We start from the raw sequence: 46,107 nt of genomic DNA on the forward strand, positions 1-46,107 counted from the left end.
TGGATGGTTGTTGTCATTGTTTTATGATTGCGGTTATTTATGAATCAGGCGGTTTTCTCTTTGCCTGTGAAACTACTTTACACTGCTTTACAAAAATTAATCAAGTTTTATTACTACAGTAAATCTGATATGAGTTATCAGTTTTGCTTATTTAAAACCAAACAACGAGGCAAGAATACGCCAAAGTTATCTTTATATATAGCGGAATGGCACGCTTGTAAAGCTCAAAGACTTATTGTATCGTCGTTCCCAGCCTCCAGGCTGGGAATGAGTTTTGCGAGGCTCTGCCTCTTGTCAAGCTATGGAGGTGGAGCCTCCGAGAATGGTTTCCCAGCTTGGAAGCTCTTAACCAGTTAGGGCAAGGGTTGTATCTTAACCAGCGTGCCATTCGCAAGTCTGACTTTTCACGTTATGTGGAAAAGCCAACGATTGACCTAACCCCCTAACCCCCTTCCCTCATAGGGAAGGGGGAAAATTCAAAGTCTCTCTCCTGAAAAAAGAGAGAAATAGAAGAGAGGTTTTCCAGATACCGTGAAAAGTCAGATTCGCAAGTAACCCTCTGTTCGCATAGCCTTTCGTAGAAAAGGGAACAAGAAATTCTGATCGTCAGAAGCCACTTCGATTTGTAAAGACTGGCTCCTCTATTACACCAATAAAAAACGACTACAAGTATTATTTGCTTACTTTTCTGGGAATAATAAGTTTGTATATTACCGCTATTCTAAAAAATTAACCCTCAGCTTACCACTGAGGGCTTTTTTTGTTTGGCAAAATGGCATATCTGTAAATTAGAGGGTTGCTATGGTATTTGAGTAGGATACATTCCATGCGAAAGTACTGACTTGCATTACCCCTGGTAATTAGCCAGGGGTTTTTATTTTAACTGAGAGCGATCGCTCTTAAATATTCTGCTGAAAAATTTATTTTTAACGATTTTGAGTAAATAATTTTAGCATTCTCTGCTTTTGGGAATTAATTAGCGATCGCGATTTTTATTCAACCAGAAAATTGACAATAAATATAAGCTTATATTAAGTGGAAAAATCAAGTACAACGAATTAACGATGACAGACGCTAAAAATGTAATCGATGGAAACCTAGAGGTTTGCTGTACTTCTCCCGTGACTGGGTTTTACCGCGACGGCTTTTGTCGGACAGGTGGTCAAGATTTCGGCTCCCATGTCATATGTGCCCAAGTAACATCAGAATTCCTGGAGTTTACCAAATCACAAGGGAACGACCTCAGCACACCTGTTCCTGATTTTAATTTTCCTGGATTGAAACCTGGCGATCGCTGGTGTTTGTGTGCTTCTCGCTGGCAAGAAGCTCTCGAAGCTGGTGTTGCTCCACCCGTAATACTTTCAGCAACCCATGCTAGAGCTTTGGAAGTAGTTTCTCTAGACGAACTGAAAAAACATGCCCTAACTTCGTCTTAATTGGGCATTGGGCATTGGGCATTGGGCATCGGGCATTGAACATTGGGAAAGAGGAGGCAGGAGGCAGAAGTTCTACAATGTTTGAATTTTGAATTTTGAATGCGTGAATTTTGAATTGATTTCTCCCCTGCCTCCCCTGCTTCCCCTCCCCAATTCCAAATCAACTCACTGGAACTTCCAAAGGCAGTTGTAATATATTGGCAACCGCAGAAATCAACTTATTGGGGTCAATTGGCTTAGATAAATGCTGCTGAAACCCAGCTTTTAGGGCTTTCAAGCGGTCTTCCTCTCGCGTGTATGCTGTTAAAGCGATCGCGGGGATACGTCCACCTTTTTCTGGTTCTAAAGAGCGCAGTTTCCTAATCAGTGTATAACCATCTTGCTCTGACATACCGATGTCGCTAATCAGGATATCTGGTTTTGCTTGTTCAACTACTACTAGGGCTTCATCAACTGATGCTACCGCACTGGCAAAAGCCCCATACTCCTCAAACATAAAACTGAGAAAGTTACGGGTATCTGCTTCATCATCTACAACTAAAACTTTTAATCCAGCAAGGGGCGTCGATGCCACAGGGGAAGAAATTTCTCCTGTAGCTTCTCTACTCACCCTACTACCCTTATTATCTTGTAGAAGTGGTAGTCTTACAGTAAAGGTTGCTCCTTGTCCAGTACCTAAACTTTCGGCAAAGATCGCACCTTTGTGCAGTTCCACTAGATGACGGACGATCGCTAATCCTAGTCCTAATCCATTGTGCGATCGCGTTGTGGTACTGTCTGCTTGGCGAAAACGCTCAAATACTTTGGGTAAAAACTCGGAACTGATACCAACGCCCGTATCGATAACTTCAATTTGGGCGTACTGAGATTTTAGATTTTGGATTTTGGATTTTAGATTATTGCTTTCATCAGTATTTGCAGAGTCTAAATTTTCACTATCAGATTCAAATCTCAAATTGTTCGACTGGCTTGTACTGATGGTTGTGGAAGTAGCGCCCACACCAAAGTCTGAAATCGAAAATCCAAAATGCTTTGATAGCCTAACCTCTACCCTGCCACCTTTAGGGGTAAATTTTATTGCATTAGTTAGTAGGTTCCAGACAATTTGCTGTAAACGGGCTGGATCGCCATAGACTGATCCTATGGAAGTATCCAGCAGAGTATTTAATTGAATCTCTTTTGGCTCTGCTAGGGGACGCACTGCCTCTAAAGCTGCTTCCATCACCGAGATTAGATTCACTGCCGATACGTTTAACCGCAACTGACCGCGGATAATCCGGGATACATCCAAAATATCCTCAATTAGTTGCATCTGAGATATGGCGTTGCGTTCGATCGCCTCCAAGGCGCGAGAAGTGGCTTTTTCGTCAAGTTTCTTGGTGCGGAGGATTTTTGACCAGCCGAGCATTGAGGTTAGAGGCGTGCGCAGTTCGTGGGAGAGAACAGCTAGAAACTCATCTTTCATCCGATTTGCAGCTTCTGCTTCCTGTCTTGCCGTTTGTTCGCGAATCACTTGAGCGCGGACTTCTTCTGCTTGCTTGCGTTCGGTAATATCTTCAAGAGTGCCTACATAACCCAATAAGTCTCCTTGACTGGAAAGCATCGGTGATGAGCGAACTTGAACCCAACGAATATTACCATGAGCAGCTTGAAAGCGAAATTCTTCTGAGTATTCCCGACCTTCACAAATGTAAGCAGACCAACTAGCGATCGCTCGTTCTCTATCTTCTGGATGAACAGATTCCAGCCATCTCTTCTCTAAACTCTCTGCGGCTTTCAAGCCACAAATTATCTGATATCGGGGATTAGTATATTTACAGTCACCTTCGGTATCAGTTTCAAAAATACCAACGGGTGAGCAGGTACTTAGCGATCGGAATCGTTCTTCACTTTGCCTGAGTTCGGTATTTACAGCTACCAATTGCGCTGTTTGTTGCTTAATGGCTTCTGTTTTCTTAAATAGTTCTACAAATACGGTGACTTTAGAAGTCAAAATATTGGGGTCTAGTGGTTTGAGCAGATAATCAACAGCACCCAAGGCATAACCTTTAAACAGCATTTGGTCGCTGGTACTAAAGGCGGTGAGAAAGATAATTGGAGTGTGACGCGATCGCCCCCGATTACGAATTAAGGTAGCAGTTTCAAAGCCATCCATCCCAGGCATTTGCACATCCAGCAAAATCACCGCAAAGTCTTGATGCAGTAGACACCTCAAAGCTTCTTCCCCGGAAGTAGCTCTCACGAGATTCTCTCCTAATTTTTCTAGGATTGCCTCTAGTGCCAGCAAATTTTCTAGTTTATCATCTACTAGGAGGATGTTGACTTTGCGTTCCATCTGCATCGGTTTATTTCGGTGATAATTGACAAAGCTTGACCATCTGGGAAGCAATGTTTGAGAGTGTCAAAATCCAGTCTACTTCAATAGCAGAAATTGCTGCCTCTGGCATAATGTCGCTTTCAGCTGTGGCAGGTTCTTGTACAATAGTAATTCCTCCCCGCGCTTTTATTTTCTTAAGACCTTGCATACCATCTTGGTTCGCTCCTGTCAATATTACACCAATAACTTCTTCTGTGTAGACATCGGCTGCCGACTCAAATAGCACATCAATAGATGGTCTAGCATAAGAAACAGGCTCATCAGTCGAAAGAGCAAAGTGACCTAGTTCAACCAGTAAATGATAATCTGCTGGGGCTATGTAGATATATCCCGGTAGTATTTCGTCCTTGTCTTCCACTTCGCGAATTTTCAACAAAGTGGATTCTTGTAATAAATCCTGGAGTGTGTTGCTAGACTCTTTATGACGGTGTTGCACGATCGCGATCGGTACAGGAAAGTCTGCGGGTAAATTACCCAAGACGATTTTCAATGCTGATAATCCGCCTAAAGAAGTACCAATTACCACAATTTTAAACGACACTTATTTCGCCCTCACACCTGTAGAATGGGGGTTACGTAAATAGCAAAGGGTATTTCATACTGAATCAGTCAGTGTTTTCTTGCTTCTTTGCTCTTACCAGTAACCCATGTTTAGGTGCAAAAATCATTGCTATGATAAACAACAAGGTTTGTAACACCACTATACAACCCCCAGTTGCACCATCGATATGATAGCTGATGTAAGTCCCCATGACACTAGAAAATACGCCCGATGCCATTGCAATTAGTATCATGTGGTCGAAACGGTCTGTTAACAAATAAGCCGTTGCTCCCGGAGTAACTAACATAGCGACAACCAGAATAATTCCCACTGTTTGGAGTCCGGCGACAGCAGTTAGCGAAAGTAATGATAGTAAAATATAGTGCAGTACTCCTGTGTTCAAGCCGATGGAACGTGCATGAGTGGGGTCAAAACAAAATAATAGTAAGTCTTTGCGTAAAACAGCTATTGTTACTAAAGTAATTACACTAATAATCACAGTTTGAATAATGTCTTCATTAGAAATACCTAAGACATTTCCAAACAATATGTGGGTCAAGTCTACGCTGCTTGGAGTTTTGGAAACTAGTACCAAACCAAGAGCAAAAAATCCTGTAAATACAAGTCCAATGACAGTATCTTCTTTAATTCTCGTTTTCGCTTTGATATAACCGATCGCAATAACTGAACCCACTCCAAAAACAAAAGCACCCACAGCAAAAGGGATATTTAAGACATAAGCAATTACTACCCCAGGCATTACTGCATGGGAAACAGCATCCCCCATTAATGCCCAACCTTTGAGGGTCATAAAACAAGATAAAACAGAACAGACTACCCCAACTAAGGCACTTACACAAATTGCCTTCACCATAAATTCATGCTGTAGGGGTGTAGTGAACCAGTCTAAGAATGCGAGAGTATTCATATTTTTATAACTTTAATCCAAGCAATATCAACTAAAAATTCTCAATCAATCAGATTCACCTTGATTTCCACGGATTAGCTGACTTTTGTTGAGAGACAAATCTCCAAGAGAACCGCCAAAAGTCCGTGAGAGATTCTCTTCTGTGAAAACTTCCGATGTATCACCATAAGCTAAAATTGTACGGTTAATGAGTACTACTTGGTCGCAGAAAGTAGTGATAGATGCTAAGTCATGGGTAGAAATCAAAATTGTATGACCTTCCTCTCGCAATTCCAGCAATAAGTCAATCATCGCTTTTTCTGTTTTGATATCTACCCCGGTGAAAGGTTCATCTAATAGTAAAACTGTTCCCTGTTGTGCCAAAGCACGGGCGAGAAAGGCACGTTTTTTCTGTCCGCCAGAGAGTTCTCCAATTTGGCGATCGCGCATCGACCACATTTGTACCCTCTCTAAACTCTCCCTTACCACTCTTCGATCGTTCGCCGATGGAATTCGCAGTATATTCATGTATCCGTAGCGTCCCATCATCACCACATCATGGACACTTACTGGAAAATTCCAGTCCACCTCTTCTGACTGTGGTACATAAGCGACCAAGCTTTTTTTCTGTACAGTCTTTATCGGTAAACCATTAATCAAAACCCTTCCTGTAACTGGCTTCAAAAAACCCATAATCGCTTTAAATAGGGTTGATTTACCACTACCATTCATCCCTACTAAACCACTGATTGAACCTGCTTGAATTTGCAAAGAAGCACCATGTAAAGCTACTTTGCCGTGGTAAGCTACTGTCAAATTTTCGACATCAATACTAATGGATTTCATTAAAAATCACCTCTAAAATTAATTAATAGTTTGTAGTGAGCGGCTTCAGCCCTCTTTCCAAAGACGTAACGTTTTCCAGAGAACAAAATCGGACTAAATTCGTTACTACAAGCTTATTTACAATAGTTAGATTTATTCTTGCATACTTGCTCATTTTTGCTCTAATCCCTGAGTTAGAGTATTAATATTACCTTCTAGCAACTTGAGATAAGTTGGTGCTGGCCCGTTGGCTGGAGACAGGGAATCAACATAAAACACTCCACCAAACCTTGCTCCTGATTCTCTCGCTACCTGACGTTGCGCTCCATCGTTAACTGTACTTTCACAGAAAACTACAGGTATTTTATTTTTTTTAACTAGATCAATGACTTTCTCTAGCTGTTTGGGAGTAGCTTGTTGTTCAGAGTTAACTGCCCAAAGATAAGCTTCTTTCAAGCCATAATCGCGGGTGACGTATGAGAAAGCGCCTTCACAGCTTACCATGTAGCGCTTGTCTGCTGGAACTACCGACACGGCTTTTCGCAGTTTCTGATCAACTTCGTTAATCTTTTGGCTGTATGCTTTGGCATTGGTGTTATAAGTCTCTGCATTCGCTGAGTCCAAATTAACCAATGCTTTACGAATATTCTCTACGTAAATTAAGGCATTTTCTGGTGACATCCAAGCATGGGGATTAGGTTTCCCTTTGTAAGCATCCTCCGCAATTTCAACAGGCTTAATTCCCTCACTTAAGGTAACGTGAGGGACATTAGGGACACTGTTATACAATTTCTGTGCCCAACGCTCTAAATTCAGACCATTATTCAAAATTAGGTCTGCTTTTTGCGCCCTCACCAAATCACTAGGAGTTGGTTCGTAACCATGAATTTCTGCCCCTGGTTTGGTCAAAGATTCAACAATCGCCTTGTCTCCTGCCACGTTTTGCGCCATATCTGCAATGACTGTAAAGGTGGTAAGAACTACTTTTTTACCTTTTTTATCTAGGTTGGTGTTAGTTGTGCCTGGGTTTGGACTTAACTGTGGTTGAGAATTGGAAATTGACGGGCTACACCCACTCAAACATAGCCACAATAGCAGCCCAGACCCTAAAGCCAATTTTTGCCCGTGCTGCGGTAGTTGCATCTGAAAGTTATTGATATTAAATCTCATTATAGCAATTTCATAATCTTCTCACTTTTGTTTCACTTTAGCAGAAGTAAGATAAAAATGAAAGAATTATGAAAATAATCTCAGAGCAAAAAAGCGAACCTATTGCAATAAACTGTATTTCTGAGTTCTGGCTTAATCATGATTCCTTACTTTTGTCTTTTTAAAGGTTTTTTTGAGTGATTCAAATATTTTTGTTATTTACATCACAAACAAATATTTTACTATTGTGAAATAACTTACAGACAAATATGATTTTTCGGCTTTTTTGTATTTAAAAAAATGCAAAAGTAAATACATTATGAAAATGTTTGTTTGTTAAAAAACTAACCTTTAAAAGTTTAATATTTATTGTTTTGACAATTCATAAAAATTTACTTAAGCTAAAGGATAGGTTAAGCAAATCAACAAACGACAGCGATTTGATTTAGCTACATCAAGAATTGCTGTTGCAGACTATTGGTATAAGGAAATGAATCAAAACAAAAATTATTCCATGTAGGCAATTTAACCAAATTTGGCTACAAAAAGCTAAGACATGATTAAGCGTATTGCACCGCGCAGATATTGAACAGAATTCGGTCAATTATGGATGGATACTTGTGGTGATGTTAGTGAGTATCCATAAATTATTGAAGCTTGACTAGCGATTTTAGATTTTTGATTAGGGTCTTCTAGTTTATATCTCGTCTGGGACGGAATAAATCTAAAAGACGCTCGCTAAGACTGCGCGATCGCCAATTCAAAAATCCAAAATTTATTGACCAAAGTGCGGTAGATATGTCCAGGAGAAGACAATGCTTGAGTATTTGACATCTTTGAACGACCACAATTTGCCCTATCCAGATACGATTCATCCCATCGTTGTCCACTTCGTAATTGCGATGGTGTTGTTTTCCTTCTTCTGCGATGTAATTGGCTATTTTACTGGTAAATCCGGTCTTTTTGAGGTGAGTTGGTGGAATATGTTAGTTGCCACGATCGCCATCTTCGTTGCGATTATCTTTGGTCAGTTTGAAGCGGGATTAGCACAGCCTTACAGCCTAGCGAAATCGGTGCTGAATTTGCATACGCTAATTGGTTGGTCGCTTTCAGGAATTATCACAGTGATTACAGCTTGGCGCTATGTAATTCGTGCCCGCAATCCTAAAAAAGTACCGATTTATTATTTGGGAGCCGGACTAGTTTTAACCCTAATAGTTGGCTTACAAGTATATCTCGGCGATGAGCTTGTTTGGGTATATGGATTGCATACCGTACCAGTTGTGGAAGCAGTAAAGGATGGTGTGTTGCGATGAACTCAGAATTAATTGACCAATTGAACGGTTCTTTAGGTGCAAACGGATTACCTTACACAATTCCCATTCATCCCAACTTAGTGCATCTGACAATAGGTTTGTTCATCATTGCGATGACCTTCGATATTGCTGGTGTTCTGTTCCCCTTTGAAAAATGGGTCTTCAAATTTTTGGCAATTACTGTCGAACGTGACAACTTATTTGCTGTTGGCTGGTACAACATGTTAGCTGCCAGCATCATCACATTTTTCACAGTGGGAGCAGGCTTTTACGAAATGCTGTTGGCAACACCACCAGCTGATATGAAGAGTGCCTGGGGATTGCAGGCAATGGAGACTATGCTTTGGCATGGTGTGGGTGGTGTGTTCTTATTAGCGCTGATTGTTAGCATGACCATCTGGAGAGCATGGCAGCACTTCGTTTGGGGCAGACAAGAATATAAACATACAGATAGAGAAGTGCAATGGATCTATCTGTTCGCAGGCATAGGAATCATGTTCATTATGTACATCCACGGCACACTAGGAGCGCAACTAGCCACCGAATTTGGCGTACACAATACCGCAGATAGTTTGCTGCGATCGCACCAAGACCTCAACACAATACTCAAATAGTCATTTGTCAATTGTCCTTTGTCATTTGTTTAAAGTTACTAATGACCAATGACCAATGACCAATGACTAATGACCAATAACTAATGACCAATGACCAATGACCATGAAAATCCAGAAGATTTTAAATATTTTGACGCTGCTTACAGGCGCGATCGCAGTGACTTCCACCAGTCTCTGGATCGGGAAGCAGGCTTACTCCTGGCTTCCCCCCCAAGCAGCAGCCGAATCCCTACTAATTGATGATTTGATTAGCTTCTTAGTAACCCTCGGTGCCTTTATCTTCTTGGGAGTAACAAGTACTCTGATGTATTCTGTGATCTTCCATCGGGCAGTCAAAGATGACTTCACTGACGGCCCTCCAATTCATGGCAATGTCACCTTAGAAGTTGTCTGGACAGCAATCCCAATTCTTTTGGTGTTTTGGATTGCGGGTTACAGCTACCAAGTTTATGAACAAATGGGGATTCAAGGCCCATCGGAATTAGTTCACCTGCATAACCCGCTAGCAATGCAATCGGCTCATGCAGAACCAAAAGATGTACCAGCTAACACTTTAGCGGAACCTGTAGAAAAAATCGACGTACTAGCTAAACAATGGGCGTGGGTTTTTCATTACCCAGAAAAAGATATTACCAGTACCGAATTGCATTTACCTAGCGATCGCCGGATACGTTTAGCGCTGAAATCACAAGACGTTCTCCACGGCTTTTATATACCTGCATTTCGCCTCAAGCAGGATATTATTCCCAACCATCCGATCGACTTTGAATTTACTCCCATCCGCCCCGGCAAATACCGATTAACCGATTCCCAATATAGCGGTACATACTTTGCGACGATGCAGGCGAATGTAGTTGTCGAATCTCCTGAAGATTATCAACAATGGCTAGCACAAGCTGCAACCCAAAAGCCATCCGTAGCAAAAAATCAGGCAGCTTCTGAGTATGCCCAAACATCCAATCAATCAGTCCAAACTGGTTGGGTTACAGTTCCACCTGCTGCACCTCCTCTAGTCAATTCACCTGGTTGAAAGGAAAGTAACCATGACTAATGTTCCTATTGAAGGTATTCTTCTCCCTGATGAGAAGCCTAACCACGAATCTCCGAGTAGCTGGAAAGAATACTTCAGCTTTAGTACCGACCACAAGGTAATTGGTATCCAGTATCTCGTTACCTCATTCTTCTTCTTTCTCGTCGGCGGTATCTTTGCGATGGTGATGCGGGGAGAACTGATGACACCCGAATCAGATTTAGTCGATCGCACAGTCTACAACGGTATGTTCACCATGCACGGCACCGTGATGCTGTTCTTGTGGACATTTCCCTCACTCGTTGGTTTTGCCAACTATTTAGTACCCCTGATGATTGGGGCGCGAGATATGGCATTTCCCCGCCTTAACGCCGTCGCCTTCTGGATGGTGCCAGTAGTCGGAATTATCATGATGGCTAGCTTCTTCGTCCCTGGTGGCCCAGCCCAAGCCGGTTGGTGGTCTTACCCGCCAGTCAGTCTCCAGAATCCCACAGGTAACTTGATTAATGGTCAAGTTCTCTGGCTTTTAGCGGTGGCAATATCCGGCGTATCCTCAATTATGGGCGCAGTAAACTTTGTCACCACAATCGTGAAGATGCGGGCCCCAGGAATGGGCTTCTTTCGGATGCCCTTGTTTGTCTGGGGAGTATTTAGCGCCCAGATTATCCAACTATTCGGACTACCTGCATTGACAGCAGGTGCAGTAATGCTGCTACTTGACCTCACAGTTGGTACAAGCTTTTTTGACCCTAGCAAGGGTGGGAATCCAGTCATGTTCCAGCATTACTTCTGGTTCTACTCCCACCCCGCCGTTTACGTGATCATTCTGCCCGTCTTTGCGATTTTCTCAGAAATCTTCCCAGTTTATTCACGTAAACCTCTATTTGGTTACAAAGTAGTCGCTATTTCATCCATCTTGATTGCAGGAGTAAGCGGCATTGTTTGGGTACATCACATGTACGTCAGTGGTACATCAGGCTGGATGCGGTTGATTTTCATGCTGACAACAATGTGTGTGTCTGTACCCACGGGAATTAAAGTATTTGCTTGGGTAGCAACTATTTGGGGCGGTAAACTGCGGCTAACTACCCCCATGCTGTTTGCCTTGGGTGGATTAGTCATGTTTGTCTTCGCCGGCATCACAGGCATCATGCTTTCTTCCGTGCCCGTTGATGTCCACGTTAACAATACCTACTTTGTGGTGGGACACTTCCACTACGTCCTCTACGGCACCGTGACGATGGGCTTATTTGCAGCCATCTATCACTGGTTCCCCAAAATGACTGGGCGGATGTACTCTGAAAGCTGGGGTAAAATCCACTTCTGGTTAGCATTTATCGGCACCAACCTCAACTTTTTACCCATGCACCCCTTAGGATTGCAAGGGATGTTACGCCGAGTTGCTTCCTACGCCCCAGAGTATCAATTCTGGAATGTCATCGCTAGCCTGGGCGGATTTCTCTTAGGAATGTCCACCTTACCCTTCATATTCAACATGGTGATTTCTTGGATGCAAGGCGAGAAAGCACCCGCTAACCCTTGGAGAGCAATTGGACTAGAGTGGTTAGTTTCTTCACCCCCCCCAGTAGAAAACTTTGAAGAAACTCCCATCATCATCTCCGAACCCTACGGCTACGGCAAATCAGAACCCTTAACAGCCAACCTCCCAGAATAAACGCAAACTATCGGTAAGACGCAAAAACCCTCCGCGTCCCTCTGCGTTTCCCTTTGCGTTACTTTGCGTTTCAAATTCCCCCTCAAAAAGCAAAATGGACAGCTATATCAATACCGAAGAATTGCACCATACAAGCGCAGAACACAGTCACGACGAAGAAGGCAACAAAATGTTTGGCTTCATTGTCTTCCTACTGTCAGAAAGCGTCATTTTCTTAAGTTTTTTCGCTGGATATGCCATCTACAAAACAACAACCCCTAACTGGCTACCGGCTGGTGTTTCTGGACTAGAAGTAAAAGAACCGGCAATCAACACAGTAATTCTTGTCGCTAGTAGCTTTGTCATTTACTTAGCAGAACGCGCCCTTCAACGCCACGACTTAGTGAAATTTCGCCTGTTCCTCTTGGCAACAATGGCAATGGGAACTTACTTTTTAGTTGGCCAAGCGATTGAATGGAACGGCCTCGCCTTTGGTTTCACCTCCGGGGTATTTGGTGGAACATTCTATCTACTTACAGGCTTCCACGGCTTGCACGTATTCACTGGTATCCTGTTGCAGTTGATAATTTTGGTACGTTCTTTCATCCCTGGCAACTACGATACAGGTCACTTCGGCGTCAATGCAACTTCATTGTTTTGGCACTTCGTCGATGTTATCTGGATTATTTTGTTTGTCCTTATCTATGTTTGGCAGTAAAGATTGATGGGAAGGAAAACCCAGATAATTTCTCTGGGTTGGTGTATGTGGCATTGTTAATTACTTTTATGCCCCATACACCATTCACTGTAATAACTATAATTTGGGTCTTGTATCAACCTTTCAAATTCACCTTTTCCTCAAACTTTGATCCATCTTGATGAGATAAAATTTTTCCACTACTGTGATAACTTCTTCGCCATTGTTCGAGCTTATCTATAGATATTGATTTAGATGTGACATTCACACCATTTCCTCGCCAAGCAACTTCTGCATCTGTTGTGAAAACCCCGCACTCTAATTGATCTAGCCTCATATTCCAATATTCGCTAAATCGACCTTTTAAAGTAATAACTTGCTCAAATACCTTGTTTCTATGCTTATTTCGCCTTTTTCGTTCCGTTGCTCCAGTTGCTTCTGTATCAATAAACTTAGTTTCAATTAAAAACAGACTACCTTTAAAGGTCAGGAAGACAAAATCACACTTTCCTAAATCTGTATAATCTGAAATTGGAGATTTTTCAAACAACAGCAATTCAGCGCACGAGGGAAACAATTCTTTAATATTCAGAAATAAATAAGCTTGCAATAGAAGTTCCTTATCATAAGGAAACAAGATTACTCCTTCAAAAAATTTTTGAATGTCATCGTGAGTTTGGGGTTGAATTTTTTTACAGTATGAAACAAATCTATGTAGCTCGTTGACGATCATCAAGTTCTAACTCCTTCCCCCAGTCGCAGCCTTAAGGGTATTAGCATCAAAAGATACCACTCTCTCAAGGAAATTATCATCCGCATAAGTAACTAAAAAAACCGATGAAAATCCTCAATACTTAAGACAATTTACTGTTGACAGTTCAATAAAACTAATTTTTAAGCTGCTTTTCAGTATTGGTGGATTTTTTACTTCTGGTGTCAGCTACCAGTCAGTGATTTTATATGAGCAGGAAAACTGGCATTTTGCAAAGCTTGAACAGTTATTCGAGAATCTTGTACGCAAAATTGCCAACCTAAGCGAACAAGTTTACGAGAAGTTTCAGTTTGAATAATTCCAATCACTGGCATTTTTGCCTTTTCTTTGTCTACTGAATGGTCTTGTAAAATCGTTTTCAAGCGATGTAAATCTTCCATATTACCTGCTTGCTGGGGATTTAATTCCACCATTACCATTTGTACTGTTTCCACTGGTTCTGCATCTTCAAGAATAAATTGAGTTTGCTCGTCACGTCGGTCTACTTTTCCCCAAATAATCAATCTAGTATCAACTTGGAGTAGGGAACTAATGCGTTCATAAGTTTTCGGAAAAACTACAGCTTCTAATTGTGTAGTTAGGTCTTCTACTTGCAAGATCGCCATCTGATCGCCTTTTTTCGTCACCACTTTTTTGACGTTATTCAACATGACAACTGCACAAAGCCGTGTATCTTCCCTTTGTTCTCCTAGTTGCGAAAGGTTAATTGGAGTCAAAAGTGGTGCTATCTGCCGTAAGGATTTCAGTGGATGATCTGATACATAAAAGCCTAATAATTCTTTCTCCATCTGCAACTTTTTCTGTGGGGGTAAATCTGTCACAGGTTTAGATTTTGGAGCAGTTTCAAAGGCATTATTTGCTCTTTTATTCTGAGTCGAAGAAAAGCCGTCGCCCAATAAATCAAATAGATTCCCTTGACCGCTAGCTCTATCTTTCGCACGAGATTGTGCCCAATCATACACTAATTCTGAGTCGTTAATTAACTGTTGGCGGTTGGATTCAATTTTGTCAAAGGCTCCACAGTAAATCAGCGACTCCAGAGTGCGGCGATTAACAGCACGCAAATCCACGCGATCGCAAAAATCTGCGAGTGATTTAAACTCTCCTGTCTCATTTCTCGCTGACAAAATAGAAGCGATCGCATTTTGTCCCACGTTACGCACCGCCGAAAATCCAAACAGAATCTTGCCTGCCGTTGGCGTAAAATCAACACCAGAACGATTAATATCTGGTGGATCTATGGATATCCCCATATTTGTACAGTTAGTAATGTATCTCTGTACCTTATCGGTATCACCACTGTTAGCTGTTAACAGTGCCGCCATATATTCCAATGGGTAATTAGCTTTTAAATATGCTGTTTGATATGTTACATAACCATAGGCTGTCGAATGGGATTTATTGAAACAATTAGCAGCTATTAAGCCATTTTTTATGGTAAAATTATGGTCACGCTCCACCCCAATGTCATAAACATTTTGTTTGCCTAAATATTTACGTGTGGCTATTTTTATCATCCTACCTTACCTCGAAAAATTTTGTGGAATTGAATAAAAATATGAAGTTTGTAGTATTAATAAGGTTGTAATACAAAATTATATCATTAGAAAACACTGCTGTACTCTTACACAAAAGTAGCCAATATATAAAAACTTTGACAAACTATTCAGTAGACGGTTGATAGCCATGTATTTGCTATTTAAAAAAACCTATTAAACACATTTCAATACATATTAATCCGCTTAGTCAGATGAATGGGGAATGGCAAGCAGAGGAGAATAAGCAATGCCCAAAGTCCAATAACCAATACCCAATTTTGACCAATATGTACTAGAATCAATGATTTGAGTCACAAAGAGAGCAATCATGGCATCCATCCGCGAGTTGCACCAACAGCTAGTTAAAAAAGAACGTTCTGCCGTTGAAATTACCCAAGAAGCTTTAGAGCGCATTCAAGCGTTAGAGCCGAAATTGCACAGCTTTTTATGTGTGACGGCAAATCGAGCATTAGAGCAGGCAGGTGCTGTGGATGCCAAAATTGCCGCAGGAGAAGAAATTGGGCTGCTAGCGGGTATTCCTGTGGGTATCAAGGACAATATGTGTACCAAGGGGATTCCTACCACCTGCGCCTCCCGGATTTTGGAAAATTTTGTGCCGCCTTATGAATCAACGGCGACGCAAAAACTGGCAGATGCTGGGGCGGTAATGGTAGGCAAAACCAACTTGGATGAGTTTGCAATGGGTAGTTCCACTGAAAACTCTGCCTATCAAGTCACGGCTAATCCTTGGGACTTGTCACGAGTTCCAGGTGGTTCTTCTGGAGGGTCGGCGGCGGCTGTGGCGGCTCAAGAATGTGTAGTTGCTCTCGGTTCTGATACTGGCGGTTCGATTCGCCAACCTGCGTCTTTCTGCGGTGTGGTGGGAATGAAACCTACTTATGGTTTGGTTTCCCGTTATGGCTTGGTGGCTTACGCTTCGTCTTTGGATCAAATTGGGCCATTTGGAAATACGGTAGAAGATGCGGCAATATTATTAGGTGCGATCGCAGGTTACGATCCCAAAGACTCTACCAGCCTGAAAGTTCCCATTCCCAACTATGCTGCTAGCTTAAAACCAAACTTCAAACCCAGAGGTCAGCTAAGAATTGGTATCATTAAAGAAACTTTTGGTGAAGGTTTAGACTCTGTAGTGGAACAAGCTGTTACCAAAGCAGTAGATCAACTACAAAGTTTGGGAGCCGAAATTCATATAATTTCCTGTCCCCGCTTTCGCTATGGCTTACCCACCTACTACATCATCGCCCCATCAGAAGCATCAGCAAACCTAGCTCGTTACGATGGCGTTAAATATGGGTATCGCGCTCCTGATGCAGATAATCTGTTATCAATGTACACTCGTACCCGTGCCGCTGGTTTTGGTACAGAAGTCAAACGCCGAATTATGATTGGCACTTACGCTCTTTCGGCTGGCTATTATGACGCTTACTATCTGAAAGCGCAAAAAGTCCGTACTTTGATTAAGCAAGACTTTGAAAAGGCTTTTGGCGCGGTTGATGTGTTAGTTTGTCCCACATCTCCCACTACAGCATTTAAAGCAGGGGAAAAAACTACTGACCCCTTGAGTATGTATTTAAATGACTTGATGACTATTCCTGTAAATCTTGCTGGTTTACCCAGTTTGAGTTTGCCATGTGGTTTTGATGACCAAGGGCTACCGATAGGATTGCAGCTAATTGGCAATGTGCTGCGAGAAGACCAACTGTTTCAGGTAGCTTACGCTTATGAACAATCTACTACTTGGCATCTGCGTAAACCCCAAATATCTTGAAAATTGTCATTTGTCATTGGTCATTTGTCATTGGTTATTAATTCTTTTCCTTTACTCGGTACAGACGCGATTAATCGCGTCTTTCCACTCCCTCGTTTTTGGTCATTTGTTAGTCTGATTACTGACTATTGACTGTTGATTATTATTTTCTGGAGTCAGAGATTCAGCTGTCAGTTGTGGATTAAGTATATGAAGAAGACCAGCAGATGCACCAACCAATAATAAAATATAGGTCAGAACAAGAGGTATGTATGTATTTTGTTTATTGTCTGAGTGGCGAGCATTTTTAGAGTCTTTACAGACAACATTGGTTATAAGGCTGTACGATAAAGCATTTCCATCCAGCCCTAAAGCATCTCCATAACGACGGATGAATCCTTGCAGAAAAATCGGCTCAGGCAATTCTTCAAATCGATCTTCTTCTAACGCTTGCAAAATACCTACTCGAAGCATTGTCTGAGAGGCTATTTCTTCTATGCGAATAGATTTTTCTTGTCTTACTTGTCGCAAGCGTGTGGTTATTTCCTTTAGTTGCTCTACTTGAGCTTCATTTAAGAGCGTCACAGTCTTCTCCTGTATGGGCTAATTCTACTATTCATTGAGAAGACTTCGATCCGCATACGTAATTTTACTGAATATTTGATTTTCGGATAAATTTTTTTGATAATGGCTTAATCCTGTATTTTAAAATGCTAGTCGAACTTTAACTACGTGAAATTTTAGTTACATTTAATACCTTAATTTCCAAAAACTTGGTTGGATAAATCAAAAACCTGTAATTTTTAGCACAAGTATTTTACCAACGGCTACTCTGGGCTGGGGTAATTGCAGCGATCGCTAATGTTCTGTTCAATAGACCTCTTGCAAAATATATTTTTGCAAGAGAGGGAAAAGGGACTCATGTTAAAGGGAAAGGATTTTGAGTTTCTTTACCCTTTTCCCCTTCCCCTTTACCCCGACTTTTGCAAGAAGTCTAATAACGATTAGTCATCATTCTTGATTGTGCCAACTCCTTGGTGATTATTAAATATGGCATTTGCTGCACCATAGATATTGACAAAAAATGTTTCATTGGACTCAACTTTATTATCACCTCTGACGCCAATACTAATAACTTTGCTAGTTTCGCCAGGGTTGAAAACAATTGTCCCTAAACCAAAATTGTAATCCGAATCAGATTCTTTAGCGGTACCATCACTCGTACTGTAATTTACGGCTATCGGTTGATAGAATTCATTCGAGAGAGTGACGACAAAATTAGCATTAGTTGTCATCCCTGTTGTGCCTTCTTTGACTGATACATCTGCAATGCTAATGGCTGGAGGTTGGTCATCATTTATGATAGTAGCCACTCCCAAGCTATCAGTAATCATGGTGTTTGTAGCACCGAAGAGATTGACGGAAAATGTCTCGTTAGTTTCAGCTTTGTTATCACCTATGACACCAATAGCAAGAGTTTTGGTAGTTTCGCCAGGATTGAAAACGATTGTCCCGGAAGCAGGGTTGTAATCAGAGTCAGAAACTTTAGCAGTGCCATCACTAGTGTTGTAATTTACAGTAACCTGCTGTAAACTCGCTGCGGAGAGAGTGACGATAAAGTTAGCATTAGTTGTTGTGCCTGTGTTACCTTCAGCAATTGAGACATCGGAGATACTGACAGTTGTTGGGTTGTCATCATCAATGATGGTAGCCACTCCTAAACTATCTGCGATCGCGGCATTTGTTGCACCCAAAAGATTGACAGAAAATGTCTCGTTGGCTTCACTTTGGTTATCGCCTAAAACACCAATGCTAAGAGTTTTGCTAGTTTCACCAGGAGCGAAAATAATTGTTCCTGAATCAGAATTGTAATCAGAGTCAGAAACTTGAGCAGTGCCATCACTCGTGTTGTAATTTACAGTAATCTGCTGATAACTGGCATTGGAGAGAGTGACAACAAAGTTGGCATTAGTTGTTGTGCCTGTATTGCCTTCAGAGACTGAGATATCTGAGATACTGATAGTTGGTTGATTATCATCGTTGATAATAGTACCAACTCCTAAGCTATCTGCGATCGCGGCATTTGTTGCACCCAAAAGATTGACAGAAAATGTCTCGTCAGTTTCAAATTTGTTATCGCCTACAACACCAATACTAAGAGTTTTACTAGTTTCGCCAGGATTGAAAGTAATCGTCCCTAAAGCCGAATTGTAATCAGAGTCAGCAGCATTAGCAGTGCCATCACTCGTGTTGTAATTTACAGTAATCTGTTGAGAACTAGGATTAGAAAGACTGATAGTGAAGTTAGCGTTAGTTGTTGCACCTGTGTTGCCTTCAGTAACAGAGATATCCGAGATGCTGATAGTTGGTTGATTATCATCGTTGAGAATAGTACCAACTCCTAAACTATCTGCGATCGCGGCATTTGTTGCACCCAAAAGATTGACAGAAAATGTCTCGTTGGCTTCACTTTGGTTATCGCCTAAAACACCAATGCTAAGAGTTTTGCTAGTTTCACCAGGAGCGAAAATAATTGTTCCTGAATCAGAATTGTAATCAGAGTCAGAAACTTGAGCAGTGCCATCACTCGTGTTGTAATTTACAGTAATCTGTTGAGAACTAGGATTAGAAAGACTGATAGTAAAGTTAGCATTAGTTGTTGTGCCTGTATTGCCTTCGGTAACTGAGACATCTGAGATACTGATAGTTGGTTGGTTGTCATCATCAATGATGGTAGCAACTGCTAAACTATCTGCGATCGCGGCATTTGCTGCACCCAAAAGATTTACAGAAAATGTTTCGTTGGTTTCAGCTTTGTTATCACCGATGACACCAATGCTAATAACTTTGCTAGTTTCGCCAGGATTGAAAGTAATAGTTCCAGAAGCAGAGTTGTAATCAGAGTCAGCAACTTGAGCAGTGCCATCACTCGTGTTGTAATTTACAGTAATCTGCTGATAACTGGCATTGGAGAGAGTGACAACAAAGTTGGCATTAGTTGTTGTGCCTGTATTGCCTTCAGAGACTGAGATATCTGAGATACTGATAGTTGGTTGATTATCATCGTTGATAATAGTACCAACTCCTAAGCTATCTGCGATCGCGGCATTTGTTGCACCCAAAAGATTGACAGAAAATGTCTCGTCAGTTTCAAATTTGTTATCGCCTACAACACCAATGCTAAGAGTTTTACTGGTTTCGCCAGGATTGAAAGTAATAGTTCCAGAAACAGAGTTGTAATCAGAGTCAGCAGCATTAGCAGTGCCATCAGTGGTGTTGTAATTTACAGTAATCTGCTGATAACTAGGATTAGAAAGACCGATCGTAAAGTTAGCATTAGTTGTTGTACCTGTGTTGCCTTCAGTAACTGAGACATCTGAGATGTTGATAGTTGGTTGGCTATCATCGTTGATGATGTTTACTGTAGCCGAACTGTTAGTAATTGTAGAATTTGGCGCTCCAGTTATGAGGCTGGGGTTACTCAGAATAACAGTAATGTCTTCATTGAGTTCAAATGTGTTGTCACCCAAAACATTAGCTGTAATTGTCTTTGTGGTTTCCCCAACAGCGAAGCTTAAAGTTCCAGATGTAGCAGTTCCTCCACCCGTAACTTGAATATTGTTATAGTCACTGCCAAAAGTTGCTGCACCGTTAAAAGCATAATTTACAGTACTAGCCACGCCAATACCACCACTACGAGTAACTGTGAAGGTAACAGCTTGAGTACCGCTATTACCTTCAGTTAAAGTTGAGGTGGGAGTGGAAATTGCATATTGAATTGCATCATTAGCAGCAATATTTAGAGTAGTTTCAGTTATTGTCCCCAAATCAGCTCCTGTTAGCGTGCCAAAGTTGAGTACAACTGTTTCTGCATTTTCAGGTAAATCGTCTGGGTTAATAGTAAAAGTAATTAACTTTGTTAAATTTGCGCCTGTTGCCCCAGCAGTAAAGGAGATGGTAGCGGGGGAAAAAGTGTAATCATTGCCATTAGTAGCCGTACTATTGTTTTTGACGACAATAGGAACTGTAACAGCGGTTTCAGGAGAGGCATCTAAGGTAACAGAAATAGTTACTGTAGTGGCGGTACTATCTTCTGTTGTATTGTACGTAGCAGCACCAAAGTTGACTTTTGGAAGCACATATTCAAATGCTCCAATGTCAATTCTCCCGCTTTCAATTCGGTTAAAATCCGTGCCGCGCTGATCCGTAGTTAAGCCACCACTGTAAGCGGGATCGCCACCATTCCTGGCAGGGCTGCTAAAGTATAGAGCATGAGTTTGTGTAGAACCACCGTAATCTCCTAGCGGTTTGAGTCCGGGATTGGGATTAATAATATCTGTACCCGTGCCTAGAGTCCCGGATGATTTACCAGCAAGATTGCCAATCAGGTTGTAAGCATTACCATTGAAGTTGATCCCAGAGATATCTGGCCCTTGATTACCTCGGTCAATATTGCCAGCAATGATGCTATTGCTGATGCTTACCGTACCGCCAGACCTAAAAATGCCGCCACCATTACCTGTGCCATTGTTATCACTATCAGCAGTGTTCTCAAAAATAGTGCTATTACTCACCGTGGCATTGCTGGTGTAGATGCCACCACCAGAATTTTTTGCTGTATTGCTAGAAATAGTGCTATTGCTTATGGTGAGAAGAGTACTGCTGAAAATACCACCGCCGTTATCGTTGGCAGTGTTGCCGGAAAAAGTACTATTGCTAATAGTGGTATTGCTACTGTAGATGCCGCCGCCCCTGTTGCTGGCGGTGTTGCCAGAAAGAGTACTATTGCTGACTGTCGCACTAGTGGTACTGTAGATACCACCACCGTTACTGTTAGCGGTGTTGCCAGAAATGATGCTATTGCTGACCGTGACACTAGTGCTATAAATGCCACCGCCGCTACTGTTGGCGGTGTTGCCAGAAATGATGCTATTGCTGACTGTGACACTATTGGTACTGTAAATGCCGCCACCATTGTTATTTCCTGCATTTCCCCCAGCTATATGTAACCCATCAATTAAGAGGGATGCAGTGGCATTAAAAATACGGGAAGCATTGTTACCACTAATGACGAGTTTATTAGCTCCAGTTCCTTGAATTATGACTCCTTCGGTAACATTTAATTCCCCAGAAGTGAGGGTAATAGTGTCGGGGGTAACATCACCAAATATCCCAGTCGTATCAAAGATGATTGTCTCAATCCCTGGATCGTTATTGGCATTGATAATAGCTTGCCTCAACGAGCCAGCACCGCTATCATTGGTGTTAGTTACTACATAAGTAGTGTTATTTAGTTTGACAGATACATCGTCAATCGCTAAACCATGATCGTTGCTTCCATCATCTATGTCTTCCCAACGCAATATGATCTCTTCACCGTTAGCAATTGGGGTAGGTAGGTTAAATATTACAGGTGCTATGACAATTCGATTGACACTTTGATTGCCATCTATGGCACCTGCGGTTGCAGTTGCAATTGGTCCGGTGAAATCTAGCGATGTGACAGGTGTCCATGTTCCTGTTGTCAAACTTGTGAGAGTTGACCCAGTTTGATAACTAAATTTCAGCTGTTGCGGCGATGTATTACCACCATTACGCCATTGCTCACCCGTGTAACCTACTTGCAAGTTAGTAATTGTTGAACCTGTGTTGTTTTGGAGGCGCAACCCATAATAAATAGTCCCTGTAGTACCAGAAGCTACAGAACCAAGTGCCCGTTCTGCATTATTAGCACTACCAAAACTGTACAATCCACCTGTGTTATTACTGCCAGTACCAGTGATGTAATTTGTTCTTGTGGCATACCAGCCCAAAATGGTTGAATCATTAGTCCAAGTAATAGATGTTCCAGAACTAGCTAATGTGTTGAAGTTTTGAGAGTATGTGCCAGTAAAACTAGCTGGCAAAATCGATTGGTAAGCCTGTATTACTTCAGGTTTAAATGCCAGAGAAGCCTCAATTTTCCCTGTCTTCACCTCTAAATCCCAGTCGCCACCTAAAGCTGCACTTCCGGTTTTGTTAGTAGAAGCGGCAACGTCTGCTCCAGTAAATTGGCTAATCTGCTGTACAAATTTTGTGCCTTCACCACTAGCTACATCACAGCCATAAAGTAGAATGTCAGCTTTATCAGTTAAAGCACTTGTCCACTTTTGTAACTGATTTTTGTAGCTATCCAGATTGCTAAGGTTGAAGTTGATTGACCCTAGCTGCAAACTCCCCACACTTCCGTGGGAAACAATGTGAATTGATTGAACTGAATTGGATTCACGTTTTGCTAGAAACTCGGTAATTTGTGCTAAACCGTCTCTATTGGCATCAAGAATAACAACTTCACTGCCGAGTGTGATACCAGCCATTAAGCTTTGGTAATCTATAACTTTTGGATCTATAAAAACAATATTTGTGCTTCCATCTATTAATTTGATAGTAGACTTATTTATGCTTTTAGGGTGATGATTTTCTGGTACTTTTATCATAATTATTCCTTAAATATAATTTAATAGTTTTAGCTTAGTAATATTTAGCGTGCATAACAAAATAGAAAGTGAATGACTCTGCATTCGCTTTCATTCCCAAATGAAATCGGTAATTAAACCTTTTATCTAATGAGACAAAACTGCAATATTTTTAGTTGTTATATAAGCAAGTACGCCTTGAATAAAGTTAGCTGTTTTTTAGTCACAGCTTTTGTTTATAGCAATTTATACTAAGTCTATTGACAATACAACTGCATTTTCACTTAAATAACGATAGATAGATTGATTGAAATTTGAGTATATCTAGCTTTATTAACAGTTCTAGTACTACCAATCCTTTTTGAATAGCTAAACTAAAACTGTGGTCTGGGTGCGATCGCGTACTTCTTTCATACAAAATAGTATGGGCAGGAACCTTGATGAAAAACTATATTTGGTAAGTAGACCTATAAATTTTGCTTGCTTACCCGCATCAAGCGGAGTACTTTAGATACTCATCTAACATAAAATTCCGCTTATGCGCCTGACTTCACTGGATGTTTTTCGCGGCATTACCATCGCTGGAATGATTCTCGTTAATATGGCGGGTGTCGCAGATGATGTATATCCTCCCTTAGCTCACGCCGATTGGCACGGCTGCACACCAACGGATTTGGTATTTCCTTTCTTTCTCTTCATTGTCGGTGTAGCGATGACTTTCTCGCTGTCAAAATACAGCGAAGGCAATAAACCAACCTCAGCTGTTTACTGGCGGATATTGCGCCGCGCCGCTATTCTCTTTGCCTTGGGATTACTACTAAATGGCTTTTGGAATCAAGGTATTTGGACTTTTGATTTGAGTAGTATCCGCATTATGGGAGTGTTGCAGCGCATCAGCCTTACCTATCTGCTGGCTTCCCTAGCTGTTCTCAACCTTCCCCGCAAAGGCCAATGGATACTAGCAGCAGTGCTACTCATTGGCTACTGGCTAACGATGATGTATGTAGCAGTACCAGAGCATGGTGCGGGAGTTTTGACGCGAGCAGGTAATTTCGGTGCTTATGTCGATCGCCTGATTATTCCCAAAGCACATTTATATAAAGGTGATGGTTTCAACTTTATGGGAGATCCAGAAGGACTTTTTAGTACTATTCCCGCGATAGTAAGCGTCCTCGCTGGCTACTTTACAGGTCAATGGATACGCAGTCAACCTGTACATTCACGTACAAGTATCGGTTTAGGATTATTTGGAGTCGGTTGCTTAATTATCGGTTGGGCATGGGGGTGGACATTCCCAATTAACAAAAAGCTGTGGACAAGTTCTTATGTAGTATTTACAACAGGCTGGGCGTTATTATTACTAGCAGCTTGTTATGAACTTATCGAAGTACGGCTGATGCGTCGCTGGAGTAAACCTTTTGAAATTATGGGCTTAAATGCGATCGCTCTTTTCGTTGCCTCGGTTTTGTTAATTAAAATTTTAGTCAAAACCACTATTGGCACTGGCAAAGACGCTCCCAGTACCTACAATTGGATTTACCAGAATTTTTTCGCATCTTGGGCGGGTGTGCTGAATGGTTCCCTGTTATTTGCCTTAGTCACCGTGTTCTTGTGGTGGGCTGTTGGTTTTCTGATGTATCGGCAACGCTGGTTTTTGAAAGTGTAAAAAAATTTTTGTTATTATTTACGTTTTAGTGTTTTCAATGTTACAACAGGTGTTAAGTGATGGATTGTAACACTTTAGGAACAAAGGCAATCGCAACTTTATCAATATTATTAGCGCGTTAATCTGCGCTTTCTTTAGCAAATTTACTTAAGCCCTGATATCGTTTCTAACGGCAGAAGCGTATACAGACTTATCTGTGCGTTGAAAATTCTTATTTCTTCTAATTCACTAAATTAATCCATAGAAAAATTGTGAGGTAATCGATGCGTCGCATGAATTTTTGGGTATTTTTGCCAATTACCTTGATATTGGGGTGCTCAAATCAACTACTTCAATCTAACCCGTCTGTAGCCAACTCTAACCCAGCAGTAGTTAAACAAACTAGTCCAACTTTATTAGCAAAGGCGAGTTACCTTTCACCATTGGAACAACAGGTAATTGTTGAAACAAATAAGGTAAGAACAAATCCTAAAGCATACCTCCCGGTTCTGGAAAACTATAGGAAGCGCTTTGAGGGGAACCGAGTCAAAATTTCTAATAATACTTATCTACGAACTCAAGAAGGAGTCAAAGCAGTTGATGAAGCGATCGCATTTCTCAAATCAGCACGTCCTGTAGGAGCCTTGAGTGCATCTAAGGGTATGTCTTTAGGAGCAAAAGATCACGTAAAAGACCAAGGCCCAAAAGGTGCTATAGGTCATGATGGTAGTGATGGTAGCAACCCTTTTACTCGCATCAACCGCTATGGTAAATGGCAAACAACCGCAGGTGAAAATATCAGTTATGGGCCAAACAGCGCTCAAGATATCGTCATGCAGTTAATTATTGATGATGGTGTGAGCGATCGCGGCCATCGAAAAAACATTTTTAATGGTGCTTTTAAAGTCTCTGGTGTTGCTTATGGAACTCACAAATCATACAGAACAATCTGCGTGATTGACTACGCTGGCGGATATAGGGAAAAATAATTTGCGAGGGAGTTCATATAAGCCCAAAACCCGATTTATCGCGTCTTGAAAGACCAATTATTTACACCAATAACTCTTAATCCAAGGTATTAGGGATAACCTGGCGATTAGAAATCGTGGTTACACAAGCCAAGTCCGCCTGCGCTGACTCAAAGAATTTGAAACCCGCCTAAGCGGGTTTTGTCTGTGTAAACAAGGTTTCTAACCGCCCATTTAGCTATTTTGCAGCAAACCAAGCGCCATGAAAGCCATAAGGCACTCGCTGAGGAATTCTCACCCGCGCTACAGGTTCAGCCGTTATATCTTGGGCATTCACTACTACTAATTCTGAAGTATCTGAACCCTCATCATGGACGAAAGTCATCAGCCAACCATCATCCTCAGCCGTTGCACCAGGACGCGGCGCAAACACAGTTTCACCGTTATAGCGCCCCTGCCCAAATTCATGTATTTGGGATTTTCCATTGCTGAAGTCGTATTTAATGATACCATCAAATAAAGGTACGGGACTATTTGCTGCTTTGTTAGTGTAGCCATATCGGTTTTGTCGCCCCAATCGATTTTCGTTGACGCGGGGAAATTCGGAAGCTACATCATCCAACATTTCTTCACGTACTGAACCAGTATTGAGGTTAAATCGCCAGCGATGCAAACGGGGAATATTTGCGTTTGGGTCGGGTTGCGAATCATCAGAACTTAAAACAGTTGTAGAACTCATACGACAGGCAATTAGCACTACTTCGTCTCCCTCTTCGTAAGCGTTGAGGGTATGGAAGACGTAGCAAGCAGGACTTTCAAACCAGCGGATATTACTGTTGTCGCCGTGACGTGGTACAATGCCAAAGCGACTGGGGCGATCGCGCTCAAACATCATTACGGGTTCTCCCCGTTGCGATCGCTCTAGGTTAAAAGTCAGCGGCAAATCCATGAAAATTGTGTAGTTTTCAGTGATGGCAAAATCGTGCATCATCACGCCTATTGGCAGTTCAATTGGCACCGTCCGCAACAGTTCGCCTTGTGCTGAGACCACACTATATTGCAGATACGGTGGCGCAAACAGAGAATAGCCAAAGAAGATCATTTCCCCTGTAACTGGGTCTACTTTGGGATGGGCTGTGAAGGCAGAAACCAGCTTGCCATTGTAGCTATATTCGCCAATGGTTTCTAATTCAGGCAGCTTGATGGCATGAGGTTTACCCCCCTCGTTCAGCGCCAACATTTGACCAGCGTGCCACACTAAGGCAGTATTGGCAGTATTTTTGTAGCGACCGTGGGGGTTATCCATTTGTGGAGGTTCTAACAATCCACTCCAGATAGCCTTACCCGCTTCTCGTTCTTTTTTCCATCCGAAAGTTTGGATGTAGCGGTTACGATAAGTGGCTATGCCGTTACTAATTTGCACACCATGCAACATCCCATCCCCATCAAACCAATGATATTGACCGATAGGTGTCCATTGAGGGTTAGGGCCATTCCGCACAAACATCCCTGATAGGTCAAGGGGTAATTCACCGATAACTGGCAATTTGTCGGTGGTGATTTCTTCATGAACTGGAGCAAAATTGCCATCGAGATAGGGATTGACTGCTATTGTTACCATTGTCTTGATTTCAGCGTACATTTGTACTGTACATTCTGGTTTGTCATTATGCCCACATGGTTTTGAGGGCGTTGTGGAATTTTTGCAATCGGTCTACAAATTCAATTTTTTCTCTAGCTGTTTAATTTGTGTGATTTGTAGGAGGTTCCATTCATCTTCAGAATAAGGTGTGCTATAGCAGATATCTAGATTTATTTAGCGATCGCTAGTTGTATATAAACTTAATACAAGGACATCAGCCGCTAATTTAACTCTAAATTGATTTGCTTCAATCGATAACGAGAAATACTCAATCCTCAGATTTTGTTGAATATATAGCAGTGTTACCATTCAATGACGCAGCTTCAACTGTTATTTCTTGATGCCGATTTGGTTTGATAAATCGCTCTGTTATCGTCTTAATGACGATATACAAAATTGGGACGACAAACAAACTCAAGAAAGTAGCGATTAACATCCCACCAAATACTGCTGTTCCCAAAGATTGGCGACTTCCTGCGCCGGCACCCGTGGAATTAGCCAAGGGAAAAATTCCTAGAAGAGTAGCAAAAGCAGTCATCAAAATTGGACGTAACCGTTCTTGTGAAGCTTCAATTACAGCTTTAGTCATTGAAAGACCTTGATCTCGCAATTGGTTAGCAAACTCCACAATTAAAATAGCGTTTTTACTAGCTAAACCAATCAACATTACTAGACCAATTTGACAGTAAACATCATTAGAAAAGCCCCGTAACGATTGAGCTACAAGCGCTCCAAAAATAGCTAAGGGAACTGATAACAGAATGATAAAGGGGTCAATGTAGTTTTCGTATTGAGCAGCTAGTACCAAAAATACAAATACCAATCCTAATCCAAAGATCAGGGGTGCTAAACCACCAGAATCTATTTCTTCTAATGCAGTTCCTGACCATTCGTAGCCATAACCTGCTGGTAAAACTTCTTTAGCAACTTGTTCCATTGCTTTAATTGCGTCTCCAGAGCTAGAGCCAGGGGCGGCAGCACCATTAATTTCAATTGAGCGGAACAGATTGTAGTGATTTATCGTTTGCGCTCCCACAGTCGGAGTAACTGTAACTAAGTTACTCAAAGGAATCATTTGATTCTTTTTAGAACGAACGTATAGTTTACCAATATCTTTTGGGTTGGAACGATACTGTTGATCTGCCTGGAGATACACCCGATAATTGCGCTGCTGGAGATTGAAATCATTGACATATTGCGATCCCAAAGCAGTTTGTAATGTACTGAAGACATCATCTATGGAAACTTGCAATGATTTGGCTTTATTGCGGTTTACTTCCACAAGCAATTGTGGTGTATCTGCGGCAAAGGTACTAAATACAGCTTGTAATCCTGGTGTTTGATTAGCTTTACCTAGCAACTTACCCATCGATTGCACCAAATTTTCTAAGCCACTGTTACCTCTGCGGTCTTGCAGTTGAAAGACGAAGCCGCCAAAGTTGCCTAAACCCTGAATTGCTGGCGGATTCACAGGAAACACTCTGGCTTCTGGGATTGCCATCAACTTCCCTTGCAAACTGCCAATAATCGCCTTTACCGATTGATCGGGTTTTGAGCGCTCATCCCATGATTTTAAAGTGGTAAAGATGATGCCGCTATTGGCGGTGCTACCACTAAAACCAAATCCTCCGATCGCAAAAGTCCCCAGTACTTCTGGAATTTGCAGAATTTCTTTTTCTACCTGTGCAATCACATCGCTGGTATATTGCAGCGATACGCCTTGCGGCCCTTGGATAATTGTGATAAAGTAACCTTCGTCTTCATCGGGTAGAAAAGCTGTCGGTACTGTCATGTACAGCCAAGCAGTCATTCCCAAGGAAACAATAAACAACCCAATTACAATACCTTTGATGCGTGCTAGAAAGGTAAGCGATCGCTTATAACTATGCTGTACCCAGTCAAGAAAGCGATTTATCTGGCCAAAAATCCAACCTAGCCAGCCTGAAGGTCTTTGTCCTTGACGCAACAACACCCCACACAAAGAAGGTATCAGAGTCAAAGCCAAAAAAGTCGAAATCGCAATGGAGAAAGCGATCGTCAGCGCAAATTGCCGATAAAGTGCGCCTGTGGTTCCCGGAAAGAACGCCACTGGTACAAATACCGCCATCAACACTAGTGAAGTGGCAATCACCGCGCCAAATAGTTCCGCCATTGATTCACTAGCGGCTCGGCGAGGATTTATACCTCTATCCTGAATAAAGCGGCTGATTTGCTCTACTACAATGATCGCATCATCTACCACCATCCCTGATGCTAAAGTCAGACCAAACAAAGTCAAACTATTAATTGAAAAGTTAAAAACTTTGACGAAGCCAAATATCCCAATGAAGGAAAGCGGAATAGTAATTGCCGGAATTAAGGTAGTTCGCCAGTCTTGCAAAAACACAAAAATTACAATTACAACTAGCACCACCGATTCAATCAGGCTCTTAAGCACTTCTGCCATCGACTCTTCGACAAACATGGTTGTGTCAAAAGCTACCTGATATTTCATGCCTGGGGGAAAACTTGGAGCCAATCGCGCAATTTCGGCTTTGACTCCCTTGGCTACATCCAAGGCATTACTACCAGGAATCTGATAAATCCCTAAACCGACAGCATCGTTACCACGAAATCTTAGAAATGAACTGTAGTTTTCTGCACCCAGTTCTGCTCTACCGACATCTTTGAGCTTGACTAATGTGTTATCATCTCCAGTTTTGAGGACAATTTCTTCAAATTCTGATGGTTCTGCTAATCGGCTAGCAGCACGCACATCAAGTTGATACCTTTGTCCTTCAGGAGCAGGTTCTTGTCCAATTCTCCCTGCACCAACTTGCAAGTTTTGTTCAGATAAAGCATTCGCTACATCTTGAGTTGTTAGCCCCCGATTGGCAAGGCGAGTTGGATCTAACCACAGGCGCATTGCATAGCGGCGTTCGCCAAAAATTTGAACGTTGCTCACACCTTTGACTCTTTTTAAGGCATCTGCTAAGTAAAGGTCGGCATAGTTACTTAAGAATGTATTGTCGTACTCTTTATTTTCAGCAAATAAACCAATCGCTAAGAGGATGTTACTAGATTCCTTTGATACTCGTACTCCTGTGCGTTGCACCGAGTCTGGTAGTTGTGGTTGGGCAACAGATACACGATTTTGCACATCCACAGCTGCAATATCTTTATCACGCGATGAATCGAAGGTGGCTGTAATGGTACTAGTACCATCGTTACTGCTGCTAGAAGTGAGATATCTTAGTCCCTCAACCCCGTTGATTTGCCTTTCTAAGATATTTGTCACTCCGCTTTCTACGACTTCTGCACTAGCTCCGCTATAGTTGGAAGTTACAGTGATTTGGGTGGGACTAATTTCTGGGAATCTAGCGATCGGTAGTGAGGGAATACTAATTAATCCTGTTAAAAGGATGACGATCGCACATACCGACGCAAAAATTGGCCGCTTAATAAAGAAGTCAACAAACATAGTTTAAAAATTGGGCTTTGGGTATTTGGTATTTGGCATGGGACATTGGGAATTGGGCATTGGGCGTTAGGAGTGCTGAGTTAGGAGTTAAGAGTTAAGAGTTAAGAGTTAGGAGTTAAGAGTTTTGTTTATCTCCTTGTCCCCTCATCTCCCTCATCTCCCCGCTCCTCTGCCCCCTGCTCCCCTGCTCCCCTGCTCCCCTGCTCTCCTGCCCCCTGTCCCTCTTCAGCTAAGGCTTCTGGCTACCAACTTCTTTTTCAGGAGTAATGGGAGCGCCATTAGTTAGGTTGAGAATACCGGAAACAACAATTTTGTCTCCAGCTTTTAGTCCTTCGATAACTTGATAATTATTCCCCTCAATAACTCCCAATTTCACAGGTTTTTGTTGAGCAACTAAAGATGGCGCTCCAGCTTTCTTTTCTGCTGGTGCTTCAGCTTTTTTTTCTGTTGGTTCAGCGTTCTTTTCTGTTGGCGCTTCAGCTACAAATACAAAAGTCTCTCCACCCAAGCGAGATACTGCTGTAACTGGAATTAAGATTCCCGGACGTTCGGTCCAGATCACTTTGGTTTGCACTGATTGAAGATTAAGCAGTCGATTTCTCGAATTGCCAAAGTTGGCTTTTACCAAAACTGTCTGCGAATCGGAACTAGCATTTGGGGAGATAAAACTGATCTTACCCCTTGCTATGGGTTTGTCTTGGACATCCAGCATTTGCACAGGTAAACCCAAGCGCAACTTTCTGGCTTCGGCTACGGGAACGGAAATATTCAGTTCTAAAGAGTCGTTTCTAGTTAGTGTAGTGAGTTGATCGGCTTTTTGCACATAATCTCCCACTTTTGCTGGAATATCACCAACAATGCCAGTGAAAGGTGCTAGAACTTTTGTGTATTGCAATTGGACTTGGGCCGCTTGAACTTGGGCAGCTGCTTGAGTTACTTGCGATCGCGCTTGGGCAATTTCTTCTGGGCGGGAACCATTTTCTAGTTGCCTTAAGTTTTGTTTTTGTTGTTCCAAAGCACCACCTAGCTCGTTGATACTCGATCTTCTGCTTTGGCGGAGTTGGTCTAGGCGTTTCTGGGCTACGACTAGAGCAGCTTCAGCACTTTGCTGTTCTTTGACATATCCTTCTAAGGTATCTTGGGAAACTGCGCCCTCTTTTCTCAATTGTGCATATCGTTTGGCGCGTGACTGTGCTAGTTCCACATCAGATTTAGCTGACTGAATTTGAGCCTCAGCCTGAGCAATTTCTTCTGGTTGCGATCCCGATTGAGCATCTCTAAAGCGAGCTTGGGCTTGAGCTAACTGCGCTCTGGCTTGGGCAATTTCTTCTTGTCGCGTACCCGCTTGAAGTTCAGCAAGCTTTGCTTGGGCTTCTTGCAGTGTGCCTCTAGCTTGTAATAATTGAGCTTGGACATTATCACTTTGCAGACTGATAATGACTTGTCCTTGTTGAACGCGGTTGCCCTCTTGGATGAAAATCTCGGTAATTCGCCCTTCAACCTGTGGCTTGATGATTACTGAACGTGGAGCTTCTAAGGAGCCAATAAACTCCGAACTGTCTTGAACGGTTTCAGTTTTCACTGTCGCTAGCTTGACTGGAACTGCTCTAGGTTGACCGGCATTTGCCCCAGCCGCAGGTGCATTGCTAGCATTACTAGTTTGCCACCAGCGCCAACCAAAACCTACACCTGCAATTAATAAAACGATTCCTAATAGTAGCGGCCAACGACGTTTTTGAGGTGGCTTAGGCGATCGCTCTGGCAATTGTTGCGACTCTTGACTAGAATCAGTAACAGCAGGCTGTTCTATTTCAATGGGTAAGGGAGAGTCAGGGAACTCAGAATGGGACATCTTCGTTTTCTCGTCTTGTGGATTTAGACTTGGGCAATCTACTTTTCGCTAAAAATGCATTATTTGGAATAGTTTTTTAGCCCTTTTTTCTCTATGTTGGTGAAAAATATGTTTGGGTATTTGGGCGATCGCTCACGATGTCTAGCACCTAAAATCAAGGAATTTTGTTCAGCACATTATGGTTGATTTGTACATTACTTAACTCCGTTCAATTTCTTAAAGTGTAATTTATAGTTTTTTGGTAGTCAGTATAAACACAGTGCTTTCTCTCTAAGCTAAAGCACGCTTGATGTTGTTGCAGCTAAAGCTTCTGCCTGTAAAGCGTAGGCGTAGCCCGCCGAACGCGAGTGCGTCTCGTAGAGAAGGCATCGTTTTGGTAATTAGAGCAAGTTAGTAGTTGCTTTTGTAGTTATGGAAATGACGAAATAAAGTTACCTCATTGACCGCAGCAACACGAGTAATTTCTTGCGTTGTCGCTGTGATTAAACCTGTCGTTGCAAATACCTTAGTTGCTGATTAGATCAAGGGTGCATAAGTTTGTGCCGTACTTGATGGTAATGTTTTCTATGAGTGTTTGCAAGCGCTTGCTTGCATTATAACCACATAGCAAACGAGATTAGTATTATTTATAGATGAGTTTATCCCTCTTGAGTAGTACTGAATACTGATCTTAGGGAAGAAAAAAGTCTGGGGCGATGCCTTCTCTAGAAGACACTTCTTTACGAGAGGCTTTGCCAACGCCTAGCTTGCTTCCCCCTATAGGTACAGCGGGCTACGCCTACGCTGATTAATTCAGCTTTATTAATCATCAAGTTATCCTCACCGAGAACGACGTGCAATCAATTAGTGTTCTCTAGATTCCTATTTTTGAGCAGTCTCAACTTCCTACAGTTAGTTCACCTGACCGGTTGATCTTTAAATCACCCGAATGGGTGATTTAATTTATTCCAATCGGGGTTTTATTTGTGTAGCTAACGAGTGAGAAATCCTCAATCCCCTTCAACCATCCACAACTGATTTCTTAGAATCGAATTTTGGTAAAATCCCCACAGTTGATTTTCGGTTGGTAACAATATGAGAAAAAAGCCACTCATACCGATCGAGCGCTTGCTCTAAAGAATAGTTTTCTTCGGCAAATTGTCTTCCTGTGTTACCTAGCTTCGTCATTAGAGCCGGATTAGCATATAAATTACGCACCGCAGCAGCCATTGCTTGGGGCGATTCTGGTTCAACAACTATCCCACCACCACTGAGTTCGATGGCTTTAGCAGCAGTACCAGTGGCGGGAACTGAACCCACAATTGGGCGACCACTCGCCAACAAAAGCGGTATTTTTGAAGGCATATTGAACGAAATCACATTGTGCTTTTGCACAATTAGCCCAACATCAGAAGCCGCTAGCATTTCAGGTAGTTTTTCTCGCGGCTGTAATGGTAGTAGCAAAACATTATCTGCTCCCTTTGATAAACAATATTCCTGCAATCTTTGCAATGCTCTTGATTCGCCAACAATGACAAAGACAATATCTTTGATATGACGTAAACAAACGGCTGCTTCGATTACTGTCTCTAAACCTTGCGTTAGAGCAATGTTGCCTGAATAAAGTACTACAAATTTCCCATCTAATTGGTGGTTAGATATCCAAGAGTTGCTCTGTTTCGGTAATGGGCGAATGAAATTTACATTTACCCAATTGGGAATACAAACGATTTTATTAACAGGTACTCCCTTATTTACTAAATTCTCACGAAACCCATCAGCGATTACACTAATAGTGTGTGCAGTCCGATATGCAAATTTCTCTAAAGCTGCAAGAGTTCGGATCATCCACTTGTTTTTTAATAGCCCGATACGCACAGCAGCTTCTGGTAAAATATCTTGCACATTTAGAACTACTGGGCAGTTGTATAACCAGCCCAATGTTGTTGCTGGCAACGTACCTAGTAGCGGTGGGACTGTTAAGATAATCACATCTGGTCGCCCACCTTTAAAGGCTTGGGGTAAGCTTGTGAAAACAAAGCTCAACTCCAGTAACAGGCGATCTACGAGGTTAGGTTTAGACTTAATTCGCACGTAACTTCGCGCAATTGTGACGCCATTTTTTTGTTCCGTAAGATACCATTTATTTTGATACCCATCGTAAATTTCGCGCTGAGGATAGTTGGGCATTCCCGTAATCACTCGCACTTTATGACCTCGCTTTACTAACCCTTCTGCCAATTCAGTCATTAACGGAGCAATTCCAATTGGCTCTGGATGATAGTTGTAGGAATAAATCAGAATATGCATGAACTATTTGTGAATTTTGTGAATACAGCATGAGACGAGCAAATTACTTATTAATAGCCAGTAGGGGCTGCTATTTTTATTGCTTACAACGTTTTCTTTTGCATAAAGCTATAGGTTTAGAGGCAGGAAGCAGAGGTAGAAACTGTTTATATCTGGTTTTTCTCTCTGTTTTTTCTTACCTCATTTATTTACAAATGCTGTATTTTGACTGGTTAAATTGTTTAATTAAAAAAAAGGTGTTAAACATTGCTTATAAATTTTCTTTATAGTTTTCAAAAGATAATTTTTGTCAGGCATAAAACACTTAAAAATCAAAATATGACTTTGTATAAACAGGTAAGATTATTGATAAATATAGACTTTATTTTCTGATGATTATGACAAGAGCTGGTCTCTTTATTTACGAACCAATGCCTAAATTTACACTGGAGGAATTGTAACATTATATTCACTGTTATGCATATAACCCTCATTCCGCCTTTTCAACTGGCACATGAAGTATTTTTAACCAAGTCACCAGTATTGTATTAATTGAGGAGAATCCCACTTTTTGAGTAGTTCAAAGGCGCTGATTAAAACAGTGTTGAGTGCTGAGTAATAAATGCTAAGGTAAAAGTAAAATTAATTTCACGCATATTTCTAATGAGGTTATATGATAACCCTACTAGTTAACTGAACTAGTAGGGCTAGAATAGAGATTCAGTAAATTTGGCAAGCTCTGACTAGAAAGCCCTAATTTCTAGTAAAAGGCTTGCTTTTTCTTTAGAGTTGAAGCTATACCCAAACCAGCAAATGCTAGCAAACCCAACAAAGAAGCAGGCTCTGGAACTTTGGATACTTGAATAAAGCCAGAATTTTGATCTAGTATTGTTGACGTTCCTTGTTGATCGACATCCTGACGTAATTGCAAAGAGTCGCCAACCGTTCCTTGAAAGAAATATTCTCCAATTACACCCGTTCCTCCGGCGACATCAAAGGGGCCAAATAATGTCTGAGTGGAAGTATTAAAATTGAAAGCGAAGAAGTTAGATTCTGATACTCCACCACTTACAGTGTTATAGGTTCCCAGAAGATTTTTAGATGGGTCTAAGAAGGAGACATTCAAAGATTGTAAAAAGTTGGTGGCTCCACTACCAAGTTCTGAAATGATTGTTGGTGCTGTAGTTTCGTCGTAGCTAAATGAACCTGTTGCTGAGTAACCAGCATTACCTTGCCAATTAAAGTTTAATTCAATAGCTTGGACTGGGTTGTTAGCACTAGTAGCGATCGCAACACTGGTTGCTGCGATCGCAGTAATTTGGGCGAGAATATTTTTCATGGTCATAACTCCAAAATTGATTCTCATGATGCATATATCAATGCATCAATCAAGACTAAGCTTACGATAGAAATATATATCCGTAAATACCGCATAAAATACGGTATGTAATGTAATGAATCTATGAAGAGAAGCACTTGGTTTATAAAGTTTTGCATAAAATGTCAAGTCTATAGTGATGTCTGACGACAAACTCTTCTGCGTCTACGCTCCTTTGTATGCAATCTACCGTAGCTTAACTTCCATTCCTCATTTATCGAAATTAAAGGGTTTGAAATCCCTGCGTTTTTACGTAGCCCAGTTAGTCTGGGGGGTCTTCTAACAGTAAGGGTTAAAATCCTCGTCTATTTGCATAGCGTGCCGCAGACAAAATATCTTTAATGTTGGTTGAATTTAGAATTGTTAACTATGGGGTTTTCCCTTTATTCTCTTCGATGACCGATTCAGCTAAAAATCACGAGCGATCGCCTGAGAATAACTGATAAAGTTGAGCTACGCAAAGTTGAAAACAGTGTTATATGCCTGGGTTTCTATTAGAAGTTGGTACAGAAGAACTACCTGCAAGTTTTCTCAGTGATGCTTTAGTGCAATGGCAGGAACGCATTCCCCAAAGCCTGGAAGCAAACAGCCTCAAGGGCGATGTCCAGGTGTACGGTACTCCCCGGCGGCTGGCGGTATTGATTACAGGTCTACCATCGCAGCAACCAGACCGAGAAGAAGAAATTAAAGGGCCCCCCGCCCAAGCCGCCTTTAAAGATGGTCAGCCGACAGCAGCAGCAGCAGGCTTTGCCAAAAAGCAAGGTGTGGAACTGGATGCGCTGTCAGTTCGCCCCACTGACAAAGGGGAATTTGTATTTGTGCAAAAAAGAATTCCCGGTCGTCCTGTGGCGGAAATTTTGACAGAACTTGTTCCCCAGTGGATTTGGGGTTTGGAAGGTAAGCGGTTGATGCGTTGGGGAAATGGGGATGCCAGGTTTTCCCGACCGATTCGTTGGTTGGTAGCTTTGTTAAATGAGACGGTATTGCCTTTAGAATTAGTGAATGGTTCTAAAACGATCCAGAGCGATCGCATTTCTCAAGGTCATCGGGTTTTGCATCCCGAACCTGTGACAATTGCCCAGGCTACTGATTATGTTACCGCCCTCAAATCTGCATTTGTCACCGTTGACCCAGAAGAACGGGTAAATCTGATTAAAGAGCAAGTAAATGCAGTTGCAGAGAATTTAGGCGGGTATACAGTAATTTACCCCAATTTGTTAGCGGAAGTAACCAACCTTGTAGAATATCCTTCCGCAGTTGTTGGTAAATTTGAACCAGAATTTTTGGAATTACCAACTGAGGTAATTACTGAAGTCATGGTTACTCATCAACGTTATTTTCCTGTATTCAAACCAGGGAGTTTTGAGCAAGAATTATTGCCCAACTTCATCACCATTTCTAACGCCGATCCCAAAAAATCAGATATTGTTGCCGTCGGAAATGAAAGGGTAATTCGTGCCAGATTAGCTGATGGGAGATTTTTCTACGAAGCTGATTTAACTAAACCATTAGAAAGCTTTTTACCGCAATTGGAAAAAGTCACCTTCCAAGAAGAATTGGGTTCGGTGCGTGCCAAGGTAGATAGAATAGTTAAAATCGCCGAGCAAATTAGCAGCCAATTAGAATTAGCGGAAAGTCAAAGCCAAAGAATCCAACGTGCTGCTTTATTATGTAAAGCAGATTTAGTCACTCAAATGGTGTATGAATTCCCCGAATTGCAAGGCATTATGGGAGAAAAATATGCCTTAGCCAGTGATGAAGATGCCGAAGTAGCAAAGGCAATTTATCAACATTATTTGCCAAAGGGAGCCGGTGATGTTTTACCGGAAACACTCACGGGTAAAATTGTTGGTTTGGCAGATAGATTAGATACTTTAGTGAGTATCTTTGGTTTAGGTTTAATTCCTTCCGGTTCATCCGATCCCTTCGCCTTACGCCGTGCGGCTAATGCTGTAGTTAAAATTGTTTGGTTTGATAATTTGCCAATAAATTTAGATGATTTGTTGAAGCAAATATCGATAGACTTTGCAGCAAAATATCATAAAGACCAGGCATCATTAACCACAGCGTTACAAGAGTTTTTCTTGCAACGCATCCGCACTTTATTACAAGAAGAAAAACAGATTGATTACGACTTAGTAAATGCAGTTTTAGGAGAAAACGATCCAGAATACACAGAACGAACGTTAAAAGATTTATTGGATGTCCGCGATCGCGCCTTGTACTTACAACAAATCCGCAACGACAGTACCTTAGATAACATCTACGAAACCGTTAACCGTTCCACACGATTAGCCGCTCAAGGTGATTTGGATACAAAACAGCTAGAACCGACAACCGTAGTTCGTCAAGAATTATTCCAAAAGCCCTCTGAAGACGCTTTGTATAATGCACTAATCGAATCAGTACCACAAACTCAAGCAGCACAGCAGACACGAAATTATCAACTATTAGTAGCAGCACTCACAAAAATTGCTCCAGCAGTTAGTAACTTCTTTGATGGGCCAGATAGCGTTTTAGTTATGGACTCCGATCCAGAAATCAAGCGTAATCGGTTACATCTGCTCGGATTAGTTCGCAATCATGCCCGTGTTTTAGCTGACTTCGGTGCGATCGTCAAAAATCTGTAGCGTAGGTCAACAAAAACTTGTGTAATTTTTGCCAAGAAAGGCTACTATAGGGAGTGCTTAACCAGGGACTCTGCTGCAATCTATGTCCAAAGCTCATGTTATTGGATTGGGAAAGTCCGGTGTTGCTGCGGCGAGATTGTTGAAACGGGAAGGTTGGGAGGTAGAGCTGAGCGATCGCAACACCTCCGAAACCCTCCTAGAACAACAACAAGAACTCGCTGCCGAGCAAATAACCGTTAAACTAGGACAATCCCTAGAATTGAATGGTGCTAATTTACCGCAATTAATAGTCGTTAGTCCTGGCGTGCCTTGGGATATTCCCGTATTAGTTGAGGCACGCCAATTAGGTATTGAAACCATTGGCGAAATGGAACTCGCATGGCGAAATTTACAATCACTACCTTGGGTAGGAATTACTGGCACTAATGGCAAAACTACTACCACAGCTTTAATTGCTGCCATTTTCCAAGCAGCAGAATTAAATGCACCCGCCTGCGGTAATATTGGCTACGCCGCTTGTGAAGTTGCCCTATCTAATAGGGGACAGGGGACAGGGGACAGGGGACAGAGGGATCGGGAAAGAGGTGGGGTAACTTCAATCCAAAATCCAAAATCTAAAATTCAAAATCATGTTGATTGGGTGATTGCGGAAGTTAGCAGCTATCAAATAGAATCTTCGAGTTCTCTTGCTCCCCGGATCGGTGTTTGGACGACTTTTACACCGGATCATCTTAGTCGCCATAAGACTTTAGAGAACTATTACAACATCAAAGCCAAGCTATTGCGTCAGTCCGAGTTGCAAGTGTTCAATGGCGATGATGCGTACTTGAGCCAGTTAGGTTTAAGTGCTTGGCCTGATGCCTATTGGACAAGTGTCAGAGGAAAAGATTTTCTGATTAGCGAAAAAGGCTTTTACATCGAAGACGGCTGGGTTGTGGAAAAATTGACTGCAACCTCGGCTCCAGAACCGATTGTGAAAGTATCTAGTTTGCGAATGGTGGGAGAACATAACCAGCAAAATCTGTTGATGGCAGTAGCAACAGCAAGATTAGCGGGAATTAATCGTGATGCGATCGCACTTGCAGTTCGGGAATTTCCTGGTGTTGCCCATCGTTTGGAGCATATCTGCACATGGGAAGGTATTGATTTCATTAACGATAGCAAAGCTACTAATTACGATGCGGCTGAAGTAGGTTTAGCATCTGTTAACAGTCCAGCGATTTTAATTGCTGGTGGAGAAGCTAAAGCAGGTGATGATACTGCTTGGCTAGCACAAATTCAAACCAAAGCTGCTGCTGTGTTATTGATTGGTTCGGCTGCACCTGCATTTGCCAAACGTCTCCGAGAGGTGGGGTATCATAACTACCATATTGTGGAAACTATGGACAGGGCAATTCCCAAGTCGGCAGAATTAGCCAAGCAGTATCAAGCGCCTGTGGTGTTGCTATCTCCGGCTTGTGCGAGTTTCGACCAGTACCCAAATTTTGAGGTGCGGGGCGATCGCTTCCGTCATCTATGCCTTGCTTGGGCAGGTGGTTGGAAACCCGCTAGAGTAGAACTTCCAGAACTTGAAAACTCTAGTCAAGAGTCCATAGTTCAAGGTCGATAAGCATTGTTTGTTTACAAGTTCGTAGTAAGGACTTTAGTCCTTGTTTTCTAAGCACTAAAGTCCTTACTACAAACTCTCAAAACTAATTTGACAAAATATTAGAAAGATTATTTGGTACTAATTTAGTAGTTTTCTATAATTAGATTTTGCTATAGTTTGCAACTTCAACCTCATGAGCGATGCTTGTAGGTTTAGGAATAGGTAAACCATCTTCTAGCATCCCTTCAATATGAAATTCAATAGCTTCTGCAATCATCTGCTTGACTTCTTCTAAAGTTTCACCCACAGCGACACAACCTGGTAAATCAGGGACATAAGCAGAGTAATTACCTTCAGCCTTTTCAATCACCACTACATACTGCATTGCGGTTCTCCTTATATAGCACAAGCCTTGGTGGTTAGGACATTAACAGATGATAAAACTTAGACACAACAAGACTTTTCCCCCAATCCCCAGTCACCAGTCCCCAGTCCCTTGCTATAACTGTGCTTGCCTCCAAATACTACTGAGAGTACCAGGGGCTAAGTCGTTAGACAATTTACCTGGAACTGTAACCACACCGGGTTTATCAGGATGTTTGAACTGTCGATGACTACCTTTAGTTCTATCAAGATACCAACCATCAGCTTCCAGTCGCTTGATTACATTACGTACTTTCTTGTTACTACTTATCTGTACAGGTAAAATTTCTGTTACAGATAGAGTGCCTTATTGAGAAAGCAAAGTAAACACAATTATGTCGCAATTCTGTCCGTCATTTTGTCATGGGTTTTAGTATTCCTACCCAACACATCAATCAACCAATAGGGCGATTTCCGGGATTGACTGCATGAATATATTCACTACCCGATCGCGGTCTTCCTCGTTTATAATAAGCTTCTTCTGGTTTACCCCATCCTAGCTGCAAAATCATTTCCAAAAAGCTAGAATTTTCCCACTTACATAAACTTGCCCACTCTGTTCTCTGAACAATTCTCTCTACATCAGAGGTGACAATTTGTTGGTATTGTTTACTATTATTGAAACTCAAATATAAATCCATCCCCATAGAGACTTCATACCAAAATTCTACGATGGAATTTTTAGCGGCTTTTAATATCTCTAAGTCACCATTGAGGGCAATTAACTCACTATCTATTTCGGGATAATGCAAGTTTTTTCCTTTAACTGTCATTTCCCGCCAAATAATACCAGAAACTCGATTTTCTCTCTGATAGTCGTGAATTGCAGTTTTGAAATCTTGATAGGCAGTAAACTGTTGCAACCCATCAGTTCTGATAAACTGGTCAATTACAGGATTGCCAGAGACTTTTATTTCTAACTTTAAGCGTTTTCCTTTCAGGCAAGCTTGGCGTTCGGCTGCCAAAATTTGAATTAGTTCCTGAGTGGTGTAAACCTTTGACATCAGAATACACTCTATTTAGTCATTGGTCATTGGTCATTAGTCATTAGTCATTAGTCAGTTGTTACGGACTTATAGACTATAGATTAACTTTCTAATCATTATGCTTTGACATCGGCGGCAATGTAGTAACAGATATAACTAAAAATTAGGGCAGACCAATTTGGTCTACCCCATAGGTTACTTAGCTAACTCACTACTAAACTCGTTAAAAGCTCGCCGCTTTAGCTGTGCTGTTTCAGTGCGTGGTAATAAATCAAAGATTTTACGAAATTCATCGTCTATATCTTCAAAAGGTACTTGACCCTTTTTATTCAAAACTACTTCACCTGACTTATTTAACACCACTACTTGAGGAACGCTTCCAGCATAGTAATATCCTGGTTCAGTTGGGTCGTAGGTCTCTTTCTGCGGGATAGTATCTACATTAATCGGCATAATCTCTGCTACCCGACCGTAGAATTCCTGTACCCGTGAAATGGAAATGGCATATCTTTTGGAATCGCTACTATCATCCAGATAAAAAGCCAAAAATACGGGTTTATGTTCCGCTAAAGTCTGTGCTAGTGTCTGTCTGGGAGGAACCAATGAACCATTGCCAGCATAAACGACAAAGATGTTGCCATCATATAAATCATTATTCAGACCAGCAGATGCAGGTTGCATATTTATAATGAAAAGACTTACAAGCAACAACAGGCATTTGGACAACCACCTTTGCCAGCCAGTAATTTGTTTATGTAAAAAAAGAAACTTTGTGCTATTCATCAAAAGGAACCTTGCAAGCTACTACTTGTTGTGAGTTTGTGCTGAATTTGACCAACTGGGCTGGATATGTAATTACGCCCACGCACTATTTTTTAAGATAACGCCTACTGAGATTATCTCTCGCAAGTGGCTGGTATCGCTACGCAGAAGTCAAAACAGAGGTAAAGTAGCGCAACAATCCAAAATCTAAAATTGCGAATACTGGCTTTTTTAGCCAGGATTCGCTAAACTCACAAGATTAAATTTGCACTTTTAATTAACAACCGCCAGAAGACTAGGGTACAGATGTGGCAAACAAAATACAATTCATAGATAGACTGCGATTGGGTTTCGCGGTGTCAGTGGCAAAGAGTGTGACCTTTATAGTGCGATCGCTCCGTCTGGGTGCTGCTAGTGTATTACCAGGCTCGATTGCTCGTCGCATTGAACCCAGACTTTTACAATTATTGAGTCAGCAAGTTAAAAACGGAGTGATTTTAATTGCTGGTACTAACGGCAAAACCACTACAGCGCTGCTTTTATGCACAATCCTAGAACGCAAGGGTTTTCGTGTCACTCATAATTCTACAGGTGCAAATCTAGAAAATGGCCTGATGACAGCGCTGTTGGAAAGCACCAACTTACTAGGTACGCTAAATACTGATTACGCCATTTTAGAAGTTGACGAAAATATTGTACCGAAAGTATTAGCGCCACTCCAGCCGCGAATCATTCTCTGTTTAAACTTGTTCCGCGACCAACTCGATAGGTACGGCGAAGTAGATACAATTAGTAAGCGTTGGACAAAAGTTATTTCTACCCTACCAGTAGAAACGGTGGTAATTCCTAATGCTGATGACCCAACTTTATCTAACCTCGGTCAACAGCTACCTCAACGGGTGTTATTCTTTGGCTTGAATGAACCAGAACATTATTTAGAAGCAATTCCTCATGCTGTTGATTCTATTTATTGTCCAAAATGTGGACATTCCCTAGATTACAAGGGTGTTTATTTGTCTCATTTGGGAGATTTTACTTGTCCCAAGTGTGGTTTTAGTAAAAGTAAACCGACTTTGGAAAGTAGTGAATGGTCGCAAATTCTGGTTGGTTTGTACAATAAATATAATACTTTGGCGGCTGCAACTGCGGCTATTGAATTAGGAATTGATGAAGCAACAATCAGAGATACTATTAACAACTTCCAAGCTGCTTTTGGTCGGGCTGAAGATTTAGTAATTAACGGTAAACGAGTGCGAATATTGTTATCAAAAAATCCTGTAGGAACCAATGAAACCATTCGCGTAGTTACTCAAAGCACAGATAAAACCACACTGCTGGTATTGAACGATCGCACGCCCGATGGCACTGATGTATCCTGGATTTGGGACGTGGATACCGAGAAACTAGTCGAACGCGGCGGGACTTTAGTAGTGAGTGGCGATCGCGTCTACGATATGGCACTACGTTTACGTTACAGCCAAAAGCACCCTGAGAGTAACTTAAATTTAATAGTCGAAGAAGATTTGCGACAAGCGATCGCTACTGCATTAGAGCATACACCAGAGAATGAAACTCTGCATATTTTACCTACCTACTCAGCCATGCTAGAAGTGCGAGAAGTTCTGACTGGTCGGAAAATTCTGTAAATTTGGTAGTGGGAATGAGAGAAATTTTTCCCATTACCCAGTTCCCAACACCTAATCCAATTACGAATTACGAATTACGAATTACGAATTATGAATGTGAGTTCTCAAAATTTGGAATTAACAATTGGTTGGTTGTACCCGACGCTGATGAGTACTTATGGCGATCGCGGTAATGTAATTACTATAGAACGTCGCGCCGAGTGGCGGGGATACGATGTTAAAGTGTTACCCCTGGATCAAAATTCCACAGCCGCAGATATTAAAACTGTAGATGTAATCGTGGGTGGTGGCGCACAAGACCGTCAGCAAGAAATAGTCATGCGTGATTTGCAAGGTGCAAAAGCTGACGCAATGCGCGAGAAAATCGAAAATGGCACACCAGGAGTATTTACTTGTGGTTCCCCCCAATTACTCGGACATTATTATGAACCAGGTTTGGGGCAACGGATTGAAGGTTTGGGAATACTCGATTTAGTTTCTGTGCATCCTGGTGAAAATACTAAGCGCTGTATTGGCAACTTGGTAATTGAAGTGACAGCCTCACGTCTGGCGCAAGATTTAAAAGAGATGACGGGTAGCACACCTTATTTGGTAGGCTTTGAAAATCACGGCGGACGTACCAAGCTGGGAAAAGTGGAAGCTTTGGGACGTGTGGTATACGGTTTGGGAAATAATGGTGAAGATGGGACAGAAGGAGCATTTTATCAGAATGCGATCGCTACTTATTCTCACGGCCCTTTGTTACCGAAAAATCCTTTTGTTGCAGATTGGTTAATTCAAACAGCGCTGCGGCTAAAGTATCAACAGGAAATTACCTTAAAACCTTTTGACGATAGCCTCGCTACACAAGCACGAGAAGCGATGTTTAAGCGATTGAAAGTGAGTTTACCAAGTGCTGCGGCGGCGAAAGTTTAACCTCAGTTCGCTGATTAAGCCTCTCTCCGTGTCGGGGAGAGGTTTGGAGAGGGGTCAAATTTGACATAAAGAGGGCAAAGTATGACTCAAGCCTTAGCCAAACAAGTAACATTTGATGAATTTATCGCCTGGTATCCCGAATCTTCAGACAGGCATTATGAACTACATGATGGGGTAATTGTTGAAATGCCTAAGCCAACAGGGAAACACTCAGAGATAGCCGGGTTTATCAATGGTTCTTTGTTTATTGAAATCACTCGTTTGTCCATCCCTTGGTTTATCCCTAAAGAATGCCTTATCAAGTCAATTAACACTGATTCAGGTTATGAACCAGATGTAATCGTTCTTGATAGACAAGCTGTTATGGATGAGCCTCGTTGTCAAAAAGAATCTATCATTACGCGGGGTAGTTCCGTCAAGTTGGTTGTAGAAGTTGTTTCAACCAACTGGAGTGATGATTATGCTTTGAAGTTAGAAGATTACGAATCTTTGGGTATTCCTGAATATTGGATTGTAGATTATCTAGGTTTAGGTGGTAGGCGGTTTATTGGCAATCCTAAACAACCAACTATCTCGATTTACCAACTAATTGAAGGTGAGTATCAGGTTAGACAATTTAGGGGAAATGACCATATTCAGTCGCCAGCGTTCCCAGAGTTGAATTTAACTGCTGAACAGATTTTTCGGGCTGGAGAAGTCGCGTAAACAAGGGCTAAAAAAGTAAAAGAGTATCAAAGACTCGTCCGCGAGTATCAAAGACTCATCGGCGAGTATCAAAGACTCATCGGCGAGTATCAAAGACTCATCGGTGAGTATCAAAGACTCGTCCGCGAGTATCAAAGACTCATCGGCGAGTATCAAAGAC

The 46,107-nt window shown here is 41.7% G+C and carries 33 protein-coding genes and 1 pseudogene; 14 read left to right on the forward strand and 20 right to left on the reverse strand.

Translation table 11 applies throughout. From position 1 onward, the window contains the following. The first annotated feature begins 1,064 nt into the window (after positions 1 to 1,064). Complete coding sequence (locus RMZ42_RS30540; RefSeq protein ID WP_322674943.1) at positions 1,065 to 1,436, forward strand: DUF2237 domain-containing protein; 372 nt, start codon at positions 1,065 to 1,067, stop codon at positions 1,434 to 1,436. 160 nt (positions 1,437 to 1,596) lie between these two features. Here RMZ42_RS30540 and RMZ42_RS30545 read toward each other — a convergent pair whose 3' ends face one another. From RMZ42_RS30545 to RMZ42_RS30565, 5 genes are all read right to left on the reverse strand, one after another. Beyond that, positions 1,597 to 3,777 (reverse strand): response regulator, encoded by a 2,181-nt coding sequence (locus RMZ42_RS30545; protein WP_322674944.1) that lies wholly within the window; start codon positions 3,775 to 3,777, stop codon positions 1,597 to 1,599. Positions 3,778 to 3,781: 4 nt separating this feature from the next. Next, positions 3,782 to 4,354, reverse strand: coding sequence for a chemotaxis protein CheB (locus RMZ42_RS30550; RefSeq protein ID WP_322674945.1), 573 nt, complete (start codon positions 4,352 to 4,354; stop codon positions 3,782 to 3,784). 64 nt (positions 4,355 to 4,418) lie between these two features. Further along, the gene (locus RMZ42_RS30555; protein WP_322674946.1) at positions 4,419 to 5,282 is read right to left on the reverse strand and encodes a metal ABC transporter permease; all 864 of its coding nucleotides are present in this window, start codon (positions 5,280 to 5,282) and stop codon (positions 4,419 to 4,421) included. A 45-nt stretch (positions 5,283 to 5,327) separates the two neighbouring features. Further along, entirely contained in the window at positions 5,328 to 6,107 is a 780-nt protein-coding gene (locus RMZ42_RS30560; protein ID WP_322674947.1) for a metal ABC transporter ATP-binding protein, read from the reverse strand. A gap of 150 nt (positions 6,108 to 6,257) precedes the next feature. Next, a complete protein-coding gene (locus RMZ42_RS30565; RefSeq protein ID WP_322674948.1) occupies positions 6,258 to 7,256 on the reverse strand; it encodes a metal ABC transporter substrate-binding protein in 999 nt (332 codons plus the stop codon). A gap of 794 nt (positions 7,257 to 8,050) precedes the next feature. Between RMZ42_RS30565 and RMZ42_RS30570 the strand changes: the two genes are divergently transcribed. The 5 genes from RMZ42_RS30570 to RMZ42_RS30590 all read left to right on the forward strand — a co-directional run bounded on the left by RMZ42_RS30570 (position 8,051) and on the right by RMZ42_RS30590 (position 12,567). Continuing rightward, complete coding sequence (locus RMZ42_RS30570; RefSeq protein WP_322674949.1) at positions 8,051 to 8,551, forward strand: DUF2231 domain-containing protein; 501 nt, start codon at positions 8,051 to 8,053, stop codon at positions 8,549 to 8,551. Beyond that, positions 8,548 to 9,165, forward strand: a complete 618-nt coding sequence (locus tag RMZ42_RS30575; protein ID WP_322674950.1) for a DUF2231 domain-containing protein — start codon at positions 8,548 to 8,550, stop codon at positions 9,163 to 9,165. Before RMZ42_RS30570 ends, RMZ42_RS30575 begins: the two co-directional genes overlap by 4 nt. A 103-nt stretch (positions 9,166 to 9,268) precedes the next feature. After that, positions 9,269 to 10,195 (forward strand): cytochrome c oxidase subunit II, encoded by a 927-nt coding sequence (locus RMZ42_RS30580; protein ID WP_322674972.1) that lies wholly within the window; start codon positions 9,269 to 9,271, stop codon positions 10,193 to 10,195. 13 nt (positions 10,196 to 10,208) lie between these two features. Then, the gene (gene ctaD / locus RMZ42_RS30585) at positions 10,209 to 11,870 is read left to right on the forward strand and encodes a cytochrome c oxidase subunit I (protein WP_322674951.1); all 1,662 of its coding nucleotides are present in this window, start codon (positions 10,209 to 10,211) and stop codon (positions 11,868 to 11,870) included. Between the two features lie 94 nt (positions 11,871 to 11,964). Beyond that, complete coding sequence (locus tag RMZ42_RS30590) at positions 11,965 to 12,567, forward strand: heme-copper oxidase subunit III (RefSeq protein ID WP_322674952.1); 603 nt, start codon at positions 11,965 to 11,967, stop codon at positions 12,565 to 12,567. Positions 12,568 to 12,682: 115 nt separating this feature from the next. On the opposite strand, the gene RMZ42_RS30595 is transcribed toward RMZ42_RS30590, so the two are convergent. From RMZ42_RS30595 to RMZ42_RS30605, 3 genes are all read right to left on the reverse strand, one after another. Then, complete coding sequence (locus RMZ42_RS30595) at positions 12,683 to 13,279, reverse strand: hypothetical protein (protein WP_322674953.1); 597 nt, start codon at positions 13,277 to 13,279, stop codon at positions 12,683 to 12,685. A gap of 203 nt (positions 13,280 to 13,482) precedes the next feature. Further along, positions 13,483 to 14,835, reverse strand: coding sequence for an OB-fold nucleic acid binding domain-containing protein (locus tag RMZ42_RS30600; protein ID WP_322674954.1), 1,353 nt, complete (start codon positions 14,833 to 14,835; stop codon positions 13,483 to 13,485). Between the two features lie 225 nt (positions 14,836 to 15,060). Next, a complete protein-coding gene (locus RMZ42_RS30605) occupies positions 15,061 to 15,186 on the reverse strand; it encodes a hypothetical protein (protein WP_322674955.1) in 126 nt (41 codons plus the stop codon). Here RMZ42_RS30605 and gatA point away from each other — a divergent pair. Beyond that, entirely contained in the window at positions 15,185 to 16,645 is a 1,461-nt protein-coding gene (gene gatA, locus RMZ42_RS30610) for an Asp-tRNA(Asn)/Glu-tRNA(Gln) amidotransferase subunit GatA (protein WP_322674956.1), read from the forward strand. The genes RMZ42_RS30605 and gatA overlap by 2 nt on opposite strands. Before the next feature lie 102 nt (positions 16,646 to 16,747). On the opposite strand, the gene RMZ42_RS30615 is transcribed toward gatA, so the two are convergent. Beyond that, positions 16,748 to 17,209 carry a helix-turn-helix domain-containing protein gene (locus RMZ42_RS30615; protein WP_322674957.1) on the reverse strand — a complete coding sequence of 154 codons (462 nt, stop codon included), beginning with the start codon at positions 17,207 to 17,209 and terminating at the stop codon, positions 16,748 to 16,750. 419 nt (positions 17,210 to 17,628) lie between these two features. Continuing rightward, a complete protein-coding gene (locus tag RMZ42_RS30620) occupies positions 17,629 to 23,100 on the reverse strand; it encodes a Calx-beta domain-containing protein (RefSeq protein ID WP_322674958.1) in 5,472 nt (1,823 codons plus the stop codon). Positions 23,101 to 23,617: 517 nt separating this feature from the next. On the opposite strand from RMZ42_RS30620, the gene RMZ42_RS30625 reads away from it, so the two are divergent. Beyond that, positions 23,618 to 24,745 carry an acyltransferase family protein gene (locus RMZ42_RS30625; protein WP_322674959.1) on the forward strand — a complete coding sequence of 376 codons (1,128 nt, stop codon included), beginning with the start codon at positions 23,618 to 23,620 and terminating at the stop codon, positions 24,743 to 24,745. Between the two features lie 263 nt (positions 24,746 to 25,008). Next, on the forward strand, positions 25,009 to 25,713 hold the full coding sequence (locus RMZ42_RS30630) for a CAP domain-containing protein (protein WP_322674960.1): 705 nt from the start codon (positions 25,009 to 25,011) through the stop codon (positions 25,711 to 25,713). Positions 25,714 to 25,930: 217 nt separating this feature from the next. Here RMZ42_RS30630 and RMZ42_RS30635 read toward each other — a convergent pair whose 3' ends face one another. From RMZ42_RS30635 to RMZ42_RS30660, 6 genes and pseudogenes are all read right to left on the reverse strand, one after another. Beyond that, the gene (locus tag RMZ42_RS30635; protein WP_322674961.1) at positions 25,931 to 27,313 is read right to left on the reverse strand and encodes a carotenoid oxygenase family protein; all 1,383 of its coding nucleotides are present in this window, start codon (positions 27,311 to 27,313) and stop codon (positions 25,931 to 25,933) included. A 289-nt stretch (positions 27,314 to 27,602) separates the two neighbouring features. Further along, positions 27,603 to 30,794, reverse strand: a complete 3,192-nt coding sequence (locus RMZ42_RS30640) for an efflux RND transporter permease subunit (protein WP_322674962.1) — start codon at positions 30,792 to 30,794, stop codon at positions 27,603 to 27,605. 229 nt (positions 30,795 to 31,023) lie between these two features. Then, complete coding sequence (locus RMZ42_RS30645; RefSeq protein ID WP_322674963.1) at positions 31,024 to 32,646, reverse strand: efflux RND transporter periplasmic adaptor subunit; 1,623 nt, start codon at positions 32,644 to 32,646, stop codon at positions 31,024 to 31,026. A 390-nt stretch (positions 32,647 to 33,036) separates the two neighbouring features. Continuing rightward, positions 33,037 to 33,147, reverse strand: a pseudogene (locus RMZ42_RS30650) (hypothetical protein); the annotation flags it as partial. A 498-nt stretch (positions 33,148 to 33,645) separates the two neighbouring features. Continuing rightward, complete coding sequence (locus RMZ42_RS30655; protein ID WP_322674964.1) at positions 33,646 to 34,935, reverse strand: glycosyltransferase family 4 protein; 1,290 nt, start codon at positions 34,933 to 34,935, stop codon at positions 33,646 to 33,648. A gap of 739 nt (positions 34,936 to 35,674) precedes the next feature. Then, positions 35,675 to 36,280: a PEP-CTERM sorting domain-containing protein gene (locus tag RMZ42_RS30660; RefSeq protein ID WP_322674965.1), complete on the reverse strand. Its 606-nt coding sequence runs from the start codon at positions 36,278 to 36,280 to the stop codon at positions 35,675 to 35,677. Positions 36,281 to 36,771: 491 nt separating this feature from the next. Here RMZ42_RS30660 and glyS point away from each other — a divergent pair, with 491 nt between their 5' ends. Further along, positions 36,772 to 38,922 (forward strand): glycine--tRNA ligase subunit beta, encoded by a 2,151-nt coding sequence (gene glyS / locus RMZ42_RS30665; protein WP_322674966.1) that lies wholly within the window; start codon positions 36,772 to 36,774, stop codon positions 38,920 to 38,922. Between the two features lie 82 nt (positions 38,923 to 39,004). Then, positions 39,005 to 40,531: a UDP-N-acetylmuramoyl-L-alanine--D-glutamate ligase gene (gene murD / locus RMZ42_RS30670; protein WP_322674967.1), complete on the forward strand. Its 1,527-nt coding sequence runs from the start codon at positions 39,005 to 39,007 to the stop codon at positions 40,529 to 40,531. A 139-nt stretch (positions 40,532 to 40,670) separates the two neighbouring features. Here the strand turns inward: murD and RMZ42_RS30675 are convergent, their stop codons facing one another. The 4 genes from RMZ42_RS30675 to RMZ42_RS30690 form a co-directional block, all read right to left on the reverse strand. Continuing rightward, the gene (locus RMZ42_RS30675) at positions 40,671 to 40,895 is read right to left on the reverse strand and encodes a type II toxin-antitoxin system HicB family antitoxin (RefSeq protein ID WP_289796608.1); all 225 of its coding nucleotides are present in this window, start codon (positions 40,893 to 40,895) and stop codon (positions 40,671 to 40,673) included. A gap of 114 nt (positions 40,896 to 41,009) precedes the next feature. Then, positions 41,010 to 41,219 carry a type II toxin-antitoxin system HicA family toxin gene (locus tag RMZ42_RS30680; protein WP_416211845.1) on the reverse strand — a complete coding sequence of 70 codons (210 nt, stop codon included), beginning with the start codon at positions 41,217 to 41,219 and terminating at the stop codon, positions 41,010 to 41,012. 109 nt (positions 41,220 to 41,328) lie between these two features. Beyond that, positions 41,329 to 41,937 (reverse strand): hypothetical protein, encoded by a 609-nt coding sequence (locus tag RMZ42_RS30685; protein WP_322674968.1) that lies wholly within the window; start codon positions 41,935 to 41,937, stop codon positions 41,329 to 41,331. Positions 41,938 to 42,114: 177 nt separating this feature from the next. Continuing rightward, a complete protein-coding gene (locus RMZ42_RS30690) occupies positions 42,115 to 42,702 on the reverse strand; it encodes a thylakoid membrane photosystem I accumulation factor (RefSeq protein WP_322674969.1) in 588 nt (195 codons plus the stop codon). Between the two features lie 287 nt (positions 42,703 to 42,989). Between RMZ42_RS30690 and RMZ42_RS30695 the strand changes: the two genes are divergently transcribed. From RMZ42_RS30695 to RMZ42_RS30705, 3 genes are all read left to right on the forward strand, one after another. Beyond that, positions 42,990 to 44,327: a Mur ligase family protein gene (locus RMZ42_RS30695; RefSeq protein ID WP_322674970.1), complete on the forward strand. Its 1,338-nt coding sequence runs from the start codon at positions 42,990 to 42,992 to the stop codon at positions 44,325 to 44,327. A 96-nt stretch (positions 44,328 to 44,423) separates the two neighbouring features. Continuing rightward, complete coding sequence (locus RMZ42_RS30700; RefSeq protein ID WP_322674974.1) at positions 44,424 to 45,242, forward strand: type 1 glutamine amidotransferase; 819 nt, start codon at positions 44,424 to 44,426, stop codon at positions 45,240 to 45,242. Between the two features lie 81 nt (positions 45,243 to 45,323). Then, positions 45,324 to 45,947 carry a Uma2 family endonuclease gene (locus RMZ42_RS30705; protein WP_322674971.1) on the forward strand — a complete coding sequence of 208 codons (624 nt, stop codon included), beginning with the start codon at positions 45,324 to 45,326 and terminating at the stop codon, positions 45,945 to 45,947. The last annotated feature ends 160 nt before the right edge of the window (positions 45,948 to 46,107 follow it).

This window comes from Nostoc sp. DedQUE05, assembly GCF_034530955.1.
Taxonomy (GTDB): domain Bacteria; phylum Cyanobacteriota; class Cyanobacteriia; order Cyanobacteriales; family Nostocaceae; genus Nostoc.

What these genes read in the sequence shown, in the direction of transcription:
- RMZ42_RS30540 (WP_322674943.1), top strand. Translation starts at nt 1,065, where the DNA reads ATGACAGACGCTAAAAATGTAATCGATGGAAACCTAGAGGTTTGCTGT.
- RMZ42_RS30545 (WP_322674944.1), bottom strand. Translation starts at nt 3,777, where the DNA reads ATGCAGATGGAACGCAAAGTCAACATCCTCCTAGTAGATGATAAACTA.
- RMZ42_RS30555 (WP_322674946.1), bottom strand. Translation starts at nt 5,282, where the DNA reads ATGAATACTCTCGCATTCTTAGACTGGTTCACTACACCCCTACAGCAT.
- RMZ42_RS30560 (WP_322674947.1), bottom strand. Translation starts at nt 6,107, where the DNA reads ATGAAATCCATTAGTATTGATGTCGAAAATTTGACAGTAGCTTACCAC.
- RMZ42_RS30565 (WP_322674948.1), bottom strand. Translation starts at nt 7,256, where the DNA reads ATGAGATTTAATATCAATAACTTTCAGATGCAACTACCGCAGCACGGG.
- RMZ42_RS30570 (WP_322674949.1), top strand. Translation starts at nt 8,051, where the DNA reads ATGCTTGAGTATTTGACATCTTTGAACGACCACAATTTGCCCTATCCA.
- RMZ42_RS30575 (WP_322674950.1), top strand. Translation starts at nt 8,548, where the DNA reads ATGAACTCAGAATTAATTGACCAATTGAACGGTTCTTTAGGTGCAAAC.
- RMZ42_RS30580 (WP_322674972.1), top strand. Translation starts at nt 9,269, where the DNA reads ATGAAAATCCAGAAGATTTTAAATATTTTGACGCTGCTTACAGGCGCG.
- ctaD (WP_322674951.1), top strand. Translation starts at nt 10,209, where the DNA reads ATGACTAATGTTCCTATTGAAGGTATTCTTCTCCCTGATGAGAAGCCT.
- RMZ42_RS30590 (WP_322674952.1), top strand. Translation starts at nt 11,965, where the DNA reads ATGGACAGCTATATCAATACCGAAGAATTGCACCATACAAGCGCAGAA.
- RMZ42_RS30595 (WP_322674953.1), bottom strand. Translation starts at nt 13,279, where the DNA reads ATGATCGTCAACGAGCTACATAGATTTGTTTCATACTGTAAAAAAATT.
- RMZ42_RS30600 (WP_322674954.1), bottom strand. Translation starts at nt 14,835, where the DNA reads ATGATAAAAATAGCCACACGTAAATATTTAGGCAAACAAAATGTTTAT.
- gatA (WP_322674956.1), top strand. Translation starts at nt 15,185, where the DNA reads ATGGCATCCATCCGCGAGTTGCACCAACAGCTAGTTAAAAAAGAACGT.
- RMZ42_RS30605 (WP_322674955.1), bottom strand. Translation starts at nt 15,186, where the DNA reads ATGATTGCTCTCTTTGTGACTCAAATCATTGATTCTAGTACATATTGG.
- RMZ42_RS30620 (WP_322674958.1), bottom strand. Translation starts at nt 23,100, where the DNA reads ATGATAAAAGTACCAGAAAATCATCACCCTAAAAGCATAAATAAGTCT.
- RMZ42_RS30625 (WP_322674959.1), top strand. Translation starts at nt 23,618, where the DNA reads ATGCGCCTGACTTCACTGGATGTTTTTCGCGGCATTACCATCGCTGGA.
- RMZ42_RS30630 (WP_322674960.1), top strand. Translation starts at nt 25,009, where the DNA reads ATGCGTCGCATGAATTTTTGGGTATTTTTGCCAATTACCTTGATATTG.
- RMZ42_RS30635 (WP_322674961.1), bottom strand. Translation starts at nt 27,313, where the DNA reads ATGGTAACAATAGCAGTCAATCCCTATCTCGATGGCAATTTTGCTCCA.
- RMZ42_RS30640 (WP_322674962.1), bottom strand. Translation starts at nt 30,794, where the DNA reads ATGTTTGTTGACTTCTTTATTAAGCGGCCAATTTTTGCGTCGGTATGT.
- RMZ42_RS30645 (WP_322674963.1), bottom strand. Translation starts at nt 32,646, where the DNA reads ATGTCCCATTCTGAGTTCCCTGACTCTCCCTTACCCATTGAAATAGAA.
- RMZ42_RS30655 (WP_322674964.1), bottom strand. Translation starts at nt 34,935, where the DNA reads ATGCATATTCTGATTTATTCCTACAACTATCATCCAGAGCCAATTGGA.
- RMZ42_RS30660 (WP_322674965.1), bottom strand. Translation starts at nt 36,280, where the DNA reads ATGAGAATCAATTTTGGAGTTATGACCATGAAAAATATTCTCGCCCAA.
- glyS (WP_322674966.1), top strand. Translation starts at nt 36,772, where the DNA reads ATGCCTGGGTTTCTATTAGAAGTTGGTACAGAAGAACTACCTGCAAGT.
- murD (WP_322674967.1), top strand. Translation starts at nt 39,005, where the DNA reads ATGTCCAAAGCTCATGTTATTGGATTGGGAAAGTCCGGTGTTGCTGCG.
- RMZ42_RS30675 (WP_289796608.1), bottom strand. Translation starts at nt 40,895, where the DNA reads ATGCAGTATGTAGTGGTGATTGAAAAGGCTGAAGGTAATTACTCTGCT.
- RMZ42_RS30685 (WP_322674968.1), bottom strand. Translation starts at nt 41,937, where the DNA reads ATGTCAAAGGTTTACACCACTCAGGAACTAATTCAAATTTTGGCAGCC.
- RMZ42_RS30690 (WP_322674969.1), bottom strand. Translation starts at nt 42,702, where the DNA reads ATGAATAGCACAAAGTTTCTTTTTTTACATAAACAAATTACTGGCTGG.
- RMZ42_RS30705 (WP_322674971.1), top strand. Translation starts at nt 45,324, where the DNA reads ATGACTCAAGCCTTAGCCAAACAAGTAACATTTGATGAATTTATCGCC.